The organism is Allobosea caraganae (assembly GCF_003351345.1).
Classification (GTDB): Bacteria; Pseudomonadota; Alphaproteobacteria; order Rhizobiales; family Beijerinckiaceae; genus Allobosea; species Allobosea caraganae.
In genome coordinates this window covers 1-44581 of record NZ_QQTO01000039.1, presented here as the reverse complement: position 1 = coordinate 44581, position 44581 = coordinate 1, and the positions used below count along the sequence as shown (strand labels likewise).

The window sequence follows — 44581 nt, the reverse complement described above, 5'->3', positions numbered from 1 at the left end:
GCCACGACGCCTTCGTCTTCGCGACGGGCTTCGGCCGCGACACGATCACGGACTTCAAGACGACGGGCTCGAGCTCGGACGTGCTGGAGTTCGCGAGCGAGATCTTCGTCGATCTCGACGCGGCGTTCGCGGCCGCCGACCAGGTCGGCGACGACACCGTCTTCACCATCGATGCCGATACGAGCCTCATCCTCAGGGGCGTCCAGCTCGCGGGCCTCGCCCAGGACGATTTCCGCTTCGTCTGACGGCTCGGCACGACCGACTGAACGAGAAGGGCGCCGAAAGGCGCCCTTCTCTGCTTCGCCTCCCATCAGATCAGGGCCGTCGCCCCCGGTTGCCCCCGATGCGTTGCGCCTGCCGAGCCGGAACGGCACGGATCCCCGGCGATCCTTCGCGGCGCTTCGAATATTGACCTCTCCGGCCAGGCGCGGGGAGATTGGCACCCTGGGCTGGTTCGCCGTCGTGAAATGCGGGCGAGGCTTGCAGGAGAAAGCCGCGAGGCGCCGCCCTCTGACGGAACGCGCGTCGGAACAATGCGTGCGGCTGGGTGTTGCGAGATCACCCGGCGTCCGCCGGGCGCGGAAGGAGAGACGATGCGAAAGAACTCGTTCATTGCCTTGATGATCGGCGGCCTGATGGTCGTCGGCGTCGGTACGGGAGCCCAGGCCGGAGCTGCGGCGCAGGATCAGGTCGCGCCGAACGTGGCTGAAGCACTTGGCAAGGTCGATGCGGAGTTCACGCGTCACACCCGCGAGCACCGGATGATGGAAATCCAACGCAACATGGGGCGCCAGCAGCATGGGCGCGGCAATAGCTATGGCCGGGGCTATGGTCACCGCGGTTATGGCGGCCCGCCGCCCGGCTACGGCCACCGCGGCTATGGCAATCGTGGCTACGGCCCGCGGCCCTATTCCCGCTTCTGAGCAGCGGATTCAGATTGCCGGAACGGAGGAGCGGGAGCGCCAGGCGCCCCGCTCCTTTTTTTGTCGCCGGCAGCAGGATGGAAGCCCGGCCGGCACGCTCGGCCGAGCTCGACGCTCAGTAGACTTCCGGCACGTACAGCTCGGCCGGCACCGGCTTGCGCAGGTAGTCCTCGTGGCGCATGCGCTCGGGCAGCTCGATCTCCGTCTTCGGCGCGTCCTCGTAGGGAATCTGGGCCAGCAGGTGCGCGATGCAATTGAGCCGCGCCTTCTTCTTGTCGACAGCCTGAACCACCCACCAGGGCGCGTGCGCGGAGTGGGTCCGCTCCAGCATCTCCTCCTTGGCGCGGGTATAATCCTCCCAGTGCACGCGGCTCTCCAGGTCCATCGGCGAGAGCTTCCACTGCTTCAGCGGATCGGCGATGCGCATCTGGAAGCGGAACTCCTGCTCCTCGTCGGTGATCGAGAACCAGTACTTGATCAGGATGATGCCCGAGCGCACCAGCATGTGCTCGAACTCGGGAACCGAGCGGAAGAACTCCTCGAGCTCGTCCGGCGAGCAGAAGCCCATGACCCGCTCGACGCCGGCGCGGTTGTACCAGCTGCGGTCGAACAGCACCATTTCGCCGGCGGTCGGCAGATGGGCGGCATAGCGCTGGAAATACCACTGGTTGCGCTCGCGCTCGGTCGGGGCCGGCAGCGCCACGACGCGGCAGACGCGCGGGTTGAGGCGCTGGGTGACGCGCTTGATCGCGCCGCCCTTGCCGGCGGAATCGCGACCTTCGAACAGGACCACGACCTTGAGCTTCTTGTACTGGACCCAGTCCTGCAGCCGGACGAGCTCGTGCTGGAGCCGGAAGAGCTCGCGGAAATAGACCTTGCGGTCGAGCGTCGCGCCGGTCGGCTCCATGCCTTCGGCGACCAGGTCGTCGAGCCGGTCCTCTTCGAGCTGCATCTCCAGCTCTTCGTCGAAGCTGTCGGCGATCTCGGCTTTGATACGGTCAAGGTCCGGGGTCATGGGGGTCGTCCTGTTGAGTTTCTGGTTAAGCGAGCGGCGGCGGGATTTGTTCGACGGGCCGCGCGATCATCAGGTCTTCATTTGCGGCGATCATAAGCCTGTCGGCTGCTTTTGCGCCCAAGTCGTTGCGATTGCACGAGATGCGACGCCTCTCGCGTTGCCGCGGACTATCGGCGGCTCAAATGACGGGTTGATGAAAGGCGGTGGCGGGCGGCAGCCGGCTCGCGATCGCGACGCGAATCAGGCCGCGCGCAGGTCCGACAGGAAATGCGCGACCAGATCGCCGATCTGCCCTGCCGACGCCTCGACCTGGACCGCGGCGCTGTCGAGCTCCACCGACATCCTGGTCACCTCGCCGATCGAGCTGCGCGCGGCCTGGGCCGAGGACAGGCCCTCCTGCGTCAGCATGGCAACCTCGCGGGCGTTGAAGGCCATTTCGCTGGTCGCGGCGAGCTGGTCCTTCACCGTCTGCGCGATCGACGCGGCCGAGAGCTCGAGCCGCGAGATCGTCGCGCCGATCGAATCGACATGCGTCACGCAGGCGTCGGTCGCGGCCTGGACCTGGGCGATCTGCGAGGAGATCTCGGCTGCGGCCTTGCCGGTCTGGTCGGCGAGGTTCTTGACCTCGCCGGCGACCACCGCGAAGCCCTTGCCGGCTTCGCCCGCGCGCGCCGCCTCGATCGTGGCGTTGAGGGCGAGCAGGTTGGTCTGGTTGGCGATCTGCTGGATCAGGGTCACGATCGAGCCGATCAGGCGGGCAGCATCGGCAAGGCCGGCAATGGCGGCGGTGACCTCCCGCGTGTCGACGACGGCTTGGCCGGTGATGGTCGCGGCCTCCTGCGACTCGGTCCTGACGAGGTCGAGCGCCCGCACCAGTTCGTGGGTCGCCTCCGCGGTGCGGCCGATGCGCTGCGAGCAGTTGCGCGCCGCCTCCTCGGCGGTCGTGGCTTCCCGGCCGGCATGGCCGCTGCGGTCGAGGCTGGCGGCGGCGCTGCCGCGCAGCATCGTGGCGGCGGTGCGCAGGCTTTCGGCAAGGGCCGCGACGCTGTCCTGGAAGGTGGTGGCCGCGACGTGGAGCTCGTGCTCGCGGCGCTTCAGGCCGATGCGGCTGGCGCGCTGGTGGCAGGAGGTCGCGGCGATGGCGTCGCAGAGGATCAGCCGGGCGAGGGCGGCGCATTCCTCCGCCGCCTTGCGGCCCTTGAAGCGGCGGCGCCGGCCGATCTCCTGGAAGAGCGGGTCGATCAGGCGCAGCGTCGTGGCGAGGCGGGTGCGGATGCCCAGCACGTCGCCGTATTCGGTCTCGGTCGCCCTGGTCAGGTCGGCAATGTAGGCGTCGCCGAAGGAGCCGCTGAAGACCAGCTTCAGGTGCTGCTCCTCGGCCGCGACGATTTGCTGCCGGTGGCGCTCGACATGCGGCTTCATGTCGGGGACGGAGCGCTCGAGATGGTCGCAGTAATCGTGGCAGGCGGCGTTGGTCGTGGCCGTGACGATGGACAGCAGGGAGCGCGCCGTTTCGAGCACGGCTTCGTCCACCGAGCAGGCGCGCAGCAGGCGTTCGACGCCGGCGCCGGTGATGGCGACCGGCCGCGGCTCGGGGGATATATTCGCCGGAGGCTGAGCCAACGCTGCGGTCCACTACTTGAGATTCAAGCAGGCTCGCACGAGAAACTTAAGAAATTCACGCGGCCGTGAGGTCGTCGCATGATTTCGCCTCGGCCACGGATGTCGTGCGCGCAGTGATTGCGCGGGTGCCGCTTGGGGAATCAAAGGTTGAGGCCGATGCCGGCCTGGGTGTTTGCTGTGGAGCAATGCCGGCGAGGCGGGCCATGACCCGCTCGCCGGCATGTATTCGGCGGGCTACCCTAAGGCAAGACCGCGCAGCTTAGATCTGGATACCATCCGGCAATCCGCCCAGTTCCTTGAGCTTGATCGGGCGGCCCTGCTTGACGCTGGCGAGCGCGGCGGCGCCGCAGAGCATCGACATGGCGCCAGCCAGCGCGCCGGCGCGCTGGCCGAGCGGATCGGGCGTGCCCGGGCGGAAGAGCATGTCGCGCAGGCGGTCGTCGCCGCCGAAATGGCCGCCGCTGTAATGCGGCACGCGGATGCGCTCGACCTTGCCGAAGTTCTTCATCAGCAGGATCTCGTCGTAATCCGGCGTCTCGAAGGCCTGGCGCTCGTACTGGCGGATCTCGATGCGGCCCTTGGTGCCGTTGAAGGCGAGGTGATGGCCCTCGATCGGCATGTAGGTGTTGAGCGAGTAGGAGACGATCACGCCGTTCTCGTAGCGCAGCATCGCCGTCATCGTGTCGGGGATGTCGATGTCCTCGCGATAGAGGCAGCCGTCGCGGAAATAGCCATCGACCTCGGCCGGCTCGTCGTAGAGCGTGTTGAGCCACGGGTCCTTGCGGATGTCGAGGTAGAAGTCGCATTCCTGGGTGTGCGCGCAGGTCATGCAGCGCTCGCCGCGGAAGGGGCCGTTGCGGCCGTAGTTGCGCTGGGTGCCGAAGGCCGAGACCTCGAGCGCGGTCGAGTCCAGGTACCAGTTCAGCAGGTCGAAATGATGGGTCGACTTGTGCACGAACAGGCTGCCGGAGTTCTTCTCGTAGGCGTGCCAGCGGCGGAAATAGTCGGCGCCGTGCTTGGTGTCGAGATACCAATGGAAATCGACCGAGGTCACGGTGCCGATGGCGTTTTCCATCAACAGCTGCTTGATGCGGGCGGCGGTCGGCGCGAAGCGGTAGTTGAAGGTCACGTCGATCTGCCGGCCGGTGCGGATCTCGGCCTCGAGGATGCGGCGGCACTTCTCCGGCGTCGTCGTCATCGGCTTTTCGGTGATGACGCGGCAGCCGGCCTCGAGCGCCTTGACGATGATCTCGTCATGGGTGTCGTCGCGGGTGCAGACGATGACGATCTCGGGCTTGGCGACGGCGAGCATCGTGTCGACATCGGTGAAGATCGGCGCGTTGGTGCCGACCTCCGCGCGGGCGTGGCTGGCGCGCAGCTCGTTGACGTCGCAGACCGCGACGAACTCGGCCCGGTCGCGCCAGCCGGCGAGCAGCTCCTTGCCCCACATGCCCGCGCCGCGGTGGCCGGTGCCGACCAGGGCCACGCGATGGCGCTCGTCGCTCAGAACGCCGTTACTCGCCACATTCGTCATCTCAGCATTTCCTCGTCGGTCTCTTGTTTTCGAACTCTCCGGTCGTTGGCGCCGGCGAGCGTGCCGGCGGGCGGCCGGCGTCAGACGAAATAATTCGGGTATTCGATGCGCAGCCGGTCGACATCGGGCAGGACCACGTTGAGGTGGGCCTGCATCGCCGCACGCGCTGCCTCGACGTCGCGGCTGGCGATGGCGTCGCGGACGAGCACGTGCTCGCCGATGACCTGCTGCATGCGGCCGGCGACGGGCAGCGTCAGCCGCCTGGCCCGGTTGATCTGGACCTTCACCTGGCGCAGCAGCTTCCAGATGCTCGGATAGCCGGCGATTAGCGCGATCGCCTCGTGGAAGGCCTCGTCGGCCTCGTGGAAAGCGTCCATGTCGCCGAGCTCGGCCAGCATGCGCTGGCTTGCCAGCTTGGCGTCGAGCTGGGCGATGTCGGCGAGGGTGGCGATCTCGGCCGTGCGCTTGATCGCGGTGTCCTCGAGCGCCAGCCGGATCACCAGCGCCTCCGGGATCGCGCCGAGCGGCACATGCGAGACGAAGGTGCCCGATTGCGGGAAGATGTCGACCAGCCCTTCCTCCGCCAGGCGGATCAGGGCCTCGCGCACCGGCGTCTTGCTGACCCCGAATTGCTGCGTCAGCGCCTTCTCCTGCAAAGGCGTTCCCGGCACGAGGCGCATGTTGACGATGGCCTCGTAGAGCTCGTCGTAGATCACCGTCGCGGTGGTGACGCGCCGGATCGACGGGCGGATGCCGGACATCGCTGAGCGGCCCCGCAGGGCAGGGCCTTCCGCAGTCTCGTGCTCGCCTCGGGTTTCCATGGTTCTCGCCTGTTCGGCCTTCACGGGGCCGCTCAATGCATTTTGACATACTAGTATCTTAGTGTATGAGTTTTTCAAGGGGTTCAAAAGAAGACGCCTGGATGGAACGCCACAAAGCCAGCTCGCCACCGCTCGAAATGCAGGCCCAGCCTCGTTCGTCCGCCCGCCCGGGGCAGGCGGGGCGCGGTTCGTCGCGCCTGCGGACTGGGATCGGGGCGGCGCCTGTGTCAGCATGGGCTGGCGCAGGAGGCCGGAGCTTTGAGGCGGCCCGGACGCCTGCCGGAATTCGCGCGCGTCAGTGCGCCAAGACCAATATGTTCAAGCAAAAACAACATCTGGAAACGCACCAATCGAGGGAGAAAGTCGATGAGCGCTTATTCTGTTAGCCGTCGCGCGCTGCTCGGCGCCGGCGCCGGCATGACCGCCGCTTCGCTGCTGGGCCTGAGGCCGGCAGCGGCGCAGCAAAAGGACATCAGGGTGTTCTGGTGGGGCTCGCAGGAGCGCGCCGACCGGACCAACCGGGCCGTCGACGCCTTCAAGAAGGCCAATTCCGGCATCGACGCCAAGACCGAGTTCGCCGGCTGGAGCGACTACTGGCCCCGCCTCGCGACCCGCGTCGCCGGGCGCAATGCGCCCGACCTGATCCAGATGGATTACCGGTACATGTTCGAGTACGCGCGCCGCGGCGCGATCGTGCCGCTCGACCAGTATCTGGGCAGCGCGCTCAAGATCGAGGGTTTCGACAAGGCCAACCTCGAATCCTGCAGCGTCGACGGCAAGCTCTTCGGCATCAACCTCGGCGTGAACTCGTCCTGCGCCGTCTATGACACGGCGGCCTGGGAGGCGGCCGGCGTCGAGCCGCTGACCTTCGGCACGAGCTGGGACGAGTTCTCCGCCAAATGCGCCGCCTTCGCCAAGGGCAACAAGCGCAGGCGCTTCTACGCCACCATGGACGCCAGCGGCCACGAGCCGGCCTTCGAGCTCTGGCTCGTCCAGCACGGCAAGGTGCTCTACACCGAGGCCGGGCAGCTCGGCTTCGACGAGAAGGACGCGGCCGGCTGGTTCAAGCTCTGGGCCGACATGCGCAAATCCGGCGGCTGCGTGCCGGCCGACGTCCAGGCGCTCGACAAGTCGACGCTCGACACCTCGACCCTGACGCTCGGCTATGCCGCGACGGCCTTCCCGCATTCCAACCAGTTCGTCGGACTGCAGCAGCTCAACAAGGCCAAGCTCGCGATCACCGCCGTGCCGGTCACGGCCGGTGGCAAGCCCGGCCAGTATCTGAAGCCGTCGCAGATGTGGTCGGTGACCTCGGATTCGAAGTCGCCCGACATCGCCGTCAAGCTCGCCAACTACTCGGTGGTCGACCCGGAGGGCAGCAAGATCCTCGGCGTCGAGCGCGGCGTTCCGGCCTCGGCCGCCGTGCGCGACCTGCTCTCGCCGACGCTGGACGAGGTCAGCCGCTCGGTGGTCGACTATATCGGCAAGCTCGGCCCTTACACCGCCAAGCTGCCGCCGTCCCCGCCCAAGGGCGCCGGCGAGGTCTTCACCGTCCTGGAGCGGGTCAGCCAGGAGGTCGGCTTCGGCGTTTCGCCGGAGGAGGGCGGCAAGAAGTTCGTCACCGAGGCAGTATCCATCCTCAAGCGCGGGTGACCCGAATGGCGACCTATGCTGCAGAGGTCGCGGTCAGCAAGCGCCCGGCGAAAGCCGGGCGCATTGGCCGCTTTTTCTTCGCCGGCAACGGCGCGGGCTACATGTTCCTGGCGCCCTGGCTGATCGGCTTCCTCGGCCTGACGCTGGGCCCGGCTCTGGCCTCGCTCTATTTGTCCTTCACCGATTACGACCTGCTGCAGGCGCCCAAATTCGTGGGTATGGATAACTACGTCCGCATGGCCACCGGCGATGCGAAATTCGCCGCGGCGATGAAGGTGACGTTCCTGTACGTCATCCTTTCCGTGCCGTTCAAGCTGATGTTCGCCCTGGCGCTGGCCATGGCCTTCAACCGCGGCATCAAGGGCCTGCCCTTCTACCGGGCAGTGTTCTACCTGCCGTCGCTGCTCGGCGGCTCGGTCGCCATCGCGGTGCTCTGGCGCCAGCTCTTCGCCGCGGACGGCCTGATCAATTCGATCCTCGGGGTGTTCGGCATCGACGGTCCGAGCTGGATCTCCAACCCGAACTACTCGCTCTACACGCTGGTCGTGCTCTCGGTCTGGCAGTTCGGCTCGCCGATGATCATCTTCCTCGCCGGTCTCAGGCAGATCCCGCAGGACATGTACGAGGCGGCGAACATGGACGGCGCCTCGAAGGCGCGGCAGTTCTTCCGCATCACCCTGCCGCTGCTGACGCCGGTGATCTTCTTCAACTTCGTCATCCAGACGATCGACGCCTTCAAGGCCTTCACGCCGTCCTTCATCATCTCGGCGGGTACGGGCGGCCCGATCAACTCGACGCTGTTTTACACGCTCTACCTCTACCAGGAGGCCTTCGGCTTCTTCCGCATGGGCTATGCCTCGGCGCTGGCCTGGGTGCTGGTGCTGATCATCGCGGTCTTCACGACCTTCTCCTTCCTCTCGGCGCGCTACTGGGTGCACTACGATGAATGACGCCGCGCATGCCGCCCCGCCCGGCGATACGCCGGAGCGTTCGATCCTGCACTCGGTGCTGATCCACTCGGTGCTGATCGCCGTCTCGTTCGTGATGCTCTACCCGCTGCTCTGGATGGTCTCCGGCTCGGTGCGCCCGGCCGACGACATGTTCGGCGGGCAGACCTCGCTGATCCCGTCGCAGGTGACGCTGCAGGCCTACAAGAGCGGCTGGTTCGGCTTGCAGGTTTCGTTCGGCACCTTCTTCCTGAACTCGCTGGCGATCTCGGTGCTGGCGACGATCGGCAACGTGCTGGCGGCCTCGGTCACGGCCTTCGCCTTCGCGCGGCTGGAGTTCGTCGGCAAGAGCTTCTGGTTCGCGCTGATGCTCGGCACCTTGATGCTGCCCTATCACGTCACCCTGATCCCGCAATACGTGCTCTTCCTGAAGCTGGACTGGGTGAACACCTGGCTGCCGCTGGTCGTGCCGAAATATTTCGCGGTCGACGCCTTCTTCATCTTCCTGATGGTCCAGTTCTTCCGCGGCCTGCCGCGCGAGCTCGACGAGGCCGCGATGATGGACGGTTGCAGCGCCTGGCGGATCTACTGGAAGATCGTGCTGCCGCTGTCGCTGCCGGTGCTGGCCACCGCCGCGATCTTCTCCTTCATCTGGACCTGGGAGGATTTCTTCGGGCCGCTGATCTATCTCGGCGACATCCACACCTACACCGTGCAGATCGGCTTGCGCTCACTGATCGACTCGAGCGGCACCTCGGATTGGGGGGCGCTGTTTGCGATGTCGGTGCTGTCGCTGATCCCGATCTTCCTGATCTTCCTGTTCTTCCAACGGCTGCTGATCGAAGGCATCGCCACCACCGGCATGAAGCGCTGAGGATGCCTGCGATGCGACCGCTGAACTTCGCCGTCATCGGCATCAACCACGACCACGTCAACGGCCAGATCGGCGCGCTCCGGCGCGCCGGCGCCACCTGTGCCGGCTTCTACGCCGCCGAGGACGATCTCGCGGCCGCCTTCGCGGCGAAGTATCCGGAGATCCCGCGTGCCGCGGACGTCGCCCGGCTCTACGAGGACCCGTCGATCCAGCTGATCGTCAGCGCGGCGATCCCGGCCGACCGCGCCGCGATCGCGATCGCTGCCATGCGCCATGGCAAGGACGTGATGCTGGACAAGCCGGGCGTCACCAGCCTCGCCCAGCTCGCCGAGGTCAGGGCCGTGCAGGCTGAGACCAGGCGCATTGTCTCGATCATGTATTCCGAGCATTTCGAGGTCGCGGCGACCGTGAAGGCCGGCGAGCTGGTCGCGGCGGGTGCGATCGGCGAGGTCGTCAACCTGATCGGAATGGGGCCGCACCGCCTGCGCAAGCCGGAGCGGCCCAGCTGGTTCTTCGAGCGCGAGCGCTATGGCGGCGTCCTGACCGACATCGCCTCGCATCAATGCGAGCAGTTCCTGTTCTTCGCTGGGGCCGATGATGCCGAGATCCTCTCGGCCTCCGTCGGCAACCGCGCCAACCCCGACAAGCCGGGCCTGCAGGATGTCGGCGACATGCATCTGCGCACGGCCGGTGGCGTCACCGGCTATATCCGGGTCGACTGGTTCACGCCCGATGGCCTGCCGACCTGGGGCGATGGCCGCCTGACCATCATCGGCACGCATGGCACGATCGAGCTGCGCAAGTACCTCGACGTCGCCGGACGGCCGGGCAAGGACCACCTCTTCCTCGTCGACCGCAAGGGCATGCAGCATATCGACTGCTCCTCGGTCGAGCTGCCCTATGGCCGCCAGCTGATCGCCGATGTCCTCGACCGCACGGAGACGGCCATGCCGCAGGCGCGCTGCTTCAAGGCGATGGAGATCGCCCTCAACGCCCAACATTTGGCCGAAACCGGCAGATTGCCGGCCAAAGACCCGCGAGAGACTGTCTGATGAGTGAAGTGAAGTCCGTCGCCGTCGTCGGCTGCAATATCGGCCGCTCGCATATCGCCGAGGGTTATGCGCCGCGGCCCGAGCGCTGGCGCCTCGCCGCCGTCTGCGACCTCAACCAGGAGCGGCTCGACAAGGTCGCCGACGAGTTTTCGTTCGAGAGCCGGACGACATCCTTCGACGAGCTGCTGGTGCGCGACGACATCGACGTCATCGACCTCTGCACGCCGCCGGCGACGCATTTCGAGCTGGTCACCAAGGCGCTTGCCGCCGGCAAGCATGTCGTCTGCGAGAAGCCTCTGGTCGGCTCGCTGAGGGATGTCGACCTGATGCAGGAGGCGGAGGCCGGGAGCGGCCGCATCCTGATGCCGGTCTTCCAGTACCGCTATGGCGACGGCGCCCAGAAGGCCAAGCGCATCATCGACGCCGGCATCGCCGGCAAGCCCTATCTCGGCACGGTCGAGACCCATTGGAAGCGCACCGCCACCTATTACGAGGTGCCGTGGCGCGGCAAATGGGAGACCGAGCTCGGCGGCGTGCTGATGACCCACGCCATCCATATCCACGACATGCTGACCTACCTGATGGGGCCGGTCTCAAAACTGTTCGCCCGGGCGGTGACGCGGGTGAACGCGATCGAGGTCGAGGATTGCGTCGCCGCCTCGCTGGAGATGGCGAGCGGGGCGCTGGTCGCGTCGAGCGCGACGCTGGGCTCGCAGAACGAGATCAGCCGGCTCAGGCTCTGCTTCGAGAACGTCACCTTCGAGAGCGCCGGCGCCGCCTATTCGCCGGGCGATGACCCCTGGACGATCCTGCCGGCGAATGACGCGGTCGCGGCGCGGATCGATGCCCTGCTGGCTGACTACCAGCCGGTCGGCCGCCGCTTCCTCGGCCAGATGGACGCCTTTCACGAGGCGCTGAACGGGCGCGGCCCGGTGCCGGTGACCGTCGCCGACGCACGCCAGGCGCTGGAGCTGGCGACGGCCTTCTATCATTCGGCCCAGACCGGCGCGGATATCGCCCTGCCGATCGGGCCGGAGCATCCGAAATATGCGAGCTGGCGTCCGAACGGGCACTGAACCGACAGAAGAAGACCACGGGCGATCGCTGTCACAAGCCGGAACGGCGGCGCGGTAGCCGGGAAATGCGGAGGACGACATGGCGACGAGCATCAAGCTCAACAAGGTGGTGAAGCGCTACAGCGCGGTCGAGGTCATCCATGGCATCGACCTGACGATCGACCCCGGCGAGTTCGTGGTCTTCGTCGGCCCCTCCGGCTGCGGCAAGTCCACGCTGCTGCGCATGATCGCGGGGCTCGAGAAGATCACGGGCGGTGATCTCCTCATCGACGGCGAGCGCATGAACGACGTTCCCGCCTCGCAGCGCGGCATCGCCATGGTGTTCCAGTCCTACGCGCTCTATCCGCATATGACGGTCTACAAGAACCTCGCCTTCGGCCTGGAGACGGCCGGCTACAAGAAGGCCGAGATCGACGAGCGCGTGCAGCGCGTCGCCAAGATCCTGAAGATCGAGAGCTATCTGCAGCGCCGCCCGCGCGCGCTCTCCGGCGGCCAGCGCCAGCGCGTCGCCATCGGCCGCGCGATCGTGCGCGAGCCAAAAATCTTCCTGTTCGACGAGCCGCTCTCGAACCTCGACGCGGAACTGCGCGTGCAGATGCGCGTCGAGATCGCCAAGCTGCACCAGGACCTCGGCAACACGATGATCTACGTCACCCACGATCAGGTCGAGGCCATGACCATGGCCGACAAGATCGTGGTGCTGCGCGATGGCATCGTGATGCAGGCCGGCGCGCCGCTCGAGCTCTACAACAAGCCGGCCAACCAGTTCGTCGCCGGCTTCATCGGCTCGCCGAAGATGAACTTCCTGGCGGCCCGCGCCGGTGCTGCGGGCAACACGATCGAGGTCGCCGGCCGCAACGTCTCGCTCGATGCGGCGCTGGCCGTGGGCCAGGACGAGCCGCTGACCTTCGGCGTCCGGCCCGAGCACATCGCCGTCGGCGGCGAGGCGGGCGAGGTGCTGGGCGAGGTGAAGGTCCAACTCGTCGAGCATCTCGGCGGCGGGACCGTGCTCTACACCACCACGGCGGGCGGCGAGAACCTGACCATTTCCGCGGCTGGGCAATTGCGCGTGCAGCAGGGCGAGAACGTGCCGCTGCGGATCGACCCCGCGATCTGCCACGTCTTCGACAGCCAGGGCATGGCGCTGCGCAGCTGAAGACCCTGAGGGTATTTGCCGGTGCTCAGGCTGAAATGCGTGAAGTCGCGAGCTGCGTTCACCGATAGATCAGTTTGGTCATCCCAGGCTTTCGGGATGGCGGCGGTCCAGATCTGTTGACTACCTGACGCTTCAGCAATGGCGAGGCGTCTTTAGTCTGGAGGTTTCGGTGCGTCATTGGACACCGCGCCGGATTGCACGCTATCTCGGCTACCATGAGCCTGTGACGGGCTGGGCGGGGCTGACGATTCATCATGGAAGACTGGCTGCTGCTCGTCCTGCTCGTGCTGGGCTTCCTGATCGGCGTGCCGTGGGCGGCTTTTGCCGCTCTTTCGCGCGCCCGCAGGGCCCTGGCGCTGGCCACGCGGCAGCAGGCCGAGATCGCGGCGCTCCGTGCGGCGGTGATTGCGCTAGGTGGTAATCCAGCCGTTCTGGAAAGCGCCGAGACGGCTCCGGATTTCGGAGCCGGATGGTTGCCGGCGATGCCTCCGCATCCCATCGCTGCCGATGAACCTGCACCGCAAACGGCGTCCGATACCGCGCTTCAGCCCGCCTTTGGCCTCGCGCCGGTGCGGGAAGAGGCCGCGCCGAACGCGCCGGCGAATGTAGCCATGGAAGCGAGCATGCCTGCGCAGGCCCCGCCCGCAGACGAGGTGCTTGCCGAGGCCGCGCGCGAAGGCGTGGCCGAGCCGGCCTATTCCTATACCGATGCCGCGGACGCACGGTTCGAGGCCCTGCCGCCGCAGGATGGGCAGCCGCCGGAGCCTGCCCCAGCCGCGGCCCGCCGCGATTTCGAGGAGGCGATCGGCTCGCGCTGGGCCGTCTGGGTCGGCGGCGTCGCGCTCGCCTTCGGCGGGCTCTTCCTCGTGCGCTATTCGATCGAGTCCGGGGTCTTCGGCCCCGGCGTCAGGCTGCTGATGGGGGCGGCCTTCGCGCTTGTGGCCGCCGCGGCCAGCGAGTACCTGCGGCGCCGGGACGTGGCGCTGCCGGCGGCGCTCAGGCATCTTGCGGGCGCGAACATTCCCGGCGTGCTGGCCGGCGTCAGCGTGCTCAGCGGCTTCGGCGTCGTCTATGCGGCCTATGGGCTCTATGGCTTCATCGGGCCGACGCTCGCCTTCGCGCTGATGGCGGCGATCGGTCTGGCGGCGCTTGCGGCCTCGCTGGTCCATGGCCCCGTGCTCGGACTGTTCGGCCTCGTCGGCTCCTATGTCACGCCGCTGCTGGTGAGCAGCACGGCGCCGAGCATCGCGTCGCTGGCGTTGTTCCTCGGCTTCGTCACCACCGTCGCCTTCCTCCTGCCTGCGCGCCGGCCGAGCCGGGTCGTGACGCTCGGCGCGGTCGCCGGCCATGGCATCTGGACCCTCCTGATCGCGTTCGCGGGGCATGGCGTGCTCTGGCCGGCCGTCCTGCTCGTCATCGCGGCGGTGCTCGCGCTGGCGCTGCTGAAGGAATGGCCGGCGTGGCGCGGGCGGGATGCCGAGGGCGCCTGGCTGATCGCCGGCTTCGACGCGACCGGGCTCATCGCGATAGCGGTGCCGCTGGTCCTGTCCGGCGTCATCTGGGTGGCCTTTGGCGGGCCCGCGCCGCTGCATGCGGCGATCCTGGTCACGGTGCTCGTCGCCATCGTCGCCGCAATCCGCCACCGCGACCTCGCCCCCCTGGCGCCTCTGGCCGCGGCAGCGGCGGCTGGGATGGTACTGCTCTGGCCGAGCCGGGAGGGCTCCTTCGGCATCACGCCCGACCTGTTCTTCGACTTGGTCAGGCTGAGCTTCACCGGCAATGCCGGGCCGGGCATTGCCTGGACCGCCGCGGCGCTGGCGCTATTCGTCGGCGGGTTGCCTTTCTACGCGCTGCTGACGCGCAGCCGCGCCGGGGCAGGCGGGTTCATCACCCGCGGTTGCCTCGCCTTCGCCTCCGCGCTCGGGCCGGTCTGCCTGCTGCTGGCGACGGCGCTGCGCAGCAACGGCTTCGAACGCTCGCCCGGCTTTGCGGCGCTGGCGCTGGGCTTGACCATCGCGCTCTTCGCCGCCTCGGAATTCCTCTTGCCGGTCGAGCGGCGCAGCACGAAATCGCGGACCAACCCGCTGGCGCTGATCGGCTCCGCAGCCTATGCCGCCGGCGGCTCGATCGCGCTTGGCTTGGCTGTCGCCTTCGCGCTGCGCGAGACCTGGCTCGTGGTCGGGCTTGCCATTGCGGCTGCCGGCGTCGCGATCGTCGCCAGCTTGCGGCCCATCCCGCTTCTGCGCAGCATGTCAGCGGCGCTGGCGACGGCTGCACTCGCGCGCCTGATCTGGCAGCCGCCGCTCAGCGACATGGGCTCCTGGCCCGTCTTCAACTGGCTGATCCCGGCCTATGCCTTGCCGGCCTTGTGCTTCGCCATCGGCGCGCTGGCGCTGCGCGGCAGGCAGGACCGGCCGCGCAGCGTACACGAGGCCATGGCTGCCCTGTTCGGCGCGGCCTTCGTGCTGCTGGAGGTCCGGCAGTTCTTCGCCGGACCCGACCTCATGCCGAGCTGGAAGCTGATCGAGGACCATTACTTCTTCAACGCGCGCAACAGCCTGTTCCAGGAGGCCGCCGCCCATGTCGCGGCAGTCGGGCTCCTTGGCGCCGGGTTCCAGGTGCTCGCGCGCCGCCTGGGCGGGCGCGTCTTCGGCGTCGCCTCGGATATCGCCGCCGCCGTGCTGATGGTGCTGAGCGTCGGTGGCCTGGGCGCGCTGCTCAATCCGCTTTTCGACGGAACCTCGGTGACGGGATGGCCGATCCTGAACCGGCTGCTGCTCTATGTGCTCGTCGGCGGCCTGCTCGGTGGGCTCGGCTTCGCGCTGTCGCGCCAGGGTCGCTCGCGTGTTGGCGAGGCGCTGAACGCCTGTGCGGCGGTCCTGGTCCCGCTCGGCGTCGTGCTGATCGTCCGGCACGCCTTCGCCGGCCCGCAACTGATGCCGGCGGATGGATATATCCTCGGCTTCTCCGAGGCGGTGATGATCACCATCGTGCTGCTCGCGCTGACGGCAGCGGCGCGCATCTGGCACGAGGCCTCGGACAACCGCGTCACCAGCTTCGCCTTGCGCGGGCTGGCCTTGCTGGCCATCGCCTGGGCCGCGCTCGCGCTCGGCCTCTGGCGCAATCCTCTGCTCGACCAGAGCGGCGTCTCCGGCCCGGTCGTCTTCAACCGCATCCTGTGGGGTTATGGCGCGGCGGCGCTCGCGTTTGCCGGCGCGGCCTTCTGGATGCGCGACGCGCGGCCGCGGATCAGCCAGGCCTTCGCCAGAACCGCGACGGCAGTCGCGTTGCTCGGCGCCTTCCTGCTGCTGCGCCACGGCTTCCATGGGCCGATGCTGGTCTCGGAGGTGCCGGTTACCTTGGCCGAGGCGGGGTGCTACGCCTCGCTGGGCTTCGTCGCGGCCATTTTTGCGATGGTCGCCGGCTCCGTCAGGCTTCTCGGACGGCCGGTCAGCGTGAGCGCCGGCAGCGCGGCCGTGGCCTCATGCGGCGCCTTCGCCCTGTTCTCGGGCGGGATCGCCAACCCTCTGGTGACCGAGATGCCGCTTGCCGGGCCGCTCATCCTCGACAACGCGCTGATCGGCTATCTCGTGCCGGCGGTTCTCGCCTTTACGGCGGCGCGCTGGACCCGCGAGCACGTCGCTACGCCGCTGGCGCGACGCATCTTCGGCGCCACCGCGATCATCGGCGGCCTGGCCTATGTGCTGATCGAGGTGCGGCGCTGGTTCGTCGGCCCCGACCTGCTGGCCGAGGCCGGAAGCGCGGCCGAGCTCTACGCCTATTCGGCCGCGATCCTGCTCTATGGCGTGGCGCTGCTGGCGCTCGGCTTCCGGCTGCAATCGAAGGATTTGCGGCTGGCCTCGCTCGGCGTGGTCACGGTCGCGATCTGCAAGGCCTTCCTGGTCGACATGTCCGGGCTGGAGGGCCTGCTGCGGGCGCTGTCCTTCATCGGGCTGGGCGCCTGCCTCGTCGGCATCGGCCTGGCCTACCAGCGCCTGCTGCAGCGCGAGGCGGCGCAGCAGGACGAGGCCGCGCGGGATGCGCCGATCTCTGGCTAGCCCTATCCCTCGACCGTGGTCGCGATATCAGCGCCGTTCTTCAGAGTCAGCGTCACCGGGGTGCGCTCGGCGATCTCGGCGATGCGCGCGCGCTGCTCCTCGGACAGGTCTCCGCTCAGCTTGATGCTGCGCGTGATGTGCGAGCGCTTGTCCTGCGAGGCGTGGTGCAGCTCGATGTCGACGGCGGTCAGGTTCCACTCCTTGCGCTGGGCGTACATCCGCAAGGTGATCGCGGTGCAGGCGCCGAGCGCGGCGAGCAGCAGGTCGTAGGGCGCGGGGCCGGCGTCGAGCCCGCCGAGCGCTGTCGGCTCATCCGAGATGATGGTGCGCTCGCCGACCTTGATCGTGGTGGCGAAATTCGTCGTGCCGATATGCGCGGTCGCGCGAGCCATGGCCGGTTCCTCCAAGCGGGCGAGGCAAGGATTCGCGCCCTGCCGTCGCGGCGATCCTGCCGCCTTAAAGGCCTGACCGCCAGCCCTGGCGCGCATGGCTGGGCTTATCCCGGCTCGCCGGTAATCACGCCCTTACGCAAGAGGAAACAGCCATAGGCACGCGGATCGCCCGCCTGGACCACGGCGAAGCTCTTCTTGGCCGCCTCGTAGAACGCGAAGCGCTCGATGCCGACGGCCGGGGCGGGGCGGCCGAGTGCGCGGTCGATCTCGGCCTGGGCCTCCGCCTGCACGGCCGGAATCTCGGTGGGATCGCCGACGACCTCCATGCGGCGGATCGGGGCTGGCTCGAAATCGTCGATCGGCAGCACGGAGAGGATGGCGCGGGCGGCCCGCGCGAAGCTGATGCCGGGCAAGGTGATCAGCCGGCCGCTGGTGGTGGCGCGGGCGATCGTCTCGGCCGGGTGGTTGGCGTCGACGAGGGCGAGGTCGTCGCCATGGCCCATGGCGGCCAGCACCCAGAGCAGATCGGCGCTCAGCACCGGGTCGAGGCCCTTCAGCATGTCAGTTGCGTCCCCTGTGCGAGAGATAGAAGCGGCGGGCGTTGCCGCCCATGATCGCGGCGCGATCGGTATCCGGCAGGCCGGCGAGGAGTTGCTCGACGGTCTCGACCCAGCGCGAATACTCGGCGCGCAGCGTCAGCACCGGCCAGTCGCTGCCGAAGATCAGGCGGTCAGGGCCGAAGCTGGCGAGAAGATGGTCGAAAACCGGGCTCAAGGTTTCGATCGTCCAGTCCGCGCCGGCTTCCGTGACCAGGCCAGAGAGCTTGCAGAAGACCTGCGGCCGGGCGGCGACAGCGCTGATGTCGTCGCGCCAGGCCGCGATCTCGCCGCCGACGAGGTCGGGCTTGGCGGCGTGGTCGATGACGCAGGCGAGGTCGGGGTGGCGGTCGAGCTGCGTCAGCAGCGGCCTGATGTGCTGCGGCTTCAGCAGCGCGTCGAAGGTGAGGTCATGCGCGATCAGCGCCTCGAAGGCCGGGGCGAGCGCGGGCTTCGCCAGCCAGTTCGGGTCGGGGATGTCGTGGACCATGGGCCTTAAGCCCACGAGCAGCGGGTCGGCGCTCAGCCTGGCGATGCGCTCGGGGGCATCCGGCGCCTCGAAATCGCACCAGCCGACGACGCCGGCAATGAGCGGCGTGCGGGCGGCGATGCCGAGCATGAACGCCGTCTCGGCCTCGGTCGGCGCGGCCTGGACCAGGATGGTGCGGTCGATGCCGTGCTTGGCGAGGAGGGGGGCGAGGTCGTCCGGGCCGAAATCGCGGTAGATCGGGCCGAGCGCCGGCGTCAGCCAGCCGTAATCGCCGCGGGCGAGCGTCCAGACATGGTGGTGGGCGTCGATTCGCATTGTCGTCCTGCCTCCGCCTCGTGCGCCTTGCCGATCATTTGCGGTCATCCCGGACAAGCGGCCTTGCCGCGCTGCTCCGGGATCCATCGTCGAGCGCCGAGCCCTACGATGGATCCCGGCGCTGCGCTACGCTCCGGCCGGGATGACGATGGAGGATTTTGGGGAGGCGAGTGTGCGTGGGGTGAGCATGGCGGAGCAATCCGAGCGAGTCTGCAAGCACTATGTGCACGCCAACATGTTAGCTTGCAACCGGCTTGAAAGCGGATTAGCGTCACGACCGGATTGAGCAGGCGACGCAAGGTCGGCAGACTGGTCGCCGCCAGAAAAGCAACAGGCCCGCGAACGGGCCGTGGCCATAGGTCCATAGGGAGGACAATCATGACAGACACGATTCTGAAGCCGAGCCGGCGCGCGCTGCTGCGCGGGGCGGTGGCCTTGGGTGCTGCCGGCGCGATCGGCTCGCCGATGGTGCTGCGCGAGGCCCGCGCGCAGGCCGCGTTCAACTGGAAGCGCTTCTCGGGCACCACCATCGACGTGCTGCTGGTGAAGAACCCGCGCTCCGACCTGATGCAGGCCGCCGAGAAGGAGTTCACCGAACTCACCGGCATCAAGGTCTCGGCCGAGCAGGTGCCGGAGCAGCAGCAGCGCCAGAAGGCAGTGATCGAGTTCGCCTCGGGCAAGCCGAGCTTCGACGTCAGCGGCATCTCGCTGCACGTGCAGAAGCGCATGGCCGCCAAAGGCAAGTGGTTCGAGGACCTGACGCCCTATATCAAGGACGCCTCGCTGACCGCGCCTGATTTCGACTTCGCCGATTTCGGCGCGGGCCCCGTCGCCTATGCCAGGCAGGCCGATGGATCGCTCGATACGATCCCGTTCTTCGTCGACTACTGGATGATCTACTACAACAAGGAGCTCTTCGACGCGAAGGGCGTGGCCTACCCGAAGACAATGGACGAGATGGCCACGGTCGCGGCCAAGCTGCATGACCCGGCCAAGGGCATTGCCGGCTTCGTCTCGCGCGGCCTGAAGAACGCCAACGTCCCGGTCTGGGCCAGCCTGCTGCTCGGCCAGGGCATCGAGACGACCTCGCCCGAGGGCAAGCTCCTCACCGACACGCCCGAGGCGGCCTGGGCCGGCGAGCTCTACAAGAAGCTCAACCGCGAGAGCGGCCCGGCCGGTCAGGTCGGCTTCAACTGGAACGAGTGCCAGACCACCTTCATGCAGGGCCGCGCCGCGATGTGGCTCGACGGCATCGGCTTCGCCACGCCGCTGGAGGACCCGACCAAGTCGCGCATCGTCGGCAAGGTCGGCTACGGCATCACGCCGCCGGGACCGAAGGCGCAGCATGCTGGCATGTTCGCCGACGGCATGGGCATCTCGCGCGGCTCGCAGAAGAAGCAGGCCGCCTGGCTCTACCTCCAGTTCATGACCAACAAGGCCCAACAGATCGCCATGCTCAAGGCCGGCGCTGGCGCGCCCGGCCGCGCCTCGGCCTATCTCGACACCGAGACGATCTCGCAGTCGAAGTTCGGCAAGCAGTATTTCGAGTGCCTGCTCGGCTCGGCCAAGGTCGCGCGCGCCGCGCTGCCGCAGATCGTGCCGGTGACCGAGTTCCGCGACGTCTTCGGCGTCGCGCTGACCAATGCGCTCGGCGGCGCTGACGTGGCGGCCGAGCTGAAGAAGGCGACCGAGACCTTCGCGCCGGTGCTGGTCAAGAGCGAGCAGGGCTGAGGCGAGACGTCGCCACCGGCAAGACGCGTCATGGTCGCCCTTGTGGCGACCATCCACGTCTTCCTGCGTGGCCGGCGGTGCCCAAGACGTGGATGCTCGGCACAAGGCCGAGCATGACGGAAACGCATCGAACGAAGCATAGAGCATGACCAGCACCACCGCCCTGCCGGCGGGCCTCGCGCCGCCGCAAGCCAAGCCGTTCAAGCATTCGGCGGATTTCACGCCGCGCTACTGGCTGTTCTCGCTGCCGGCGGTGCTGGTCATCCTCGGCGTGATCGTCTTCCCGTGGATCTTCACGCTCTACATGTCCGCCCATGATTGGAAGATCGGCGGCGGGCCGGAATTCGTCGGGCTGCAGAACTTCGCCGAGCTGTTCAAGGATGCGCGCTTCATCGAGTCGATGGGGCACACCGCCTATTTCACGATCCTGGCAGTGGTGCTGCCGATCCTGTTCGGCACCGCCGCCGCGCTGGTCTTCCATCGCGAGTTCCCGTTCCGCGGGCTGCTGCGCACCATCTTCGTGATGCCGATGATGGCGACGCCGGTCGCGGTCGCGCTGGTCTGGACGATGATGTTCCACCCGCAGCTCGGCGTGCTGAACTACCTGCTCTCGCTGGTCGGCATCGGCCCGCAGAACTGGGTCTACGATCCCAACACCGTCATCCCGACGCTGATCCTGGTCGAGGTCTGGCACTGGACGCCGCTGGTCATGCTGATCGTGCTCGGCGGCCTCGCCGGGCTGCCGCGCGAGCCCTACGAATCCGCGCTGATCGACGGCGCCAATGCCTGGCACATGTTCCGCCACATCACGCTGCCGCTGGTCTGGCCCTTCATCATGGTGGCGATCGTGATCCGCACCATCGACGCGCTGAAGGCCTTCGACACGATCTTCGTGATCACCCAGGGCGGGCCGGGCACGGCGTCGGAGACGCTGAACATCTTCCTCTATTTGCAGGCATTCCAGTTCTACAAGATCGGCTATGCCTCGGCGGTCGTGGTGATCTTCTTCGTGATCATCATCATGCTCTCGCTGCTGCTGCTCTACGCGCGCCAGAAGTCGAAGTGGAACGCGTGATGGCACCGGTTATCCCCATGATGCGGAAGAGCCTCGGCCTGTCCCCTTCCCCCCGCTTGCGGTGGGGAAGGGTTAGGGATGGGGGGGCGTACAGGACGTGGCTCGACCTGCTCACCTGGCGACTCTCCCCCCCACCCCAGCCCTCCCCACCGCAAGCGGGGGGAGGGGGTAGGTCGCGGCCTGTCGACTGGAGGGCTGCGGCATGAAGCGGCTCGCCTCGAAAATCGGCTTCGCGCTCTCGGTCTTCGTGCTGGTCTCGCCGGCCGTGCTCGTCTTCCTCTGGATGCTGTCGCTCTCGTTCAAGAACGAGCTCGACAACACCGCCTTCCCGCCGGTGTTCATCCCCGATCCGCCGACGCTGAAGAACTATCTCGACGTGTTCGAGAAGAACAACTTCGCGCTGTACCTCTGGAACTCGATCCTGGTCACTGGTGGCGCGGTCCTGATCGGGCTCGCGGTTGGCGTGCCCGCCGGCTACGGCATCGCGCGAGGCAAGTCGGCCAAGTTCGCGGTGCTGATCCTGATCGCCCGCATGACCCCGGCTCTGTCCTACCTCATCCCGCTCTTCCTGCTGTTCCAGATCACCGGCCTCGTCGGCACGATCACGGCGCTGGTGATCACGCATCTCGTCATCACCATCCCGATCATCGTCTGGATCATGATCGGCTATTTCGAGAACGTGCCGATGGAGCTGGAGGATGCGGCGCGCATCGACGGCGCGACGACCTGGCAGGCCTTCCGCCACGTCGCGCTGCCGCTGGCGCGGCCGGGCATCGTCGTCGGCGGCATCCTCGCCTTCATCTTCTCCTGGAACAACTTCATCTTCTCGGTCGTGCTCGGCGGCAAGAACAGCCGGACGCTGCCCTCGGCCGTCTACAACTCGCTGACCTTCGAGCAGATCTCGTGGGGGCCGCTGGCTGCCGCCGCATTGCTCGTCACCTTGCCGGTGCTGTTCCTCACCGTCCTCGCCCAGCGCCAGATCGTCGCCGGCCTCTCCGCCGGAGGGCTCAAGGATGGCTGAGGCTCAGCATCTCCGCGCCTCGCGGCACCCGTAATCCGATTTCTCGCATCTTACTCGTTCACAGCTCCGGAAAGACATCTGCAATGGCCATCGACCCAAACCGCTTCGGCCTCTCCTGCGCCATCACCACGCCGATGCGCGAGGGCGGCGACATCGACCTGCCGCGCCTGCTGAAGCACGCGCGCCACGTGCTCGCGCAGGGCTGCGACTCGGTCACGCTGTTCGGTACGACGGGCGAGGGCGCCGCGCTCGGCCTGCCGGCGCGCACCGCGATGCTGGGCGCGCTGGTCGGCGCCGGGATCGATCCGGCCCGACAAATCTATGCCGGCGTCGCCGCCGCCTCGCTGCATGAATCGATCGAGCAGGCCAAGGTCGCGCTCGGCATCGGCGCCAAGGGCCTGCTGGTCGCGCCGCCGTTCTACTTCAAGGGCGTCAGCGACGAGGGGCTCTATGCCTGGTTCTCGCAGTTCTTCGAGAAGCTTGGCCCGGCCGCGCGCAACACCATCCTCTACCACATCCCCTCGGTCACGGCGGTCGACATCAGCGTCGGCCTGGTCGAGCGGCTGAAGAAGGCGTTTCCGGGCGTCGTCACCGGCGTCAAGGATTCCTCGGGCAGCTACGCCAATACCGAGGCGCTGCTGAAGGCGCATGGCGAACTCGCCATCCTCGTCGGCGACGAGCGCCAGCTCGCCAAGGCGGTCAGGGCCGGGGCGCAGGGCACGATCTGCGGCGTCGCCAACGTGGTGCCGCACCTTCTCAGGCCGATGGTCTACGAGGGCACGGACAGCCCGGTGGTGAACAAGCTGGTCGACGAGATCGTCAGCTACCCGGTGCTGCCGGCGGTCAAGGCGCTGGTCGGCCATTTGCATGGCGATGCCGGCTACGGCGCGATGCGGCCGCCGCTGGAGGCGCTGAGCGAGGCGCAGCGCCAACGGCTGTTCGCGTCCTTCGACAGCATCACCCAGGCCAAGGCGGCCTGAACGGCAGCGCGGAAAGACGGAGCGGATGAGCGAGACCGATCAGGAGCGTGACGGCGAGCCGCTGAAGCTGCGGGAGAAGGCTTATGTCAGCTTCACCGAGCGGCTGCTGGCGCGGGAGATCAAACCGGGCCAGTTCGTGACCCAGCGCGAGCTCGTCGCCATGACCGGCTTCCCGCTCGGCGCCATCCGCGAGCTGATCCCGCGACTCGAGGCGGAAGGGCTGATCAAGACGGTGCCGCAGCGCGGCATGCAGGTCGCCCATGTCGACCTCAACCTGATCCGCAACGCCTTCCAGTTCCGGCTCTTCCTCGAGAAGGAGGCGACGGCGGCCTATGCCCGCAACGCCTCGGACGCCGATATCGCCGAGCAGCGCCAGCGGCACGAGGCGATCGTGCGCCGGGCTGAGGCCGGCGAGGAGGGCGAGCCGCTGATCGAGGAGGCCGAGGATGTCGACCGTCTCATGCACGAGGCGATCATCGATCATCTCGACAACGACATCGTCAGCCAGGCCTTCCGCGTCACCTGGCTGAAGATCAGGCTGATCCGGCAATACGAGACGCGCATCCATAACAGCATCATCGTCCCGGTGATGCAGGATCATCTCAAGATCATCGCCGCGCTCGAAGCGCGCGACCCGGAGGCCGCCTCCGAGGCGATGAGCGAGCACATCACCAACGCCCGCAACCGGGCCCTGCATTACTGACGGAGTTCGAGGCGATCGGTCCGCAACGGGCCGGAGACTGATCAGATCGAGCCGGAGAACCGGCCAATTCTCGGGAGGAGAGAACCATGACCAAGCTGACGAAACGCGATTTCATTGCCGGCGCGACCGCGACCGGGGCCGCCATCTGCATGCCGGCGATCGCCCGCGCCCAGGCGATCGTGCTGCGCTGGGCCGATGGCCAGGCCATGAACCATCCCTCGCCGCAAAGTGCCGTCAAGGCTGGCCTTGAGATCAAGGAGAAGACCGGCGGCCGGATCGACATCCAGACCTTCCCGGCGGGTCAGCTCGGCTCGTCGCGCGACATGGTCGAGTCCGTCGCGAGCGGGGCGCTGACCATGGTGACGGAGGGGGCGGCGCTGCTCGGGCAGTTCGTGCCGCAGATCTCGATCATCGAGGCGCCCTATATCTGGCGCGACCCAGCTCACATGACCCGCGCGCTGAAGTCGCCGTTGATGGACGAGCTCAACAAGGTGCTGGGCGAGAAGCGCGGCATGCGCGTCATCGGCGTGACCTATTACGGCATCCGCCACCTCACCAGCGGCAGCCGCGCGATCAACAGCGTCGAGGACATGAAGGGCTTCAAGCTGCGCGTGCCGGAGGTCGACACCTTCCGCGCCATGGCCGAGGCCTGGGGCGCCAAGCCGACGCCGTTGAACTTCAGCGAGCTCTATTTGGCCCTGTCGCAGGGCGCGGTCGACGGGCAGGAAAACCCGCTGCCGACGATCCAGTCGGCCAAGCTAGCCGAGGTCCAGAAATACCTGGTCCTCACCGGCCATATCATCACGCCGCGCCTCGTCATCGTGAACGATGCCGCCTGGTCGAAGCTGACCGAGGCCGACCGGGCGATCGTCAGGTCGGCGATCGAGACCGCCTCGGCCTGGCAGGACGCGGAGATCGTCAGCCAGGAGAACAGCCTCGCCGACACGCTCGGAAAGGCCGGGATGACCGTGCTGAAGCCCGATCTGGAAAGCTTCCGCAAGCCCGTGCTGGCGACGCTGCCGGCCAAGTTCGAGAGCAAATGGGGCAAGGGCCTCTGGGACCGCATCCAGGGCCTTTGAACGCCGACGACTGACTTGCCGCCGGCCCGCCTGCGGGCCGGTCGCCTCCCGGAGAACCATGATGATGGCAGCTGCGCGCACGGTCTTCGACCGGGCCATGGAGATCGTCGCCGCGATTCTGGTGGTGGCGCTGTTGACCTGCGTCTCGCTCGGCATCGTGACGCGCGCCATGGGGGATCCGCTGATCTGGACCGACGAGGTCTCGCGCTTCCTGATGCTCTGGCTTGCGGTCGTGGGCTGGGTTCTCGCCAGCCGCCGGCGCGCCCATATCCGCATCCGCTTCTTCCACGACTTGCTGCCGCCGCGGCTGTGGCGTTCCGTCGAGATCATGATGCAGGTCGGCATGACGCTCTTCGGCGTGCTCGTCGGCTGGTACAGCGTGCATCTCGTCACGGCCAATATCGACCTCGAGGCCACGACCGTGCCGATCTCGATCTCCTGGCTCTACGCGCCGATGGTCTTTGCCGGCGCCGTGACGGCGCTGCAGGGCCTGTCCGAGCTGATCGAGAACATCGCGAGGCACAAGGTCGCGCCCTATCCGGCTGATGACCTCCCGGCGGGCGGAGGTGCGAAGTGAGCACGCTGATCTTCCAGATCTCGGGCGTCTGGTTCCTGTCGATCCTGGCCGGCTTCCCGCTCTTCGCCTCGATGGGGCTGGCCGCTTTCGCCTTCGTGCATTTCGGCGGGTTGTCCGACTCGATCGTGCCCCAGAAGATGGCGCAGGCGATGAACGCCTTTCCGATCGTCGCCGCACCGCTCTTCATCCTGATGGGCAACATCCTCGGCGCGGCGAAGATCACCGACCGCATCGTGTATTTCGCGACGGCGGTGATCGGCTGGCTGCGCGGCGGCTATGCCCATGCCAGCATCCTGACCAGCATGATCTTCGCCGGCATGGTCGGCTCGGCGGTGGCGGATGCCGCGGGCTCGGGCGCGATCGAGATCAGGGCGATGCGCAAGGCCGGCTACCGGCCCGAGACGGCGGCGGCGATCACGGCGGCGGCGGCGACTATCGGCCCGATCATCCCGCCCAGCCTGCCGATGGTGATCTACGGCGTCACGGCGGACGTCTCGATCGGCCGGCTGTTCATCGGCGGCGTCATCCCCGGCGTGCTGATGGGCCTGTCGCTGATGGTGATGGTGGCGCTGATCGCCAAGCGCCAGGGCTTCCGCAAGGAGCCGTTCGGTGGCTTCCGCAACATCGCCAAGACCTTCTTCAACGGCTTCTTCGCGCTGATGACGCCGCCGCTGATCCTCGGCGGCATGTTCAGCGGTGCCTTCACCCCGACGGAGGCTGCGGCCGTCGCCTGCCTCTACGCGCTGTTCCTCGGCTTCTTCGTCTATCGCACGCTCGAGGTGAAGCAGCTCTGGCCGATCGTCGTCGACACGGCCGAGACGACCGGCCTCGTCATGGTGCTGGTGATGGCGGCGGGAGCGCTCGGCTGGTGCATGTCGATCTCGCGGGTGCCGCAGACGCTGACGCCGTTGATCGTCCAGACGATCCACGACCCGCTGGTCTTCCTGCTCGTCTGCAACCTGATCCTGCTGATCGTCGGCTGCTTCATGGAGGCGCTGGCGGCGATGCTGATCCTGATCCCGATCCTGGTGCCGGCCGCGCACGGTTTCGGCATCGATCCGGTCCAGTTCGGCATCATCATGATCCTGAACCTGATCCTGGGCACGATCCACCCGCCGATCGGCATCGTGCTGTTCGTGGTGACGCGGATCGCGGACGTCTCGTTCGAGAAGATGTCGAAGGCGATCCTGCCCTGGCTCGTGCCGCTGCTCGTGGTGCTGGCCGCGATCACGCTGTGGCCGCCGCTGACGACCTGGCTGCCGAACCTGGTGATGGGGAAGTAGAGTTCTTTCCTTCTCCCCTTGCGGGAGAAGGTGGCAGCGCGAAGCGCTGACGGATGAGGGGTCGCGCAACGATTGCCACGCGACCCTTCGAACAAGCTCAACGATGAAGGGCGGCGCGACCCCTCATCCGGCGCTGCGCGCCACCTTCTCCCGCAAGGGGAGAAGGGGAGCGCTCAGCTCAGGCTGCCGCCGACCGCCTTCTCCAGGATGGCCCAGGCCTCGTCGCCGTATTTCTTCTTCCACTCGGCGTAGAAGCCGGCCTTGCGCAGGGCGTCGCGGAAGGGCTCGGCCTTGGTGTCGTTATAGGTCATGCCCTTGGAGACGAGCTCGTCCTTGAGGCCGGCATTGAGCTTGGCGACGTCGGCGCGCTCCAGCAGGGCGGCGGCGTCGATGTTCTTGGCGACGATGGTGCGCAGGTCCTCCGGCAGGCGCTCCCAGGCGCGGCGGTTGGCCAGGAACCAGAAGCCGTCCCACATGTGGTTGGTCGCCGAGAGGTATTTCTGCACCTCGAAGAGCTTGGCGGTCGAGATGATCGCGAGCGGGTTCTCCTGGCCGTCGACCACCTTGGTCTGCAGCGCGGTGTAGACTTCGGCGAAGTTGATGCTGGCCGGCGATGCCTGGAAGGCGGTGAACATCGAGGTCCAGAGCGGGGAGACCGGCACGCGGATCTTGAAGCCCTTGAGGTCGTCGGGCGTGTTGATCGGGCCCCTCGAGCTGGTCATCTGGCGGAAGCCGTTATCCCAGATCTTGTCCATGACGACGAGGTTGGACTTGGCGATCTGGCCCCGCACATAGGCGCCGAGCTCGCCGTCCATCGCCTTCCAGACGGCGTCGTAGTTCGGAAAGGCGAAGCCGATGCCGCTGACCGAGGCGTTCGGCACCAGCGTCGAGAGGATCAGCGGCGAGAGCGTGAAGAACTCGACGCCGCCGGAGCGGACCTGGCTCAGCATGTCCGTATCGGAGCCGAGCTGGTTGTTCGGGAAGATCTGGATGAGGACGCGGCCCTTGGTCTCGTCCTTGATCTTCTCGACCGCCTCGTTGGCGCGGATGTTCATCGGGTGCGCGACGGGCAGGTTGTTGGCGTATTTATAGGTGAATTCGGGCGTCTGCGCGTTGGCGCGGCCGATATGGAACGAGCCGATCGCGGTGGCTGCGGCCGTGCCCTGCAGAAGCGTGCGGCGGGAAATGGTCATGGGCGTTTCTCCTGGTGGTCTTTGGTTTTGATGTTCGAGCTGTTGGGCGTCATTGCGAGGAGCGGAGCGACGAAGCAATCCAGGGGGACGTAGAGCGAGACCCCCTGGATTGCTTCGCTGCGCTCGCAATGACGATTGGTGATTTCACGCGGGGCATTGCGCTCCTTCACAGCACCCAGGTGGACAGGCCGGGCACGACGGCGATGATCACGAGCCCGATGATCAGCGCGACGAGATAGGGCCAGATCGCGCCCATCGCCTCGTCGGGCGAGACGTTGCCGATCTTGCAGGCGATGTAGAAGCCGATGCCGATCGGCGGCGTCATCAGGCCGATATTCATCGCGGTGACCACGACCATCGAATAGTGCACGTCGTTGATGCCGAGGTTCTTGGCGATCGGGAACATCAGCGGCGCCATGAGCACGATCGCCGGCAGGCCCTCGAGCATGCAGCCCAAAATCAGGAAGACAACGATCGTCACCGCCATGAAGCTGAGCCAGCCGCCGGGCAGCCCGGCCATGACATTGGCAAGGTCGCGGGCGAAGCCGGTCTGGGTCAGGGCCCAGGCCATGGCGAGCGCGGTGCCCAGGATCATCAGGATCGCACCCGAGAGCGCCGCGGTTTCGACCAGCATGGCGTAGCAGCGCCGCCGGCCGATGCCGCCATAGAGGATGATGCCGATGACGAAGGCGTAGAGCACCGCAATGGTCGAGACCTCGGTCGCGGTGGCGATGCCGCCGCCGACGACGCCGCGGATCAGGAAGGGCAGGACGAGCGCGGGTGCCGCGATCAGCGCGGTGCGGCCGATGGTGCTGAACGGCGCGCGCAGCACGCCCTTGAGGTCCTCGCCGATCGCCTTCCAGCGCGCCAGCAGGGCGAGCGAGAGCAGCAGCACCATGGCGATGGCGAAGCCGGCATTGAACAGCCCGGCGATCGAGACCCCGGCGACCGAACCGAGCACGATCAGGACGATGCTGGGCGGCACCGTGTCGGCCATGGCGGCGCCGGTGGCGAGCAGGGCGATCAGCTCCTTGGGCTGGTAGCCGCGGCGCTTCATCTCGGGGAAGAGCGCGGGCGCCACCGTCGCCATGTCCGAGACCTTCGAACCGGATATGCCGGAGACCAGGAAGAGCGAGCCGAGCAGGACATAGGACATGCCGGCGCGGACATGGCCGAGCATCGAGGCGAGGAAGTCGACGATCGCCTTGCCCATACCGGTGGCGTCGAGGATGCAGCCGAGCAGCACGAAGATCGGCACCGAGAGCAGGATGATGCTCGACATGCCCTCGTCCATGCGGCCGATCATCACCAGCATCGGCACGGTGGTCGAGAAGGCGAGGAAGCAGAGCGTGCCCATGCCGAAGCAGAAGGCGATCGGCACGCCCGCGACGAGGCAGAGCGCGACGATGATGACCAGGAAGATCAGGATGTTGCCGTAGCCGAGCGTCTTGAAGACTGGCATCAGCAGGTAGAAGGCGCCGGCGAGCGCCGCGAGCACGGCGGCGGCGAGGACGAGGTCGCTGATGCGGCTGGTCTTCACCGCGTAGCGCAGCGCCAGCAGGAACATCGCGATGATGCCGGCGGGCAGAGCCGAGGTGCGCCAGCTATTGGGGATGTTGAGGGCGGCCGAGGTGACGTAGGATTCCTCGATCGCGTAGTCGATCGCCGGATAGATCAGCCCGGCCAGGAAGGCTGCGACGATCAGCATGGCGAGCGCGTTGACGAAGTCGCGCAGGCGCTCCGGCATCAGGCCGATGAAGAGGGTGAGCTTGAGGTGCTCGTTGCGGTCGATCGCGATGGCCGAGCCGAGCATGGCGAGCCAGAGGAAGGAGATCGAGGCGACCTCGTCGATCCAGACCACCGGCAGCGAGAAGACATAGCGCGAGGTCACGCCGAGCAGGAGCACGCCGACGATGACCAGGAGCAGGGCGGCGCAGACGAACTCGACCGGCCGCATGATGGCGGAGCCGGGACGCACGCCCTCGGCCTCAGCGAGGTCGGCGGGCAGGGCCATGGCGTTGACGACGTCAGCCACCGCGCCGCCTCAAGGCGTTCCAGCGCCTGGGTGGCGCGCTGGCGGAGACGGCATGGACGCGGCGCGCCTAAAGGGCGCTTCCTGCAACGACATCAGTTTCCTCCCGGATGCGCCGCGATTTCGCTTGTTGGCCAGCGTTCGGCGCCGTCCATGGCGTGGAACGGGGCCATGTGGACGAGACAAGGCTTTGCATGAGCCAACTTTCATTGCAATCGGGTAGGGGCAGAACTAGGCTTAGCAAGAAGAACTAAGGTCTACACCATCGGCCCGGGGAGGTTCGAGCAGGACGGCGCGCCCGAAGGGCAGGCGCCGTTCTTCCGGGTGCGCATTGCCCGCCACGCTCCTCATGCCGGCCCGCCCCCAGGAGCGCCCGCGTGACCGAAACCTCCACCAGCCCGAGCGTGCCCAAGGGCGGCCTTGCGCCGATGACGCGGCGGGTGATGAACCTCGGCCATATCGTCACCCAGAACGCACGCCGGCTCACTGAGCGGCCAGGCTTCATCTGGGGCGAGCGGAGCTGGAGCTGGGCCGAGATCGAGGCGCAGGTCTCGGCGCTGGCGGCCGGGCTCGCTGCGCGCGGCATCGGCAAGGGCGACCGCGTCCTCGTCCATTCGAAGAACTGCGAGACGATGTTCTTCTCGATGTTCGCGACCTTCCGGCTGGGCGCGATCTGGGTGCCGACCAATTTCCGCCTACTGCCGGACGAGGTCGCCTATCTCTCCTCCGCTTCGGGCGCCAGGGCCTTCCTCTGCCATGGCGATTTCCCGGAGCACGCGGCGGCGGTCGCGGCCGCCAGCCCGGCGCCAGACTTCACCTGGCGGATCGGGGAGGGCGGCTTCGGCGAGGCCGAGGTGGGAGTGGTGATCGCGAAGCATCTCGGCGCGAGCGTCGCCAACGTCGCGGTCGAGCGCGACGATCCGTGCTGGTACTTCTTCACCTCGGGCACGACCGGGCGCTCGAAGGCGGCGGTACTGACCCATGGCCAGATGGGCTTCGTCGTCACCAACCACCTCTGCGACCTGATGCCAGGGACGACCGATGCGGACGCCTCGCTGGTGGTCGCGCCGCTCTCGCATGGCGCCGGCGTCCACCAGCTGGCGCAATCGGCGAAGGGCGCGGCCACGATCCTGCTGCCGTCGGAGCGCTTCGACATCGACGAGGCCTACCGGCTGATCGCGCGCTACCGCGTCACCAACATGTTCACGGTGCCGACCATCCTGAAGATGCTGGCCGAGCATCCTGCCGCCGACCAGCACGATCATTCCTCGCTGCGCTACATCATCTATGCGGGTGCGCCGATGTATCGCGAGGACCAGAAGCGGGCACTGGCCAAGCTCGGCAAGGTGCTGGTGCAGTATTTCGGGCTGGGCGAGGTCACCGGCAACATCACCGTATTGCCACCGGCCCTGCACGATCCCGAGGACGGGCCGAATGCGCGCATCGGCACCTGCGGCTTCGAGCGCACCGGCATGCAGGTGCAGATCCAGGGCGATGACGGGCAGGAGCTGCCCTTTGGTCAGCAGGGCGAGATCTGCGTGATCGGCCCGGCCGTCTTCGCCGGCTACTACGACAACCCGGACGCCAATGCGAAGGCCTTCCGCGACGGCTGGTTCCGCACCGGCGATCTCGGCCATATCGACGCGCAGGGCTTCCTCTACATCACCGGCCGGGCCTCGGACATGTACATCTCCGGCGGCTCGAACATCTATCCGCGCGAGATCGAGGAGAAGATCCTGACGCATGAGGCGATCGTCGAATGTGCCGTGCTCGGCCTGCCCGATCCGGTTTGGGGCGAGATCGGCGTCGCCGTCTGCGTGCCCAGGCAGGGCGTGAAACTCTCGGAAGCAGAGATCGCGGAGTTTTTGTCGGCGAAGATCGCGCGCTACAAGATGCCGAAGCGCTTCTTCTTCTGGGAGGCGCTGCCGAAATCGGGCTACGGCAAGGTGCCGAAGCGTCTGGTGAAGGATGAGCTCGAAGCGCGCGGCCAGCTCGACTGGCTGCGGAGCGCCGCTTCGTGAGGCGCATCGAGCAGCCGGGACCGGCCGTGGCCCCGCGCGTGCAATGGGTCGAGTGCCATGGCAGGCGCTTCGAGATGCCGCTGGCGGCCGGCCTGCCGCTGCTGGAGGCGATCAGGCGCGGCTTCGCGGCGGCGGGCTTCACCAGCGGCGTGCTGCGCGTCGACGGGCTGGCGCTCGGGCCGTTCGCCTATGTCATGCCGGCGCTCGCCAGGGATCGCGAGCATGCGGCCTTCTACAGCGAGACTTTTCGTCCCTCCGGCATCACCCGGATCGAGACCGGCGTGATGACCTTCGGCCTGCGCGATGGCGCGCCGTTCTTTCATTGCCACGCGCTCTGGACGGAGGCGGGCGGCAAGCGCAGCGGCGGCCATGTCCTGCCGGACGAGACGGTTCTGGCCGAGCCGATCACGCTGGAGGCGGTCGGGCTCGACGGTGCCGGCTTCATCGCCGAGCCCGATGCTGAGACCAATTTCAAGCTATTCGGGCCGGTGCGGGCCGAGTTTCTCGGCACCTGCTTCGAGGGCCGCTTCTTCGCCTTGCGCGTGCGGCCGAACGTCGACCTCGCCGAGGCGCTGGAGGGGTTTTGCGCCGAGCGCGGCATGAAGCGCGCGGTGATCCATGGTGGTGTCGGCAGCACGATCGGGGCGCGGTTTGACGATGGCCGCGCGGTGCAGAATTTTGCGACCGAGGTTGCGGTCAGGAGCGGGCTGATCGAGGGCGGCAGATGCGTCGAGATCGATGTCGCGCTGGTCGATTTCACCGGCGCGATGGCGCAGGGCAAACTGACGCGCGGCGACAATCCGGTGTTGATGACGTTCGAGCTGGTGCTGGAGGCGCGGTGACTCTGCGGCTCCACTATTTAAGCGCGGGAGCCCTCTCCCGTAGGGAGAGGGTTGGGTGAGGGGTCGGCCGTTTGACCAGGGAGCTAAACCGCTAACCGCTATTGCCGCGCTCGCAATGATGTAGCGAGGGTACAGCCAAAGCGTCCAACGGCCTACACCTCACCCCTACCCCTCTCCTTCCGGGAGAGGGGTTCCCCGCGCCCTTACTTTTGCCGGCTGCGCTTCCTCTCGATCTCCAAGTCCCTGAGATCCTTCCGCCTGATCTTCCCCGTCGCCGTCATCGGCAATTCCGTCACGAATTCGATCTCGCGCGGGTACTGATAAGCTGCGAGCCGGGCCTTGACGAAATCCTGGATCTCGGCGGCGAGCGCATCGGACGGCGCAATGTCCGGCTTCGGCAGCACGAAGGCCTTGACCACCTCGGTGCGCACCGGGTCGGGGCTGCCGACCACCGCGACCATCAGCACCGCCGAATGGCGGATGATGCAGTCCTCGATATCGCCGGGGCCGATGCGGTAGGAGCCGCTGGAGATGAGGTCGTCGTCGCGGCCCTGGAACCAGAAATAGCCGTCCTCGTCGCACGCGCCGGTATCGCCGGTGACGAGCCAGTCGCCGACGAATTTTCCCGCCGTCGCCTCGGGCTGGCGCCAGTATTCCAGCATCATCACCGGGTCCGGCCGCGCCACCGCGATCAGCCCCTGCTCGCGGGCGGAGAGCGCCTCGCCCTCCGGCGAGATCACCGCGACGCGATGGCCCGGCACGGCGCGGCCCATCGAGCCCGGCCTGACCGGAAACAGGCCGGCGCAGTTGGAGACGATCAGGTTGGCCTCGGTCTGGCCATAGAACTCGTTGACCTCGAAGCCGAAGGTCTGGCGGCTCCAGTCGAGCATGTCGGCGCCCAGCGTCTCGCCGCCGGTGCCGATCGAGCGCATGGCGTAGCCGAAGCGTTGTGGGTTCTGAACCTGCCGCATCAGCTTCAACGCGGTCGGCGGGATGAAGGCGTTGCGGACTTTGTGGCGCGCCATCAGGTCGAAGGCGGCCTCGGGATCGAATTTTCGGGCGCGCGCGGCCAGCACCGGCACGCCGAAATAGAGGCTCGGCAGCAGCACGTCGAGCAGCCCGCCGGCCCAGGCCCAGTCTGCCGGGGTCCAGAACAAGTCGTCGGGTTGCGGAAAAAACTCCTGCGGCAATTGCACGCCCGGGAGATGGCCAAGCAGGACGCGATGGGCATGCAGCGCGCCCTTCGGCTTACCGGTCGTGCCGGAGGTGTAGATGATCAGGGCCGGGTCGTTCGCGGCGGTGTCGAGCGGCACGAAGGCGTCGGAGGCCTTTGCCAGCTCGGCGTGAAAATCGAGATGGCCGGCGGCGCCGATGACGAAGATGCGGCGCAGGTCGGGCAATGCGTCGCGGATGGCTTCGATCTTGGCGATATTCTCCGCATCGGTGATCAGCGCCGCGGCGCCGCTGTGCTGGAGCCGGTGTTCGAGTGCGTCCGGCCCGAACTGGGTAAACAACGGCAGCGCGATCGCGCCCAGCTTGTAGATGGCGAGATGCGCCATCGCCGTCTCCGGCCGCTGCGGCAGCAGGATGCCGACGCGCTCACCTGCACCGATGCCGTGGCCGCGCAGCATGTTGGCGAGCTGGTTGGTGCTGCGCTTCAGCTCGTCGAAGCTCAGCGTCGCGACGCGGTCGTGATCCTCATAGATCAGCGCTGGCCTGCCCGAGCCGTCGGCATGGCGGTCGCAGCAGGCAACGCCGATGTTGAAGCGCTCGGGAATCTGCCAGGCGAACCGGTCGAAGGTCTCTTGATAGGTGGCGCGGCGTTCGAGCATCAGCTGTGCCCCGCCGGCTTGCGCTTCATCAGCAGCTTGAGATGGCCGGTCTGGACGTGCTCGCCGCGCTGGTTGATCACCTCCAACCGTAAGGTCAAGACACCGCGGTCGGGCTTGCGGCTCGGCTTCTTCTCGACGGCGGTGACGACGGCATGGACGGTGTCGCCGATCTTGACCGGCCCGGCGAAGGACCAGTGCAGGTCGAGCAGGCCCATGGTCGTGCCGTCGATCAGGTTCTGCTGCGACATCAGGCCGATCGCCATCGCGAGCGTCAGCGGGCCATGGGCGATGCGCTCGCCGAACTGCGTGCCGGCGCAATATTCGCTATCGACATGGAGCGGGTTGAAATCGCCGGAGAGGCCGGCGAACAGGGTGATGTCGCCTTCGCCGACAGTGCGCCCGCGCGTGGTGACGCTGTGCGAGAGGTCGAAATCCTCAAAGTAGAGACCCATCGTTCCTCCCGCCTTCTGTTTTGCGGCATTAGGCGCGCGGGTGGCGCGGACTGGCAAGACGGGAGGCGGGCGCATTTGCTCACGGCGGGGTTGCGCCGATGGCGGGTGAGTGCTGACGCGCGTGGGGCGATTTGCTACAGAGCTCGATGAACTTGGGAGCGATCAGTGACCAAACCGAGCGAGACGGCTGCGAACGAGCCGGTCAACAACTCGACCGTCGTGGAAATCCGGAAGTTCGGTGACGCCATCGGCATCGTCTTGCCGGAGGAGTTCTTGGCGCGTTTGGAGTTGGCCGAAGGCGACAGGCTGATGGTCATTGAGCAGCCCGATCGCGGGCTGAAACTTAGGCGTTATGATGATACCCATGCGCGAGGGCTCGAAATCGCTCGTGACATGTTCAAGACTTATGCGAATACCCTTCGTGCTCTTGCCAAGTGAATAGGCTGTGCGCGTGCATCGCGACAACTGGCCGAAGGACGAGATGCTGTGACCATGCCAATCTGGTCGAAGTGGATCGGAGCCGGCCTCGTCCTGTGTACGGTTTTGGGTGTCTTGGTGTTTAAGTTGGCCCATCTGTATGGGCCGGCCTGCACTGCGGATGTGATTGAGAGCCAATCCGCACTGGCCAGGTCCAATCAGACGCTTCAGGGTATCGCTAATGCGGATCAATCGGCCAAATGTGCGGCATACCGGGCGCATGCCGCTGTTCTGACAAGGGCGGCTCCGGTGGCGGCCACATGCGGGCCTGCGCAATTCACACGCGGCGCCGCGCGGCCGAGCCTTGATGGGGAACTGAGTTTCTACAAGCGGCTTGTCGACGAGCAGTGCCGCTAGCGCAGTGAGGAGGCTTTCAGCTTCCTGTTTCGAGAGTTCCTACCAGAATTTCCACCACGGTCGCTTACGCCCCAGATTCCGAGAAAAATGCGGTGGTGCGTCAATGACCGCACCACTGGCATCATAGATCTCGCCCTCGTCGCCTTCGACCTTTGCGCTTAAGGCCTGAGCTATGCGCCACATCTTTCCCAGAATTTCCATATCGGGGTTCTTGACGATGATGCTGCCGCTTACACTCCAATCAAACCAAGCCATGTCGCCGTTGATACCGTTGTGGGAGTAAGCGCGCCAAACAGAAAGGCCTCGACTTTCTATTCTCAGGACTGCGCCGCCCCCAACAATCGTTTCTGCGAAGCCATCTAGGCGCATTTCAGGGTCTCTGGCCACGTAAGCAAGCCATTCGTCGAGGGTGATAATCGGGCCGTCATCAGACCAATGGAGCTTACGGGTGATGTGAATATCGTATCCCATTTAAGTATCTCCCCCGTGTGCTCGTGCCATATGGAAGACGAGCATCGGTTCTTGGTGTCCCGGTTTAAACGTCTGCCACACTGGCTTTCGTCGGATAAGGCCCTACATCCAGCGGTGCAGTACCGCCACCAGCCCCGTGAGCGCCCATGTCCGACCGCGATAGCGAAGCCAACCGCTTTTCCGCCCGCGCGGCGCGCTATGCCCGGGTCGGCGCCAATGTCGGCGGGGTGGCGGCGCGCATTGCTGGAACTCGGCTGTTCGGGCTGGAAGGGCGCAGCGCCTCCAATGCCGAGGCGCTGGCCAAGGCGCTTGGCGGGCTGAAGGGCCCGATCATGAAGGTGGCGCAGCTCATCGCCACCATTCCCGATGTGGTACCACCTGAATACGCTGCCGAACTGCAGAAGCTGCAGTCGCAGGCGCCGCCAATGGGCGCTGCCTTCGTCAAGCGCCGGATGATGGCGGAGCTCGGGCCGCAATGGCGCGAGCGCTTCGGCGAGTTCGACCTGAAGCCGGCTGCTGCCGCTTCGCTCGGCCAGGTCCACCGCGCCACGACGCTCTCTGGCATGCCAGTCGCCTGCAAGCTGCAATACCCGGACATGGAATCGGCCGTCGAGGCCGATATCGCCCAGCTCGACATCCTGTTCGCGCTGCACCGGCGCATGGAGCCGGTGATCAACACCAGTGAGATCGCCAAGGAGATCGGCGCCCGCGTCCGCGAGGAGCTCGACTACAAGCGCGAGGCCAAGCATATCGCGCTCTATCGCGAGATTCTGGCGGAGACGCCCGAAGTGCGCGTGCCGGGGCTGGAGGCGGAGCTCTCGACCCGGCGGCTGCTGACCATGCATTGGCTCGAGGGCAGCGGGATCCTCGACCACAAGCAGGACGATCAGGCCGCCCGCGACCGAATCTCGACCGCGATGTTCAAGGCCTGGTGGCGGCCCTTCAGCCATCACGGCGTCATCCATGGCGACCCGCATCTCGGCAACTACACCGTGTTTTCCGAAGATGGCGCGCCCGAGGGCATCAACCTGCTCGATTATGGCTGCATCCGCATCTTCCCGCCGAGCTTCGTCGGCGGCGTGGTCGACCTTTATCGCGGCCTGCTCGAGGGCGACCCGGCCCGCGTCGTCCACGCTTACGAGACCTGGGGCTTCCAGGGATTGACCAAGGAACTCGTGGATACGCTGAACATCTGGGCGCGCTTCATCTACGGGCCGCTATTGGAGGATCGTACCCGCCGCATCGCCGAGGGCGTCAGCCCGGCCGAATATGGCCGCAAGCAGGCGTTTCAGGTCCATACCGCGCTCAAGAGAAAAGGTCCTGTGACGGTCCCGCGCGAATTCGTCTTCATGGACCGCGCCGCGATCGGATTGGGCGGCGTCTTCCTGCATCTCGACGCGGAGCTGAATTTCCATCGGCTTTTCGAGCACGAGATCGAGAATTTCGCGATCGACGCGGTCTCGGCGGTGCAGGCGAAGGCGCTGCGGCAGGCAGGTCTGAGCCCGACGGCCTGAGCGATTTTTTCCTAATCGGACCAGTGCGGTATGCTGTGCACCGTTGATCGGGGCACTTGCATTGTAATCTGGCATGCCAGATAGATAGTGGCGATACTGTGACGCGTTGCCGACCCCTCGCGTCTGCGCTAAGGACTGCCGGACTTTCTCAAGCGGGAATCTTATTCATGGCCGACCACGGACACAGCGCGACCGACATCCCCGAGATGGACTATCCCGCGCATGAGGACACCTATCGCGGCTTCATCCACTTCGCCGAGGTCGGCACGGTCGCGTGCCTGGCCATCGTGGCTGCGCTCGCCGTCGGCGGCACCAAGCATGCCTGGGGCACGGCGCTGGTCGGCACGCTCTTGACGCTGGTCGGCACCGGTGTCGGAATTGCCTCCACGTCCATCGCCTGGAAGGCGCCTGCGGTTCCCTTCATCCTGATGCTGCTCGCGCTCGTCCTTCTCTGAGACATGCTTCTCCAAGACATGCTCCCGTAAAGCCGGAAAGGCCTCGCCCGCCATGCGCATTGCTGTCCCAGCCGAAACGCAAGGGGCGGAGACCCGCGTCGCCGTGACGCCGGAAACCGTCCGCAAGTTCATTGGCCTCGGGGCCGAAGTCGCGGTGCAGGCCGGCGCGGGGCTCGCCTCCGGCATTACCGATGCCGACTACACCGCTGCTGGCGCGACCGTGACCGCCAGCGCCGCCGAGGCATTGGCCGGCGCAGCGATCGTGCTGAAGGTGCGCCGTCCGTCCGAGGCTGAAGCCGCGGCGCTGCCCGCAGGTGCGCTCGTCGTCGGCATCATGGACCCCTATGGCAACGAGGCTGCGGTCGAGGGCCTGGCCAAGGCCAATGTCGCCGCCTTCGCCATGGAGTTCATGCCGCGCATCACCCGCGCCCAGGTCATGGACGTGCTCTCCTCGCAGGCCAACCTCGCCGGCTACCGCGCGGTGATCGACGGTGCGGGCGAGTACGGCCGGGCGCTGCCGATGATGATGACGGCGGCCGGCACGGTTCCGGCCGCGCGCATCTTCATCATGGGCGTCGGCGTCGCCGGCCTGCAGGCGATCGCCACCGCGCGCCGTCTCGGCGCCATCGTCACCGCGACCGACGTCCGCCCCGCCACCAAGGAGCAAGTCGAGTCGCTCGGCGCCAAGTTCCTGGCGGTCGAGGACGACGAGTTCAAGCAGGCGCAGACCGCCGGCGGCTACGCCAAGGAAATGTCCAAGGAATACCAGGCCAAGCAGGCCGAGCTGACGGCGAGCCACATCGCCAAGCAGGACATCGTCATCACCACCGCGCTGATCCCGGGCCGTCCGGCTCCCAAGCTGATCACGGCTGCGATGGTCGAGAGCATGAAGCCTGGCTCGGTGATCGTCGACCTCGCGGTCGAGCGCGGCGGCAATTGCGAATTGGCCAAGCCCGGCGAAGTCGCCGTGACCGCCAACGGCGTCAAGATCGTCGGCCATCTCAACGTGCCCGGCCGCCTGGCCGCGACCTCGTCGCAGCTCTACGCCAAGAACCTCTTCGCCTTCGTCGAGACCTTGATCGACAAGGGCGAGAAGAAGCTCGCGGTGAACTGGGACGACGAGCTGGTCAAGGCGACCGCGTTGACCCGGGACGGCGCCGTCATCCATCCGAATTTCGCGCCGAAGGCCTGACGCAAAAGGCGAGGGGAGTGTCCGACAATGGCTACTGCGACACCTGAACAAGCGCTCGAACAGGCCCGCGCCGCCGCGACCCTCGCCAAACAGGCGGCGGAGCTGGCCGAGCGCTATGCCGAACAGGCGGCGGCCGCGGCCGGCGTCGCGACGGGCATCGATCCGACCATCTACCGGCTCGCGATCTTCGTGCTCGCCGTCTTCGTCGGCTATTACGTCGTCTGGTCGGTGACGCCGGCGCTGCATACGCCGCTGATGTCGGTCACCAATGCGATCTCCTCCGTCATCGTCGTCGGCGCGCTGCTCGCGGTCGGCGTCTCCGCCACGGAGGCGATGGGCGACGGGCCGCTCTGGGCCAAGGTCTTCGGCTTCGTCGCGCTGATCCTCGCCTCGGTGAACATCTTCGGCGGCTTCCTCGTCACCGAGCGCATGCTCTCGATGTACAAGAAGAAGGGCTGACGCGCATGGCCGCCAATCTCTCCGCCCTTCTCTACGTCGTCTCCGGCGTTCTCTTCATCATGGCCCTGCGGGGCCTGTCGCATCCGACGACCTCGCGGCAGGGCAACCTTTACGGCATGGTCGGCATGGCGATCGCCATCCTGACCACCGTGGTGTTCTTCCCGCCGGCCGGCTTCTCCGGCTGGTTCCTGGTGGTGCTGGGCGTCGCCATCGGCGGCGGCATCGGCGCCTTCATGGCGCGGCGCGTGCAGATGACGCAGATGCCGCAGCTCGTCGCCTTCTTCCACTCGCTGGTCGGTCTGGCGGCGGTGCTGGTGGCGGCCGCCGCGCTCTATGCGCCCGAGGCCTTCGGCATCGGCCATGGCGGCCAGATCCATGGCGGCAGCCTGTTCGAGATGGGGCTCGGCGTCGCCATCGGCGCGATCACCTTCACCGGCTCGATCATCGCCTTCCTCAAGCTCGACGGGCGGATGAGCGGCAAGCCGATCATGCTGCCGCAGCGCCACGGCATCAATATCGGGCTCGGCGTCGCGCTCCTCGTGCTGCTGCTGATCTTCATCAAGAGCGAGAGCCACGTCGTCTTCTGGCTGGTCGTGCTGGTCTCGTTCGCGCTCGGCGTGCTGCTGATCATCCCGATCGGCGGCGCCGACATGCCCGTCGTCGTCTCGATGCTGAACTCGTATTCGGGCTGGGCCGCGGCCGGCATCGGCTTCACGCTCGGCAACATGGCGCTGATCATCACCGGCGCCCTGGTCGGCTCGTCCGGCGCCATTCTGTCCTACATCATGTGCAAGGCGATGAACCGGAGCTTCATCTCCGTCATCCTCGGCGGCTTCGGCGGTGACGATGCCGCCGCTGGCGCCGGCGGCGCGGTCGAGGCGCGGCCGGTCAAGCAGGGCTCGGCCGACGACGCCGCCTACATCATGAAGAACGCCGCCAAGGTCATCATCGTGCCGGGCTACGGCATGGCGGTGGCGCAGGCCCAGCACACGCTGCGCGAGATGGCGGACCTGCTCAAGAAGGAGGGCGTCGAGGTCAAGTACGCCATCCACCCGGTCGCGGGCCGCATGCCCGGCCACATGAACGTGCTGCTGGCCGAGGCCAACGTGCCCTATGACGAGGTCTTCGAGCTCGAGGACATCAACTCGGAATTCGGCCAGGCCGACGTCGCCTTCGTCATCGGCGCCAACGACGTCACCAACCCGGCCGCCAAGACCGACAAGGCCTCGCCGATCTACGGCATGCCGATCCTGGACGTCGAGAAGGCCAAGACCGTGCTCTTCATCAAGCGCGGCATGGCTGCAGGTTATGCCGGCGTCGAGAACGAGCTGTTCTTCAGGCCGAACACGATGATGCTGTTCGGCGACGCCAAGAAGGTCACCGACGACATCGTCAAGGCGATGGCACACTGAGCCGCGCTAACGCTCGTCACCATGCTGTCGCGAAGGGCCGGCTTGATGCCGGCCCTTTTCGTTTGAGCGGCCCGACCGCCGCAACGCCGGAGCAGCGCCATGATCAGGTTGGCGAAGATCGTCATCGGCGCAGCCCTGGCCGCCTACCTCGCGGTCCTCGGCCTGCTCTACGTCTATCAGCGCGACCTGATGTATCCGCGCAATCCGGCCCGCGCCGCGATGCCCGGCAGCAATAATCTGCCGGGCGTCGAGGAGGCGGAGCTGACCACCGCCGATGGCGAGCGGCTGGTCACCTGGGTGGTGCCGCCGCGCGAGGGCAAGCCGGTGCTGCTGTTCTTTCATGGCAATGCCGGGAATTTCGGCCGCGCCGTCCGCATGCTGCGCTTCCGCGCCCTGACCGAGGATGGCACCGGGCTCTTCGCGGTGAACTACCGCGGCTATGGCGGCTCCACGGGCACGCCGACCGAGGCAGGGCTGCTGCTCGATGCCCGTGCCGCCTATGCCGCCGCCAGCGCGCGTTTTGGTGCGGAACGCCTGGTCGGCTATGGCGAATCGCTTGGCACCGGCGTGGTGCTGAAGCTCGCGGCCGAGCAGCCGCTCAAGGCCGTGATCCTGGAGGGGGCCTATCTCTCGACCGCCTCGGTGGCGCAGCTCGTTTATCCGTTCGTGCCGATCGCGCTCATGATGAAGGACCAGTTCCGTTCGGACGAGGTGATCGGCAGGGTCCACGCGCCGCTGCTGATGCTGCATGGCGAGCGCGATACGGTCATTCCGTTCGCGCAGGGGGAGGCGCTCTATGCGCTGGCGAACCCGCCCAAGCGCTTCATCCGCTTCCCATTGGGCGGGCACGAGGACCTGCCGGCCCATGGCTCGGTGCCGGAGATCAGGCGCTTCCTCGATGACGTGGCGGCGGGGCGGCTGACGGGCAGCGAGGTCCGGACTGTCAGGTAGCGCCAGGGCATATGGAGGGGCGCGGGAGCCCTCTCCTGTAAGGAGAGGGTTGGGTGAGGTGTCGGCCGTTGGACGCCGTAGCCGTGACCTGACCGTCGCCCTCATTCAGTTTCACTGGTGTTCTGGCCTACACCTCACCCTGCCCTCTCCTTACAGGAGAGGGTTCCCCGCGCATTGTCCTGTGAGGGCAGGTGTAGGTTTTGCCCCTTATCGGAACAGGCCGGCCACGCCGCCACCGCCGCCGAGCCTCGACTGGCCGGCGCGGGCGGTGGTGTTGTTGCCGTCGAGGCTGAGCGCGCGCTGGTAGTTCTCGGCGGCTTCCGTCTTCTTGCCGAGCTTCTCGTTGGCGAGGCCGCGGCCGGCCCAGGCCTCGGCATTGCGGTTGTCGACGTTGAGCGAGGCAGTGAAGTCCTCGATCGCCTGGTCGTACTTGCCGAGCGCGATCAGGCTCTGGCCGCGGGCGGTGTAGGGCGCGGCGTTATAGGGATTGCGGTCGATCACCGAATCGAAGTCGGAGACCGCGTGCTGGTGCTGGCCCTCCTTCTGGTAGACCAGCCCGCGGGCATGGAAGGCCTCGGCCGCTTCCGGGTTGAGGCGGATCGCGGTGTTGAGGTCGGCCAGGGCCTGCTGGCTGTTGTCCTGCAGGCGCAGCAGGTTGGCGCGGGCGATATAGGCCGGCGCGTAGTTCGGGTTCACCGTGGTGGCGCGGTTGAAATCGGCCAGCGCCGAATCGTTGCGGCCGCTCTGGCGCAGCGCCAGGCCGCGATTGGTGAAGGCCGCGGCGTTGTTGGGGTCGAGCTGCACCGCCTTGCTGAAATCGGAGATGGCGTCGGAGAAGCGGCCGACGCGGGCATAGGCGGCGCCACGGGTGTTATAGGCCTGCGGGTCGTTCGGATTGCGGCTGATCACGTCGCTGAGCGAGCCGATGTTGACGCTCGCATTGGCGGCGGAGGCGTCTCCGGTGTCGATCTCGGCGATCGCCGGGCCGGAACTCAGGTTGGAGACGGTGTCGCAACCCGCCAGTGCGATGGCGATGCCTGCGATGGCCAGCCAGCTCTTGCCTCGATCCATGCTCTGCCTCATCAGTCCGTTCAGCCTCATCCGTCGCGCTTTGGCCTAAAGTCCGCGCGACCTGTTGCGCTCCACCACCGACAAGCGCCCCTTGTAAACGCCTGCATCTGCCAAGACTTGGTTAACGGCATGAATAAGGCGTGCGAAAGATCGTGACCTGGACCGCCATGCGTCCTACCGGACGCATGGCGGTCCAGGCTTTTGTTATTGCATCGGATCTTTCCGAAAACCGGATTCCACTTTTCGGCTCGATGCTCCAGAAAAGCAACAACGCCCGGAGAGGGCTCCAGGCGTGCTGTATAACGTGACCTATCGGCAGGAAATGCGCCCGCCGGCGTGCCCGATCAGGGGCGCTTCGGCTTGACCGGCGCGGGCAGGAGGCCTTCGCGCTGCATCTTCTTGCGGATCAGCTTGCGGGCGCGGCGGACAGCCTCGGCCTTCTCGCGCGCCTTCTTCTCGGAGGGCTTCTCGTAGTGACCGCGGAGCTTCATCTCGCGGAAGATGCCTTCACGCTGCATCTTCTTCTTGAGGGCGCGAAGAGCCTGGTCGACATTGTTGTCGCGAACGAGAACCTGCACGTGTTTGTCCGTCTCTAGCGGTTGGTCAAAAAGTTCGGTTCGGCGAAGCCGCTCAAGCTTGCCGGAAGGGTTGTGCGGATATCAGAATTCATTTCGGCTGTCCACGCTGCGAACCCGAGAAAACGCAGGCTGAAGCGCGTTTTTTCGAGGCTGGGCCGATGTTGCGGTGCGCTAGGTTGCGTGGACACTTATCGTAGCACAGGATGATTGCTGCGAGGGTGATCACGGCGAGGTAGTTCCTTGCGGTCTTCTCGAAGCGGGTTGCGACCCTTCGGAACTGTTTGAGCTTGCTGAAGCA

At 66.8% G+C, this 44581-nt stretch carries 39 protein-coding genes and 2 pseudogenes; 26 read left to right on the top strand and 15 right to left on the bottom strand.

What is annotated here, in order from left to right; all coding sequences use genetic code 11:
- Positions 1-245: pseudogene (locus tag DWF00_RS29610) on the top strand (calcium-binding protein); the annotation flags it as partial.
- Between the two features lie 348 nt (positions 246-593).
- On the top strand, positions 594-923 hold the full coding sequence (locus tag DWF00_RS27575; protein WP_114832719.1) for a hypothetical protein: 330 nt from the start codon (positions 594-596) through the stop codon (positions 921-923).
- Between the two features lie 115 nt (positions 924-1038).
- On the opposite strand, the gene ppk2 is transcribed toward DWF00_RS27575, so the two are convergent.
- From ppk2 to DWF00_RS27555, 4 genes are all read right to left on the bottom strand, one after another.
- Positions 1039-1938: a polyphosphate kinase 2 gene (gene ppk2, locus DWF00_RS27570; protein WP_114832721.1), complete on the bottom strand. Its 900-nt coding sequence runs from the start codon at positions 1936-1938 to the stop codon at positions 1039-1041.
- Positions 1939-2178: 240 nt separating this feature from the next.
- Positions 2179-3561, bottom strand: coding sequence for a methyl-accepting chemotaxis protein (locus tag DWF00_RS27565; protein WP_210207959.1), 1383 nt, complete (start codon positions 3559-3561; stop codon positions 2179-2181).
- A gap of 259 nt (positions 3562-3820) precedes the next feature.
- Complete coding sequence (locus DWF00_RS27560; protein WP_181832914.1) at positions 3821-5095, bottom strand: Gfo/Idh/MocA family protein; 1275 nt, start codon at positions 5093-5095, stop codon at positions 3821-3823.
- An 80-nt stretch (positions 5096-5175) separates the two neighbouring features.
- The gene (locus DWF00_RS27555; RefSeq protein ID WP_425453188.1) at positions 5176-5916 is read right to left on the bottom strand and encodes a GntR family transcriptional regulator; all 741 of its coding nucleotides are present in this window, start codon (positions 5914-5916) and stop codon (positions 5176-5178) included.
- A gap of 366 nt (positions 5917-6282) precedes the next feature.
- Here DWF00_RS27555 and DWF00_RS27550 point away from each other — a divergent pair, with 366 nt between their 5' ends.
- From DWF00_RS27550 to DWF00_RS27520, 7 genes are all read left to right on the top strand, one after another.
- A complete protein-coding gene (locus DWF00_RS27550; RefSeq protein ID WP_114832725.1) occupies positions 6283-7569 on the top strand; it encodes an ABC transporter substrate-binding protein in 1287 nt (428 codons plus the stop codon).
- Between the two features lie 5 nt (positions 7570-7574).
- Positions 7575-8519, top strand: a complete 945-nt coding sequence (locus DWF00_RS27545; protein ID WP_114832726.1) for a carbohydrate ABC transporter permease — start codon at positions 7575-7577, stop codon at positions 8517-8519.
- Complete coding sequence (locus DWF00_RS27540) at positions 8512-9390, top strand: carbohydrate ABC transporter permease (protein WP_114832728.1); 879 nt, start codon at positions 8512-8514, stop codon at positions 9388-9390. The genes DWF00_RS27545 and DWF00_RS27540 overlap by 8 nt, the downstream gene beginning before the upstream one ends.
- A gap of 11 nt (positions 9391-9401) precedes the next feature.
- Entirely contained in the window at positions 9402-10442 is a 1041-nt protein-coding gene (locus DWF00_RS27535; protein ID WP_114832773.1) for a Gfo/Idh/MocA family protein, read from the top strand.
- The gene (locus DWF00_RS27530; protein WP_114832729.1) at positions 10442-11518 is read left to right on the top strand and encodes a Gfo/Idh/MocA family protein; all 1077 of its coding nucleotides are present in this window, start codon (positions 10442-10444) and stop codon (positions 11516-11518) included. The genes DWF00_RS27535 and DWF00_RS27530 overlap by 1 nt, the downstream gene beginning before the upstream one ends.
- Positions 11519-11597: 79 nt before the next feature.
- The gene (locus DWF00_RS27525; protein ID WP_114832730.1) at positions 11598-12674 is read left to right on the top strand and encodes an ABC transporter ATP-binding protein; all 1077 of its coding nucleotides are present in this window, start codon (positions 11598-11600) and stop codon (positions 12672-12674) included.
- 254 nt (positions 12675-12928) lie between these two features.
- The gene (locus tag DWF00_RS27520) at positions 12929-16732 is read left to right on the top strand and encodes a DUF2339 domain-containing protein (RefSeq protein WP_114832732.1); all 3804 of its coding nucleotides are present in this window, start codon (positions 12929-12931) and stop codon (positions 16730-16732) included.
- 2 nt (positions 16733-16734) lie between these two features.
- On the opposite strand, the gene DWF00_RS27515 is transcribed toward DWF00_RS27520, so the two are convergent.
- The 3 genes from DWF00_RS27515 to DWF00_RS27505 all read right to left on the bottom strand — a co-directional run bounded on the left by DWF00_RS27515 (position 16735) and on the right by DWF00_RS27505 (position 18525).
- Positions 16735-17124, bottom strand: coding sequence for an OsmC family protein (locus tag DWF00_RS27515; RefSeq protein ID WP_114832734.1), 390 nt, complete (start codon positions 17122-17124; stop codon positions 16735-16737).
- 104 nt (positions 17125-17228) lie between these two features.
- Positions 17229-17684 (bottom strand): RbsD/FucU family protein, encoded by a 456-nt coding sequence (locus tag DWF00_RS27510; protein WP_114832735.1) that lies wholly within the window; start codon positions 17682-17684, stop codon positions 17229-17231.
- A gap of 1 nt (position 17685) precedes the next feature.
- Positions 17686-18525, bottom strand: coding sequence for an amidohydrolase family protein (locus tag DWF00_RS27505; protein ID WP_114832737.1), 840 nt, complete (start codon positions 18523-18525; stop codon positions 17686-17688).
- Between the two features lie 378 nt (positions 18526-18903).
- On the opposite strand from DWF00_RS27505, the gene DWF00_RS27500 reads away from it, so the two are divergent.
- The 8 genes from DWF00_RS27500 to DWF00_RS27465 all read left to right on the top strand — a co-directional run bounded on the left by DWF00_RS27500 (position 18904) and on the right by DWF00_RS27465 (position 26974).
- Positions 18904-20256: an ABC transporter substrate-binding protein gene (locus DWF00_RS27500; protein ID WP_114832738.1), complete on the top strand. Its 1353-nt coding sequence runs from the start codon at positions 18904-18906 to the stop codon at positions 20254-20256.
- Positions 20257-20401: 145 nt separating this feature from the next.
- On the top strand, positions 20402-21331 hold the full coding sequence (locus DWF00_RS27495) for a carbohydrate ABC transporter permease (protein WP_114832740.1): 930 nt from the start codon (positions 20402-20404) through the stop codon (positions 21329-21331).
- Positions 21332-21533: 202 nt separating this feature from the next.
- On the top strand, positions 21534-22352 hold the full coding sequence (locus DWF00_RS27490) for a carbohydrate ABC transporter permease (protein WP_114832741.1): 819 nt from the start codon (positions 21534-21536) through the stop codon (positions 22350-22352).
- An 83-nt stretch (positions 22353-22435) separates the two neighbouring features.
- Positions 22436-23332 (top strand): dihydrodipicolinate synthase family protein, encoded by an 897-nt coding sequence (locus tag DWF00_RS27485; RefSeq protein WP_114832743.1) that lies wholly within the window; start codon positions 22436-22438, stop codon positions 23330-23332.
- Positions 23333-23357: 25 nt separating this feature from the next.
- On the top strand, positions 23358-24035 hold the full coding sequence (locus DWF00_RS27480; RefSeq protein WP_114832745.1) for a GntR family transcriptional regulator: 678 nt from the start codon (positions 23358-23360) through the stop codon (positions 24033-24035).
- Between the two features lie 86 nt (positions 24036-24121).
- Positions 24122-25114: a sialic acid TRAP transporter substrate-binding protein SiaP gene (locus tag DWF00_RS27475; protein WP_114832746.1), complete on the top strand. Its 993-nt coding sequence runs from the start codon at positions 24122-24124 to the stop codon at positions 25112-25114.
- 58 nt (positions 25115-25172) lie between these two features.
- Positions 25173-25691 (top strand): TRAP transporter small permease, encoded by a 519-nt coding sequence (locus DWF00_RS27470; RefSeq protein ID WP_114832747.1) that lies wholly within the window; start codon positions 25173-25175, stop codon positions 25689-25691.
- A complete protein-coding gene (locus DWF00_RS27465; RefSeq protein ID WP_114832749.1) occupies positions 25688-26974 on the top strand; it encodes a TRAP transporter large permease in 1287 nt (428 codons plus the stop codon). Before DWF00_RS27470 ends, DWF00_RS27465 begins: the two co-directional genes overlap by 4 nt.
- Positions 26975-27147: 173 nt before the next feature.
- On the opposite strand, the gene DWF00_RS27460 is transcribed toward DWF00_RS27465, so the two are convergent.
- Both DWF00_RS27460 and DWF00_RS27455 read right to left on the bottom strand, forming a co-directional pair.
- Positions 27148-28167, bottom strand: a complete 1020-nt coding sequence (locus tag DWF00_RS27460) for a TRAP transporter substrate-binding protein (protein WP_114832750.1) — start codon at positions 28165-28167, stop codon at positions 27148-27150.
- 166 nt (positions 28168-28333) lie between these two features.
- Positions 28334-30181: a TRAP transporter large permease gene (locus DWF00_RS27455; RefSeq protein ID WP_114832774.1), complete on the bottom strand. Its 1848-nt coding sequence runs from the start codon at positions 30179-30181 to the stop codon at positions 28334-28336.
- A gap of 395 nt (positions 30182-30576) precedes the next feature.
- Between DWF00_RS27455 and DWF00_RS27450 the strand changes: the two genes are divergently transcribed.
- Together DWF00_RS27450 and DWF00_RS27445 are read left to right on the top strand one after the other, a co-directional pair.
- On the top strand, positions 30577-32220 hold the full coding sequence (locus tag DWF00_RS27450) for an acyl-CoA synthetase (RefSeq protein WP_281270196.1): 1644 nt from the start codon (positions 30577-30579) through the stop codon (positions 32218-32220).
- The gene (locus tag DWF00_RS27445; RefSeq protein WP_114832752.1) at positions 32217-33062 is read left to right on the top strand and encodes a PCC domain-containing protein; all 846 of its coding nucleotides are present in this window, start codon (positions 32217-32219) and stop codon (positions 33060-33062) included. Before DWF00_RS27450 ends, DWF00_RS27445 begins: the two co-directional genes overlap by 4 nt.
- Positions 33063-33265: 203 nt before the next feature.
- Here DWF00_RS27445 and DWF00_RS27440 read toward each other — a convergent pair whose 3' ends face one another.
- A complete protein-coding gene (locus DWF00_RS27440) occupies positions 33266-34894 on the bottom strand; it encodes an acyl-CoA synthetase (protein WP_114832754.1) in 1629 nt (542 codons plus the stop codon).
- Positions 34894-35346 (bottom strand): MaoC/PaaZ C-terminal domain-containing protein, encoded by a 453-nt coding sequence (locus tag DWF00_RS27435; RefSeq protein WP_181832915.1) that lies wholly within the window; start codon positions 35344-35346, stop codon positions 34894-34896. Before DWF00_RS27435 ends, DWF00_RS27440 begins: the two co-directional genes overlap by 1 nt.
- A 165-nt stretch (positions 35347-35511) precedes the next feature.
- Here DWF00_RS27435 and DWF00_RS27430 point away from each other — a divergent pair, with 165 nt between their 5' ends.
- A complete protein-coding gene (locus DWF00_RS27430) occupies positions 35512-35784 on the top strand; it encodes an AbrB/MazE/SpoVT family DNA-binding domain-containing protein (RefSeq protein ID WP_114832757.1) in 273 nt (90 codons plus the stop codon).
- Between the two features lie 435 nt (positions 35785-36219).
- On the opposite strand, the gene DWF00_RS27420 is transcribed toward DWF00_RS27430, so the two are convergent.
- A complete protein-coding gene (locus tag DWF00_RS27420) occupies positions 36220-36651 on the bottom strand; it encodes a hypothetical protein (protein WP_114832761.1) in 432 nt (143 codons plus the stop codon).
- A gap of 146 nt (positions 36652-36797) precedes the next feature.
- Here DWF00_RS27420 and DWF00_RS27415 point away from each other — a divergent pair, with 146 nt between their 5' ends.
- From DWF00_RS27415 to DWF00_RS27390, 6 genes are all read left to right on the top strand, one after another.
- Complete coding sequence (locus DWF00_RS27415; RefSeq protein WP_114832763.1) at positions 36798-38165, top strand: ABC1 kinase family protein; 1368 nt, start codon at positions 36798-36800, stop codon at positions 38163-38165.
- 167 nt (positions 38166-38332) lie between these two features.
- On the top strand, positions 38333-38620 hold the full coding sequence (locus tag DWF00_RS27410) for an aa3-type cytochrome c oxidase subunit IV (RefSeq protein WP_114832764.1): 288 nt from the start codon (positions 38333-38335) through the stop codon (positions 38618-38620).
- A gap of 52 nt (positions 38621-38672) precedes the next feature.
- A complete protein-coding gene (locus tag DWF00_RS27405) occupies positions 38673-39812 on the top strand; it encodes a Re/Si-specific NAD(P)(+) transhydrogenase subunit alpha (RefSeq protein ID WP_114832765.1) in 1140 nt (379 codons plus the stop codon).
- 27 nt (positions 39813-39839) lie between these two features.
- Complete coding sequence (locus DWF00_RS27400; protein ID WP_114832766.1) at positions 39840-40271, top strand: NAD(P) transhydrogenase subunit alpha part 2; 432 nt, start codon at positions 39840-39842, stop codon at positions 40269-40271.
- 5 nt (positions 40272-40276) lie between these two features.
- On the top strand, positions 40277-41683 hold the full coding sequence (locus DWF00_RS27395) for an NAD(P)(+) transhydrogenase (Re/Si-specific) subunit beta (protein ID WP_114832767.1): 1407 nt from the start codon (positions 40277-40279) through the stop codon (positions 41681-41683).
- 99 nt (positions 41684-41782) lie between these two features.
- Positions 41783-42634, top strand: coding sequence for an alpha/beta hydrolase (locus DWF00_RS27390; RefSeq protein WP_114832768.1), 852 nt, complete (start codon positions 41783-41785; stop codon positions 42632-42634).
- A gap of 207 nt (positions 42635-42841) precedes the next feature.
- Here DWF00_RS27390 and DWF00_RS27385 read toward each other — a convergent pair whose 3' ends face one another.
- The 3 genes and pseudogenes from DWF00_RS27385 to DWF00_RS27375 all read right to left on the bottom strand — a co-directional run.
- Entirely contained in the window at positions 42842-43705 is an 864-nt protein-coding gene (locus tag DWF00_RS27385; protein WP_245974346.1) for a tetratricopeptide repeat protein, read from the bottom strand.
- Positions 43706-44049: 344 nt separating this feature from the next.
- Positions 44050-44283 (bottom strand): 30S ribosomal protein S21, encoded by a 234-nt coding sequence (gene rpsU / locus DWF00_RS27380; RefSeq protein ID WP_114832770.1) that lies wholly within the window; start codon positions 44281-44283, stop codon positions 44050-44052.
- A gap of 199 nt (positions 44284-44482) precedes the next feature.
- Positions 44483-44581, bottom strand: a pseudogene (locus DWF00_RS27375) (IS5/IS1182 family transposase); the annotation flags it as partial.

Excerpts from the sequence above, each read along its gene's own strand:
- DWF00_RS27575 (WP_114832719.1), top strand. The coding sequence starts at position 594 with ATGCGAAAGAACTCGTTCATTGCCTTGATGATCGGCGGCCTGATGGTC.
- ppk2 (WP_114832721.1), bottom strand. The coding sequence starts at position 1,938 with ATGACCCCGGACCTTGACCGTATCAAAGCCGAGATCGCCGACAGCTTC.
- DWF00_RS27560 (WP_181832914.1), bottom strand. The coding sequence starts at position 5,095 with ATGACGAATGTGGCGAGTAACGGCGTTCTGAGCGACGAGCGCCATCGC.
- DWF00_RS27555 (WP_425453188.1), bottom strand. The coding sequence starts at position 5,916 with ATGGAAACCCGAGGCGAGCACGAGACTGCGGAAGGCCCTGCCCTGCGG.
- DWF00_RS27550 (WP_114832725.1), top strand. The coding sequence starts at position 6,283 with ATGAGCGCTTATTCTGTTAGCCGTCGCGCGCTGCTCGGCGCCGGCGCC.
- DWF00_RS27545 (WP_114832726.1), top strand. The coding sequence starts at position 7,575 with ATGGCGACCTATGCTGCAGAGGTCGCGGTCAGCAAGCGCCCGGCGAAA.
- DWF00_RS27540 (WP_114832728.1), top strand. The coding sequence starts at position 8,512 with ATGAATGACGCCGCGCATGCCGCCCCGCCCGGCGATACGCCGGAGCGT.
- DWF00_RS27535 (WP_114832773.1), top strand. The coding sequence starts at position 9,402 with ATGCGACCGCTGAACTTCGCCGTCATCGGCATCAACCACGACCACGTC.
- DWF00_RS27530 (WP_114832729.1), top strand. The coding sequence starts at position 10,442 with ATGAGTGAAGTGAAGTCCGTCGCCGTCGTCGGCTGCAATATCGGCCGC.
- DWF00_RS27525 (WP_114832730.1), top strand. The coding sequence starts at position 11,598 with ATGGCGACGAGCATCAAGCTCAACAAGGTGGTGAAGCGCTACAGCGCG.
- DWF00_RS27520 (WP_114832732.1), top strand. The coding sequence starts at position 12,929 with ATGGAAGACTGGCTGCTGCTCGTCCTGCTCGTGCTGGGCTTCCTGATC.
- DWF00_RS27515 (WP_114832734.1), bottom strand. The coding sequence starts at position 17,124 with ATGGCTCGCGCGACCGCGCATATCGGCACGACGAATTTCGCCACCACG.
- DWF00_RS27510 (WP_114832735.1), bottom strand. The coding sequence starts at position 17,684 with ATGCTGAAGGGCCTCGACCCGGTGCTGAGCGCCGATCTGCTCTGGGTG.
- DWF00_RS27505 (WP_114832737.1), bottom strand. The coding sequence starts at position 18,525 with ATGCGAATCGACGCCCACCACCATGTCTGGACGCTCGCCCGCGGCGAT.
- DWF00_RS27500 (WP_114832738.1), top strand. The coding sequence starts at position 18,904 with ATGACAGACACGATTCTGAAGCCGAGCCGGCGCGCGCTGCTGCGCGGG.
- DWF00_RS27495 (WP_114832740.1), top strand. The coding sequence starts at position 20,402 with ATGACCAGCACCACCGCCCTGCCGGCGGGCCTCGCGCCGCCGCAAGCC.
- DWF00_RS27490 (WP_114832741.1), top strand. The coding sequence starts at position 21,534 with ATGAAGCGGCTCGCCTCGAAAATCGGCTTCGCGCTCTCGGTCTTCGTG.
- DWF00_RS27485 (WP_114832743.1), top strand. The coding sequence starts at position 22,436 with ATGGCCATCGACCCAAACCGCTTCGGCCTCTCCTGCGCCATCACCACG.
- DWF00_RS27480 (WP_114832745.1), top strand. The coding sequence starts at position 23,358 with ATGAGCGAGACCGATCAGGAGCGTGACGGCGAGCCGCTGAAGCTGCGG.
- DWF00_RS27475 (WP_114832746.1), top strand. The coding sequence starts at position 24,122 with ATGACCAAGCTGACGAAACGCGATTTCATTGCCGGCGCGACCGCGACC.
- DWF00_RS27470 (WP_114832747.1), top strand. The coding sequence starts at position 25,173 with ATGATGATGGCAGCTGCGCGCACGGTCTTCGACCGGGCCATGGAGATC.
- DWF00_RS27460 (WP_114832750.1), bottom strand. The coding sequence starts at position 28,167 with ATGACCATTTCCCGCCGCACGCTTCTGCAGGGCACGGCCGCAGCCACC.
- DWF00_RS27455 (WP_114832774.1), bottom strand. The coding sequence starts at position 30,181 with ATGGCCCTGCCCGCCGACCTCGCTGAGGCCGAGGGCGTGCGTCCCGGC.
- DWF00_RS27440 (WP_114832754.1), bottom strand. The coding sequence starts at position 34,894 with ATGCTCGAACGCCGCGCCACCTATCAAGAGACCTTCGACCGGTTCGCC.
- DWF00_RS27435 (WP_181832915.1), bottom strand. The coding sequence starts at position 35,346 with ATGGGTCTCTACTTTGAGGATTTCGACCTCTCGCACAGCGTCACCACG.
- DWF00_RS27420 (WP_114832761.1), bottom strand. The coding sequence starts at position 36,651 with ATGGGATACGATATTCACATCACCCGTAAGCTCCATTGGTCTGATGAC.
- DWF00_RS27415 (WP_114832763.1), top strand. The coding sequence starts at position 36,798 with ATGTCCGACCGCGATAGCGAAGCCAACCGCTTTTCCGCCCGCGCGGCG.
- DWF00_RS27410 (WP_114832764.1), top strand. The coding sequence starts at position 38,333 with ATGGCCGACCACGGACACAGCGCGACCGACATCCCCGAGATGGACTAT.
- DWF00_RS27405 (WP_114832765.1), top strand. The coding sequence starts at position 38,673 with ATGCGCATTGCTGTCCCAGCCGAAACGCAAGGGGCGGAGACCCGCGTC.
- DWF00_RS27400 (WP_114832766.1), top strand. The coding sequence starts at position 39,840 with ATGGCTACTGCGACACCTGAACAAGCGCTCGAACAGGCCCGCGCCGCC.
- DWF00_RS27395 (WP_114832767.1), top strand. The coding sequence starts at position 40,277 with ATGGCCGCCAATCTCTCCGCCCTTCTCTACGTCGTCTCCGGCGTTCTC.
- DWF00_RS27390 (WP_114832768.1), top strand. The coding sequence starts at position 41,783 with ATGATCAGGTTGGCGAAGATCGTCATCGGCGCAGCCCTGGCCGCCTAC.
- DWF00_RS27385 (WP_245974346.1), bottom strand. The coding sequence starts at position 43,705 with ATGGATCGAGGCAAGAGCTGGCTGGCCATCGCAGGCATCGCCATCGCA.